Source organism: Rhodospirillaceae bacterium, from assembly GCA_002728255.1.
In the GTDB taxonomy this organism is placed as follows: domain Bacteria; phylum Pseudomonadota; class Alphaproteobacteria; order UBA7887; family UBA7887.
Genome location: PBWV01000042.1, coordinates 1 through 57671 on the forward strand (window position 1 = coordinate 1; position 57671 = coordinate 57671).

The following is a 57671-nucleotide window of genomic DNA, read 5'->3' on the forward strand; positions in this document are numbered from 1 at the left end:
GCCATGATTGCAGACAAGCCTGAGAAGAAAGACGATGGCCCTGCAGGCGGCGGCATGCCACCCGACATGGGTGGTATGGGTGGTATGGGCGGCATGGGTGGAATGGGTGGATTCTAGATCTAGACCCAGATACACCACATAGTCGACCTATTTAGATCGCGCTGGCCCTATAGCCAGCGCGATTTTTTTTCATCTAGTTGATTTTGACTTACCCGGATTTCACCATGAAACAAGAGTACATACGTAAAGCATCTGATTGTTTGTGGGAATTATGGAAAGAGCAAGGAAGCATAAATTCTCTACCTAGGCCACTGAAACCAACTAACAAGGCGCAAGGGTATGCAATTCAAGCCTGTATTGAGAACCGATCAAGTTCACCCATAGCGGGTTGGAAAATTGCGGCTACCAGTTTGGTTGGTCAATCTCATATAGGTGTTTCAGGCCCGATTGCCGGACGACTTTTAGAAGAACGAATTCACATCAACGCTAGCAAACTTTCGATTGGCCGATCGCTAATGAAAGTGGCTGAAGCGGAATTCTGCTTCCGCATGGCTGCTGACCTTCCTCCCAAACAACACCCATATACTGCCCAAGAAGTTCTGGATGCAGTAAGCCATTTGCATCCTGCAATTGAAATCCCAGACTCCCGGTTCAAAAAGTTTTCTGATGCCGGAGAAGCACAATTGATAGCGGATAATGCATGTGCACATGAATTTATTCTAGGTGCTCCTAGTGCAGATTCCTGGAGAGCGATTGACTTAAAGAAACACCCCGTCCAATTAAAAACTAGTGAACCAAGAGTTGAAAGAGGAAGTGGAGCCAACGTATTGGGTAGTCCCATAACAGCATTAGCTTGGTTGGTTAACGAACTATGCCAATTTGGGATGTACGTAAGAAAAAATCAAATCGTTACCACAGGAACAACAACCTTACCTATTCCAATTGACCGTGGAATGGACGTCTTTGCAGACTTTGGGGTATTAGGTTCCACATCTGTTAGTTTCGCCAAATAAAAAATTATATAACTGCCATCAAACTTAATTTGGTTGGCTTCCTCGGTTACTTCCCCGCAAAAGCAAATGGTCCGAATGCTTGTGAGACAGGCATCAATTCCAATAGATTTATATTCACATTACGAGGCGCTGTGGCGACAAAATAAATAACCTCAGCTACGTCCTCGGGGCTCATGGGATTAACCCCCTTTAGCATATTATCTGCTCTACCTATGTCACCCTTAAATCTAACTGATAAAAACTCTGTTTTGGTAGCACCTGGCTCTACACAGCTTACCCTTACTTGGGTTCCAAGCAAATCAGCGCGCAAATTAAGGGAAAATTGATGCACAAATGCCTTTGTTCCTCCATACACATTTCCCCCCGGGTAAGGATAAGACCCAGCGACTGATCCAATATTTATTATATGTCCCTGATTCCTTGAAACCATTCCTGGTAAAATATTGCGGGCACAATAAATTAGACCTTTGATATTGGTATCAACCATCTGATCCCAATCGTCTAGGTCTGCTTCTGCAGAGGATTCCAATCCAAGGGCTAGCCCAGCATTATTGACTAAAACATCAATTTCAGAAAATTGTTCTGGGATTGTGGAAAATTTCTTTTTTACCTCGTCACGCTCACAAATATCGAGATCCAATATATGGCAGGGTGTTGGTAGAGAGTCGGCAAGGGCTCTCAACTTCTCTGTTCGGCGGGCAGCTAGTATTAATTTCATTCCCGCTTCAGCAAACCTTTTGGCGACCGCTTCACCTATGCCTGCCGTTGCCCCCGTAATTAGTGCAATTTTTGGATTTGAAGTAGCCATATTTCTCTCCACTGTTCATGTACGTAACCAGAAAATATCACAAAATATAGATTAGTTTGAACTCACAGTAATATAACTATAATATAATAATATATTTTATTTATAGGTAGTTAATACGATATTTTCTGTAGAATCCTAAGGAGGAATAAATGTCCACTGCTAAAAAAGTAGCCTTTCTTGGTTTAGGTGTTATGGGTTTCCCAATGGCAGGTCATTTAGCCTCAAAAAATTATGACGTTGTGGTCTATAACCGATCGGCCGCCAAGAGTGAAGAATGGCTAAAACAGCACAAAGGGAGCTCCGCATCCACCCCACGAGAAGCTGCCATGGGACGCGATATTGTTTTTGCTTGCGTCGGGAATGATGATGATGTTCGAAGTGTGGTTTACGGTGAGAATGGTGCCTTCGCAGGAATGGAATCCCAGGCTGTATTTGTGGATCACACGACTGCATCAGCTGATCTAGCTCATGAACTCGCGGAGGCCGCAAAAGAAAAAAATGTAGAGTTTATTGATGCACCAGTGTCGGGAGGGCAAGCCGGGGCTGAAAATGGCGTGCTTACAGTAATGTGTGGTGGACAGGTAACTACATTCGAGAGAGTTCAGCCAGTAATCGATAGCTATGCAAGGGCAGTCACACTTATGGGAGACGTCGGGGCTGGGCAACTGACAAAAATGGTTAACCAAATCTGCATAGCAGGCCTGCTGCAAGGGCTATCAGAGGGAATGAATTTTGCACTCAAAGCCGGATTAAACCCAGAAACCGTAGTAGATGTGATTTCAAAAGGAGCGGCCGGTTCCTGGCAAATGGAAAATCGAGCCCTTACTATGGCTGATGATAAGTTCGATTTTGGCTTTGCCGTGAACTGGATGAGGAAGGATTTAAAAATAGTTCTTGAAGAATCTCAGAGAAACAAGGCTCGATTACCTGCAACCGCTTTAATAGATCAATTTTATGCTCAAGTTCAGGAACGAGGAGGAGGGAGATGGGATACTTCTAGTTTAATCCATTTGCTCATGCATAAGTAGGGGACATGCAATAGGAAAGATACAATACCGGCTAATCTTTCTCCTCCAGCTTAACTTGTTCCCAATAAGTCTGCATCTCATCAAGAATATTTGATTTTGCTTCATCTCTTAAGTTGTTTGTTAATTTTTCAACCTTACGAAAGCGCCTTTCAAATTTTTTATTCGCTTTGCGCAAAGCCATCTCAGGATTAAGGTTAAGGTGGCGTGCCAAATTGCTGCAAGCAAAAAGAAGATCGCCCATTTCCTCTTCTATTTTTTCTTCGCTGACATTAGAATTGATTTCTGCCTCTAGCTCACATAACTCCTCGGAAATTTTTTTTAAGACAGGCGATATTTCTGCCCAGTCAAACCCGATTCCTGAAGCTCTACGCTGGAGCTTTAACGCTACCGAGAGGGAAGGGAGGGACCAGACTATGTCGTCTAAAACACTAATCTCCCGGGCTGGTGTTGAGTTTCTATATTTATCCTTCCGTTCCTGAGCCTTAATTTCTTCCCAGGAAAGATCGTTCCGGGTTTCTTCTGCATCCTGGAAATCATTTTTGTGAAAAATGTTTGGATGGCGGCGGATCATTTTATTGCAAATAGCATCTACGACATCAGCAAATTCGAAGCCATTATTTTCATTGCTTAATTGACAATAGAAGATGATTTGAAAGAGTAGATCACCCAATTCATCTTTGAGGTTTTCAAAGTCCCTCTGCTCGATCGCGTTTGCAACTTCATAGGCCTCCTCCACTGTGTGTGGGGCTATGGTCTCATAGGTTTGGGCCAAATCCCAAGGACAACCCTTAGTTGGGTGTCGAAGCAGGGCCATAATCTCGAGTAAAGAGTCCAAATTTTGCATCAAAGTCACACTGTGGGACGATCAAATTCAACCGCTCCCAAGCCTCCGTTTTAAGGTGGATAGCTACCAAAATATCAATCTACAATAATCTGTAAGGTACCGTAGAAGCTATGGCTTTCAAGAGGTAGAGTTATAATGATGGGGATAAAATTTTGACCGGAGGCAGAACGGCTTTACGTCTTAGTAAAGGAATATTGTGGGTAACTACGCAAACTCAAAAGTGGGCAGGATTGAGTTGGAGTGCTCAATACAATTGAAAGGGCCAACCTTAATAATCGCATAATGTATATTATGGGAAATACGATATATTTCTTTTACCTTAGGTAGTTAAGGCTATTACTTCTCAATCCTTTTTAGATGTTGACGCCCCAACCTGATGGTACTACCGACTAAACACATTAATCCTACACACACAGCTAAAATCATTAAGCCCTGGCCCGCTGTGAGTGATGTACCGAAGGAACTGTACACTGCAACCCTTATGCAACCCCAAATAAACCCTGCAACAATTAGAAACTGGACAGTCTGAGTGAGTCGTCTTTCAAGATCCCAGCCAAAGATGGCGGCCACAATCCATAATATGGGATCCCGTAAAGAACCGGCCAAAATACTAACTAACAGCTCATAATTACCCATAAATGCCTACCTCGCGACAACCGCCGTTCTATAAATCTCTTCCTTCATGTAGAAGGTTTGACACGGTTAAATAATCTGTGGAAATTGGCGGTAGTTTTCTCCTCTAGGATACAACTATCAATATCGCGCATTGTGCTAACGAATTCAGCTGTATGTTTTAGAAAGCTTGGTTCATTACGGCGTCCTCGGCAAGGCACCGGCGCCAAAAATGGGGCGTCAGTCTCGAGGAGAAGATGATCAATTGGGAGGGTTTTGGCTACCGTCCTCAGCTCCTCAGCCTTTTTGAAGGTAACTATCCCTGATAAAGAGATGAAAAGCCCACAATCAATTGCCGCTTTAGCCAACTCATGCCCAGATGTAAAACAATGAATCACCCCTGGAAAACTACCTTTAGCAGACTCTTCTCTTAAGATTTGGATCATATCTTTATCGGCGTCTCTTGTATGAATAATTATTGGTAATCCACTTTCTCTTGCCGCCTCAATATGAGCAATAAAACTCACGCGTTGTTTTTCACGATCACTGTGATCGTAAAAATAATCCAGACCGGTTTCTCCGATACCAATAATTTTTTCATTCAATTCAATTTTTTTCAGGATATCGGAGGGTAAAAAATCAGGCTCCTCCTCAACATTGTGAGGGTGTATACCTATTGAACAATAGATATTATCTTCTTCTATAGTTAACGCTAACACATCTGAAAATCGGCTTAGACGGGTACAAATGGTCTGCATTACGCCCACTCCAGACTCTTTTGCCCTATGCAAAACTAAAGGCATGTCCTCCTTAAATTCGGAAAAGTCTAGATGGCAATGACTATCAACTAACATACTCGCTACTCTGTTTTAACCGATGACCAACTTTTCAAGTATCAAGGTGCCTTGGAAATACCCCCACTGGTTTTGGCAATAGAGTCTTGGGTTCTACTCTATGATCGTCAACTAGGAATGCAAACTTCCTAGAATCTTCTGGAATATTAAGCTGGTCTAAAATTTTACCTGCGGAAGCAGGCACAAATGGCTGCATCAAAATCGCGATCCGGCGGATTGTCTCTGATAAAACAAACAATACAGTCTCCATTCTCCCTTGATCTATAGACTTTAACTTCCATGGAGCCTGATGATCCACATAAGAGTTTGCCTCACGAATTATTTGCCATATTTTTTCCAATGCCTCGCTTAATGCCTGCCTCTCTACCGAAGAACGCACGTCATTTAGCAAAGCCCCGGCATTACGTAAAAGTTCTAAATCCTCATTTTCATATGTGCCGGGCGTTGGCATTGCTCCATCACAATTACGATTTATCATAGATAACACACGTTGAGCCAAGTTACCAAGATCATTGGATAAATCACTAGTTATACGATTTTTAAGTGCAGTAATAGAAAAATCTCCATCGCTCCCAAATGGCACCTCTCTCAACAAAAAATACCTGACCTGATCTAATCCAAAGGTGTCAATCAGTTCGAAAGGATCCACAACATTACCTGAACTTTTTGACATTTTTTCACCCTCGACTGTCCACCAACCATGAGCAAACACCCTTTTTGGAATAGGTAAACCAGCCGACATTAAAAACGCCGGCCAATAAACCGTGTGAAATCGGAGAATATCTTTTCCCACAATATGTACAGCGGACGCGCGGAATTTCTGAAAAGTATTACCGGATTGATCAGGATATCCTATCGCTGTTAAATAATTAGTTAACGCATCAAGCCACACGTACATAATATGGGATTCGTTTCCTGGAACCGGCACCCCCCACTTAAAACTAGTTCTAGACACTGAAAGATCTTGTAGTCCTCCTTCAACGAAGCTAATTACCTCATTTCTTCTAGAGTTAGGGGCAATAAAATTGGGCTGTTCGGCATACAATTTTAAGAGCTTGTCCTGCCAACGGGAAAGACGAAAGAAATAACTAGGCTCTTCTATCCATTCAACTTTGCCACCAGAGGGCGCCAAATACCCCCCCGCACCATCGCTCTTCAATTCATTCTCCGCAAAATATGCTTCATCCCTCACAGAATACCAACCGGAATAACTGTCTAGATAAATATCCCCCGTATCCACCAACGATTCCCAAATTTTCTGGCTAGCTAATATATGTCGTGATTCTGTGGTACGAATAAAATCGTCATTGCTGGCCCCCAACTTGTTAGTTAAATCTCGAAACCTTTGGGAAACTCGATCAGTGAAAACTTGAGGGGTTTCCCCAGATTCCAACGCAGATTTTTCTACCTTCTGCCCATGCTCGTCAGTTCCGGTAAGAAAGAAAACTTCCTTTCCATCAAGGCGCATAAAACGAGCCACAGCATCACAGGCGATCGTGGTATAAGCATGACCAAGGTGCGGGACATCATTAACGTAGTATATCGGCGTTGTTATGTAATAATTTTCGAGGTTTTCCATCTATAAAATATTAGCTCTCTGATAAATTACCTATAGATAATAATGTCGATAGAAAAACATGTTTCCGATCTAAATTAATTTTCTTCACTTGCTTGTACAGACGATTCGTTTCTTCCCATAGATGGATCCACTCATCAAGATTCTTTCTCGAAATTAAGCGGCTGGTCGTGGAAATATCTTGCGATACAATTGGGATTCCTATTTTAGGATCGAATTTGGCTCGTATAGCACTTGATAACCATTTTGCTAAATATTTCATCGCTAAATCAAATTTCTCCTCTGCGCCTCTGGCGCATAACTGGTCTGACAGACTATGAATTCTGGAATAGTCCAATTGGGGTACCTGGCCAAGCAAATTCTCCAACTCATGGAAAAGTGTGATGCCATCATTATGAATTACACTTGTAGCTATACCCGGACTCCCGTCTGATAGATGAAACAATAACTCTAATTCACGAGGCGATAAGCCCCCCACTCCACTTGATAATACACTGACAAAATCTTTCATTATCAATGGTTGGAATAAATGGCGCTGACAACGCGATGTTATAGTATTAAATGGAAGCTCATGAACATGACTAATCAAAATGAGAAGAGTTTGTCTGGGGGGTTCCTCTAGTATCTTAAGAATTGCATTGGCTCCGCTTCTATTCATTTCATCAACAGAATCAATTATGGCAACTCGCCACATAGAAGAAACAGCCGTAAGAGAAAAAAACTGCCGTAGTTTTCGAGCTTCATCCACTGTAATTTCTTTTCGCTCTTTCCCAGTTCTGGGATCATGTCCTTTTTCCAATACAAACAAATCAACGTGGGCCCTTGCGGCTACCTGCGATGCCACACTCTCATCATACTTAAGTGCGGAGAGTTGATTGCCTTGATCTCCTAAATCAAATGCGAGCGCTTCTCCCACTGTTTGACTCAATAAGTAACGCGCCAAATAGTAGGCCAAAGTTGCCTTTCCTATACCTTTTGGACCACTCAATAGCAATGCATGGGGCAATTTACCCATAACAAAACTTCGGGTTACACGTTTGAGAATATCCTCATGACCACACAACAACGTGGTTCCTCTTGGATGATTAAACTGCATTGAAATAACGTGCGTTTCTCAAATTTCGAACCTTTGCTCCACAAGAGCCATAATCTGAGTGCTTATTCTTTCCACTGATTGCATTGAATCAATAACGACACAACGGTTAGTTTCCTTAGCCGCTATATCAAGAAAGGCCTTCCTCACTTTATCGTGGAAAGTTAAGCCCATCGACTCGTATCTATCCTCGCCATCTACCCTTCCTTCTGTTCGCCTAAGCGCTTCCTCAACCTTTAGATCCATGATGAATGTGAGATTAGGGGAAAATTGTTCGATGAAAAGTTTGCTTAAGGTTTTAATAGTACTTTCACCAACCTCCATGGCCATTCCTTGATAGGCCATACTAGAATCTGTGAAACGGTCACAAATAACCCAAGTTCCATCCTGCAAAGCGGGCCATATTTTTTTAACGAGGTGATTGCGACGAGCAGCAAAGTGAAGAAGCGTCTCGGAATATGGGTCACACTTTCCCCTTTCGCCCCTTACCAAAATATTCCTTATCTCCTCTGCAAGAGCGGTACCCCCTGGTTCTCGCGTACAAAAAGTTTTCAACCCACTTTCATTTAAGCGCTCGGATAGTATTCTTACCTGGGTTGACTTTCCTGTACCCTCACCCCCCTCAAAAGAAATAAACTTACCGAGTTGCGTGCCGTTTTTACTCACTAATTTGTTACCATTGCCTAAAATATCTTACTCATTGGGTGCGCCAAAAACCATATAACTTACTGCACCCGTTAAGCGGCCTATAGGACCAGAACGGATAACTGCTTCTTGAGCGACTAAAGGAAGCTCAATTGGTTCGAACCCGGGCGCTTCAACAAACAGACTGCCCAACTCCGCGCCACGTGCAATTGGTGCCGGTATTGGAGAATCGTATTTGACTGTTACCCGCAATTTATCCCTTGAATTGCGATACAAGGAAATAGTCAAGTCATCCTCAATAACTAAACCGATTTTTGGCACTTTCCCCAGCCATACATCCCCATTTGTAACAACCTCCCCTGCCGAGAAAAGATGATAATTCGCAAACTGTCTGAATCCAAAGTTCAAGAGTCTCTCTACTTCTGAGGCTCTTTGTGCAGGACTTTCCAAACCGGTTACCACTGCTATCAACCTCCTATCATTCCGAAGAGCGGTAGCTGCTAACCCGTAACCAGCTTCTCTTGTGTGACCTGTCTTCATACCATCAACACCGATATCTTTATAAAGTAACGGATTACGATTCGCTTGGCGAATTTCATTATAGGTAAATTCTTTTTCAGCAAAGAAAGGAAAATAATCAGGAAAATCTCTAACAATTTTTTGAGTTATTATGCCAATATCAGCAGCACTCATTTTATGATCAGAGTGGGGCCACCCAGTCGAATTCTGGAACACGCTGTCCAGAAGACCTACTTCAAAGGCCTTTTCGTTCATCAGATCAGCAAAAGTTGCCTCATCTCCACCTATCGCCTCTGCTAGAACAATGCACGCATCATTGCCAGATTGCACAATAACGCCCCGGAGTAAATCTTCTACAGACACCTGCTTGTCTACCTCAACAAACATTTTAGATCCACCCATCCGCCACGCTTTTTCACTAACAGTAAGCAAATCGTCTAAAGCTATAATCCCAATCCTCAATGCATCAAACACCATATAAGATGTCATGAGTTTGCTGAGAGACGCGGGGGGAACCGGAACTCGGCTATTCTTTTCGAATAATACAGTCCCGGTAGTATAATCCATCAAATAGGCATGAGGGGCGACTGTTTCAAATTTAGGAGCCGACCAAGCAATCGATATCAAGGACATGAAAACGAAAAGTTTTAATAACAAAAACTTTCCAAAATGATTGACTGAGTAATACCTCACGTTAATTGTACTCCTAATACTGCACCTATCAACTTAGCGATTGTTCTAAATAGCAAATACTACCTCTCCGAGCACTCTAAAAAATTACCTTTCCCCCGCAACGAGATGGGAATCTGTATATCCAGCCTTTAGCAGTTGTTGGATCAGTGTATCGGCCGAATCCACGTTATTCACCGGCCCAACTCGCACTCTATAAAATGGTTGGCCCTCCAAATAAATCTCCGTTAAATGTACTGGGACTCCAAAATAGGTTAGTTTACCACTTAGTTGTGATGCATTATCTTTGAGCAAAAAGGCACCTACTTGGACAAAAAATTCTTTCCCATCAGAGGTTTTTGCTTCTCTATCCTCCCAACTATGATCGTCTTCGTGTTCCAATGAAATTGGGCTTGCCTCCTCAGACAGTTGTATCGAAGCTCCATCTGGTAATGGCAACTCATGAACTGCCACCTTTACAGTCGGATTTGGGCCAATTAACGCGCGTTCCTCTTCAGGGGTATTCATTCTCTCAGCAATATAAAGACCACCATCCGGAGAGATACTCTGCACCCGCACCATGGCTAGTCCATCCTTTTCAAAGCCCAGAAGTTGTGCCGCACGTCGAGATAAGTCAATAATTCTCCCATTAACAAATGGTCCTCTATCGTTAATATCTAAATTCAACGAACGCCCATTAGATAGATTAGTAACCCGCACCTTACTTGGCATCGGAAGCGTCTTATGAGCAGCAGTTAAATCGTTCATATCGTAAATGGCACCATTCGCTGTAACTTTTCCATGAAACTGCTCCCCATACCATGAAGCTATGCCTACTTCGTTATAATATGGATCTTCTTTGGGATAATACCAAAGTCCATTAATTTCATATGGTTTACCTACTTTATAGATTCCCAATCTAATTTTATCTGGTTTAGTTTCCTCCACGGGCCTAAGGTCGGGCTCTGGTGTAACTTCTGGCTCAGATAGTCGAACCACCTCCTTTATTCCATGCACAGCTAACTGAGTTTCCGCACATGATGTGAAAAGGAGGAGAAGCAGGAACGTACCGCCCAGTCTGACAAGAACATCTCGCGCAGCCAAAGCTGATGACAAGACAAAACAACAATCGAGGAGGTAAATCATAGACCTAATACCATGGTTCTACTTTCGAAGTTGATCCGACAAAATTCCTACCGCTAAAGCAAAATAAACAGATCGGTTCCATTTCATCAAATTTCTGAAATTATCGTACACCATATAGGCGTCACTACCATCCCCATCTGGCAAAACAATGGAGGCACTCAATCGACGACCTGGCAGATCACTGCCATCACTCCTCCTAATCCCCATTTTCTGCCACTCGCCAATGGTCCGAACCTCCTTCAAGCCTATAGCCGAAGTATCAAAACCTTGAGGAAGCAGTACCTTCCTCCCCCAGGTTTCATCAAACTTCCAACCAGATTGATGGAGATAATTTGCAATAGAGGCGAACACGTCGGGCTGGCTATTCCATATATCCCGTTTGCCGTCATTATCATAGTCCTCAGCAAAACTATGGAAACTAGACGGCATAAATTGGCATTGGCCCATTGCTCCTGCCCAGGATCCAAGCATTTCCGCGTTAGTAATCTCACCTAGATTTAGAATTTTTAGAGCATCGATAAGCTCTGATCTAAAAAACGAACTTCGGCGGCCGTCATAGGCTAAAGTTGCGAGGGAATTGATTACAGAAAACCCCCCAGTGAATCGTCCAAAATCACTTTCAATACCCCATAAAGCTACTACAAACCTCGATTGAACAAGATAATTCGGTTCCATGCCAATTAGTAAAGTTCGATTTTCTTCCAAAAGCCGCTTGCCCACATTCACTCTACTATTTGGTACAACTTTTGTAAGATATTCTTCAAAGGTTAGACGTCCCTCGGGCTGATTTCGATCCAGTGCGATAACACGAGGTATCAATTCAATATCTTGTAACACATCGTGCAGTAAATCTGCCCTAATCCCTGCTTCCAGTGCCTCGCTTTGTAGCCCAACAAGCCAATCTTCAAAGAGCTCACTAGCATCCGCCCCAAAGATTGTCCCGGCTTGAATAACCACCGTAAGAATAAAGGCCAATAGAAAACTTAAGTATTGGTTCATATTTGTTTCCTGATGCATCACCTAACAATTTACCGGAGTGTACAAAATAGCTAGTTGTTAGTAAAACTTTGGTATTATTGTAGGTAGGGTGCCAGAAAAATGCTGCCAGCGAATATTGGTAACAGAATTAGGTGCCAAAATAGCCCCCCCAGACCTCTACGTGATATGTTTCTTTGATTTTTGAGGACGCATGGGGCTATAACCAGAGGCGTTTGGAGGAGGAGTGGCAGAGTGGTTGAATGCACTGGTCTTGAAAACCAGCGTGCCCTTACGGGTACCGGGAGTTCGAATCTCCCCTCCTCCGCCACTACGGCCAAAGGCAATGCCCAGACCAGATAATTTTATTGCGAGAGAAAAATGACTAAATTTTATGAACCAGATCTCGGAAGCGAACCAGAGAACCCGTTTGCTCGAGACCAGAGCGGAAAGCTTGTACGAAGGAGTTATTGGTTGGATCTAAGCGACCAATCATTAATATTAGTAATGACAAGAGGGGTTGGAGCGTCTCTGAAGGCGAGCGAGAAAAGAGTACATTTGCTGGATATAGCTAGAGATCATCTCGTGGATGAATGTTGTCAGGAGATATTAGCACCAGAGAAAGAAGAAGGTTAATAAATTTCTTTAAGAAATTACTTTTAATTTTTTATTATTAAATATTTATATGATTTATAAGATACTTATTCTTAAAGAATATATCCCCATGTCTACTCTTCATGAACTTCCAATACGTCCATCCCCAGAGCCTCACGAAAAGTGTTATGAAAATGGTGTAGAGCCGGTTCATTCCTTCCAAAAAGAAGGTGATCCAACAACCCATTCTCAGCGGCCTTTTGAGTGCTCTCCCCCATCATATAATCTTGCTCTGATACAGTGCTCACAAAAACTTCATTCTGGGAGACCACGCTAGGTAATGCTCCAGATCGCTTCTCCAAGTTATATATATTTTCTGAAGTAATCTGGGGCCTATCATCATCTTCAACTGATTGGGCTTCGATCAACTCTTCGCTAAAGTAATGGCTTACCATTGTACATGATTTACCAGGATTATTCTTGACGGGATATATCCTTATAAGGTTGACGGTACCCCGCCCGATTACCAACTGAATATTGGGAAAGAGGTAATAAAGCACCACGGCACCATGAGTTAAACGCCACTCACTCCTGGGCTTAGTTCGAACTCTGTCTATCCCACGATTAGGAAACACAAACCGGTGATTACGGCCACTTATTTCGTAGTCTAATGCATCACCATAAAATATGCGGCCAACCGTGTCTTTATGGAGTTTATGAAAATGGTAAGTCTCACCAAAAGTATCGTTGGCCAATTTCCAATTAAGATTCATATTTATTGGAGTTTGGCCTACCCATTTCATCTCAGATAGACCCCAGCCCTCTAGCTCTACCTTAAAATCCCCTAGCAATTCATTAATATTTAAGGATGCCCGTGGTTTAGGATGAACCCAAAGTAAGCCATGTTGCTCAGCGGCCTCAAGTTTAATCAATCCTCTGCAGGATTTATCTATATTGCCAAAATGATGTTCTTGGGGAATTCCAATTAATTCACCATTGTTATTATAAGTCCAGTTATGAAAAGGACAGGAAAATTTGGAACGCTTTCCTCTTTTTTCTGATTCGACTTCCACTCCTCTGTGTCTGCAAGCATTTAAGAAAGCATTAAAGCGTCCTTGACTATCCCGGGTCGCCAAAATGGAGACCCCAAATTCATCAACTGTTAGAAATGCCCCCTTCCCAGGAAGATCTCCGCTCAACCCAATTACTTGTGGATATTTCTCAAAAAATTCTTCCCACTCCTCCTTAGCCAGTTCCTCTGATGTGTATGCCGCAATCGGGTTCCGGAGAACTACGCCAGCATCAACATTTTCTCGTTCATCGAGTTGCCGCATTAACTCCAGCAGGATATCTTCTTGCTTGGATTGGTGCATATGTAGTCTACTCCAAATGTAATCATGCCACCACATATGGGGTCACTTGCCCACTTTTGATCACTGTATTCTAAGGTAGTTACGAAACTATGCCACAAATAAAAACAATATCGTCAGATCACTTTCAAATACCCCTTCCAGTAACGCTGACTGATGCCACTCATGGAGAAATGAGCGAATTTGACATTGTGACCGCACGCATACGAGACCAAGAAGGCCATGAAGGGCTAGGTTACACCTATTGCGGGGATCGAGGCGCCGCCTCGGCCATCAGAACACTTATTGCCGATGGGATTACTCCCCTGCTTATCGACCAGGATGCCAATAGAATAGAAAGCCTCTGGCAAAAGATGTGGTGGGGCCTCCATTATACTGGACGAGGTGGCTCCCTCAGCTTTGCCATGTCTGCTATAGACATCGCACTATGGGATTTAAAAGCAAAAAAGCTAGGCTCTCCGCTATGGCAATTACTGGGTGGCCACAATGATAAAGTGCAGGCTTATGCCGGGGGTATTGATTTATTTTTTCCACTTGAACAACTACTGGAGCAAACCCGCCGAAATCTGGACAATGGTTTCCGTGCCATCAAAATGAAAGTAGGTCGACCAAAACTTAGTGATGATGTATCCCGCATCGCTGCAATGCGAAAAGAACTTGGCGATGACTTCCCGCTGATGGTAGATGCTAACATGGGGTGGCGCCCCGATCAGGCTATAACCGCTGCCAAAGCACTTTCTCCATTTAATCTGACTTGGTTAGAAGAGCCTACTATTCCAGATGATTTTCAGGGTTATGCAAAAATTCAAAAAGAAGGAGGCATACCCATAGCTGCTGGTGAAAATTTTCATACGCTCTACGAATTTCAACATCTACTAAATACTAACGGAGTTTCTTTTCCAGAGCCGGATGTTGCAAATTGTGGCGGTATATCTATTTGGATGAAAGTAGCTCACCTAGCTGAAGCGTATAACCTACCTGTAACCTCTCATGGCGTCCACGACCTGACAGTCCATTTGCTTGCTGCAGTACCCAATAAATCTTTTCTTGAGGTTCATGGGTTTGGTTTAGACAAATATATCCGCAGGCCATTTAAGGTGACGGAAGGTTTTGCCACCGCGCCCGATCAACCCGGTCATGGGGTCGAATTTGACTGGGATGCCCTAGAGAGGCATCGATCCCCTTCGTCATAATTTCTAACCAAGACAAGTTAGCTGTAAATCCCTTGGCGCTCCGGATCAGAAAAGTTGGCTTTAAGCAGATTTTCCAGAGGCGACAATCGCATACCAATTGGATTCCCATGATGTGTGATTTGAACAACGCCGCTTGCTGTAATATTTCGGTAACTATTTCCCCGCATAAATCGTCATATTTCATAGGTAATCCAAGCTCTACAAACCATACAAATGGCCCCTCAAAGGTCTATTCCTAAATGCGAGAATTTAAAATGAAAAAATTAAGGTTATGTACTTTGGCACTGCTGGCCTCCACGGTAGGTTTAATAACTATCCCCACACCGACAGAGGCACAAGATGTGGAAAGTCGCCTGTTAGAGCTAGAGCAAGAATTGATGTTAATGAAGACCCAACTAACCTCCCAGGTAAAACAGGCGCAGGAAGCCACTGTAAAAGCCGGCGGGGCTAGCGATAAGTTTCAGATGAAGGGCCCCACCCCTAAGTGGGAGTCAGCAGATGGTCGTTTTAAAATGGAAATCGATGGCCGTATTCATTACGACTTCGGTTTATTTAGCCAAGATGATGACCCTACCGGCAACGTTGAATTCCCTGACCTGAACTCCGGGAGCAACTTCCGCAGAGGAAGAATAGGACTGAAAGGCGTCATAGATAAAGAGTGGGCTTACAGTATCACTTTTGATCTCGGCGAAAGCTCCGACTCTGGAAATGTGGATACCGACGTGGTTTTTCTGCAATACAAAGGGATGAAACCTCTTACCTTTACGCTAGGGAAACATAAAGTACCAAACATGATGGACATTCAAACGAGTTCCAATGATATCGCTTTTATAGAACGAAGTCAGGTTGCCAATATCATGACTACCTCTATTCTCCGCGGACAGGAAATAGGAGAAAAACGGATTGGTTTTAGTATTGGTGCAGGTGGTTCTAATTACAGCACCAGGTTTGGCCTCTTCTCAGACAACGAAGACTTCAACGACGGGGACGCAGCTTTAAGTGCGCATGGTCGTATAACCTATGCCCCTGTTGCCACTAAAGACACGGTTATGCATATCGGTATATCGGGTTGGCACTTATTTGAACCTCCTCAGGACGAAACCACTTCGGCCACCCAGACCGTCCAGTTGCGCGATCGACCAGAATTTCGGGTAGACGGTGATCGTCTGATTGATACAGGGGCTATTGGTGGGAACGTGGATGAAGGCGACATGATCGGTCTAGAACTTGCCGGAAAAGTCGGACCCGCTTGGCTAATGGGGGAGTATGCCGTTGTTGAATATGACATCAACGGTACAAACGGTGGAACATTCACCGGTAGCCCGCGTTTTCATGGCTACTATATTTCAGGCGGTTACTTCCTAACCGGAGAAAGCCGAAAATACCAGGCTAAAGGTGGTAAGTGGAAAGGTGTAAAGGTTAAGAATCCATTCACCTCAAAAGGTGGCACCGGAGCATGGGAAGTTCTTGTCCGGCACTCCACCATGGACTTAAACGCTCCAACCTCCAGTATCGAAGGTGGCGAGGAACAGAACTATACACTCGGTCTACGCTGGTGGGCAAACGACTGGGTTAATTTTGCCTTCAATTACATCCATGCGGACGTTGACAAACAAACTGCTACCAACAGTGGTGTCGAAGAAGGTCAAGCATTCGATATCTTTGCCTTCCGTACCGCAGTTAAATGGTAGGTCAACCAGCCTCCTCTTACTAAAAGGCCTACAAATGAGCCTCACGGCACACAGTCTGGCGTGGGGCTTTCTTACACTACAATGCCAGTCGGGCACCTTGTAGATATGCGGCAATAGCATGGCCCCTATGCCATTTGGTGATTGCATAAAGAGCGCTAATCCCTCTATGTTGCCGTCTTCCAAACTTTCCGTAATACCTAAAGAAGTAGAACTCCTATGATAAAGTACTTTCTCCGCTATACCGTCGCCGGCCTTATATGTGGTCTGACCCTGCCCATTATTAATAGTAATGCTCAAGATACTGGAACATTAGAAAAGCTTCAGGAGCAAGACTTACTTATCCAGCGTCAAAACCAACGCATTGAAAGGCTTGAAGAAGCATTGGATAAATTACTGCAAGATCCTCAAGCGGCGACCCCATACAGTGAAGCAGAGAGCAAGGAGAAGGCAGAATCCATCCCCCCCGCAGATAAAGGCGAGGCAAAAGGAGCAGACCCGTTTGCTGGCAAAAGAGCCCCAAAAAAGGGGTACGACCCAGAAAAATCCTTTTTTGGGCCGCTCCCCAGATTCACCTCTTCTTCAGGATATTCCTTTGGTTTTAGTGGTTTTTTCCAATACGATGGCGCCCTCTACGGCCAAGACAGTGGTGCCAACGTCCCAGATTATAGAGACGGCACCCGACTAAAGAATACTGCTATTTTTCTTACTGGAGTATTTCCCAAAGATTGGATTTGGGGACTTTATTACAATCTAGCAGACTCTGGAGACGCCCCCATTAACGGCCTTTATGGCACTTTCGCCATTTATCGAGGATTCGCCCCCTGGTGGATTATGCTTGGCAACCAAAGAACCGGCGTGGGGCTTGACCCATCTGCCTTTTCCTCCTCAAGGCTTTTCATGGAAGAGGCCATGCCTCTTGGCAGCTTTGCATTTGCTCCCGGAGGAACGGCAATAGGAGTTTCAACCTTATATAGGGCGGACGGCAAATATTTGCGCGTAGGTCTACTGACTGATGCAGCAAAGGAAGCGAATTCCACCAACGATGGCGCTACTAGTGATGAGCCGTACGGAATTCATGCCCGAGCTGCTTGGTCACCCATAGCGGAGCGAACCAAAGCCCTCCACGTTGGCGCCTCTGGTTACTGGCGTACGGGCGGAAGCACAAAATTTAACTCGGACCCTGAAGTTACTGTTGATTCAAATAAGCTCATTGATACAGGAAATATAGAGCGTGTAGCGAGCTACTACTTTACCGGTCTTGAGGCGGCCTGGGTTGAAGGCCCACTTTCTCTTCAAGGCGAATATGGCCTCGTAAATGTACTACGGAAAAACAATAGATCGGGCCAAACAGCACTCCAAGATCTTAATTTCGAAGGATATTATGCACAAGCTAGCTATTTCCTTACCGGTGAGTCCCGAAATTACTACCCTCGCTTTGCGGGGTTTTGGAGAGTGAATCCAAAGAACGACTTTGACCTGTCAGAGGGGAAATGGGGAGCTTGGGAGGTGGCCGCTCGATACAGTTATTTGGATTTGGACGATGGCGCATCAAATATTCCTGGTGGCGGAATACGGGGAGGCGTTGCTAACAACTACACTTTCGCTCTCAATTGGCATCTTAACCCATTTGTTAAAGTACTATTGAACTACGTACAGAGTGACGTGGAGAAAATCTCAACAACCGGTGCACCCGCCGGCGACACCCTCCATATTGTGGGCTCTCGACTGCAGCTTGAATGGTAATAGCGCTCAAGGGAAGGTCAGACCTCTCTAATTCCGAGGCTAATCCGAGTAGGATTTGAGAGTACTCTTACAACCTATTGACCAGGAAAGGAAATAGTTCTATAATTTTTTCCTATTTTGATTATTCATTTAAACTATTAACATACGGCAACCAACCATGCAAAAGTCATTCTTCTCGCTGACCCTCCTTTCCTCCCTCCTTTCACTGCTCTTCATGGGCAGTCTGCGTGCGCAGGACCCCTCTATTCAGCTCCCTGACATAGAGATAATCGGAACCACCCCGCTACCAGGAAGTGGTGTCCCAGTTGAAGATGTGCCGTCTAAAGTTCAAACCTTTGATAGTGAAGAATTGCAAAATTCCTACTCCCTGGATCTCTCTTCAATGTTGGAGAGCAAAGCTGGAGGAGTTTCAACTGTAGAAGTGCAAAATAATCCATTCCAGAAAGGCATAAACTACCGCGGCTATACCTCAGCCCCTTTATTGGGAGAGCCACAAGGTCTAGCAGTCTACCAAAATGGTGTCCGGGTCAACGAGCCATTTGGGGATGTAATGCAGTGGGACTTATTGCCGGAACCTGCCTTGGCAAGAGCTGATATTCTGTCCAGCAATCCAGTGTTTGGACTTAATGCCTTGGGCGGGGCAATTGCCCTTCAACTAAAGAATGGATTCGACTTTCAAGGAATCCGCGTCAACACCCACACAGGCTACTTCGGTCGTCATGGGACTGATATGGAGTTTGGTTTTAGTGGCGAAACACTAGCGATATACGCTGCACTGGATATTCAACAGGATGCGGGTTGGAGAAATAGATCCCGGTCAGACATACAAAAATCATATCTGAATCTCGGCTACCGCGGAGATGACCTCAACCTAACCTGGGATTTCATCCAGGCAAATAATAATCTAAATGGGAATGGTCTTGCTCCAACCGAATTGCTCGAATCTAATCGACGGGCAGTATTTACGTGGCCAGATAACACCGCAAACGATTTACTCTCGACAGGTTTAAGCGGGAATTATTTCATAAACGACATCATATCGGTCCAAGCCAATGCCTACTACCGCCGAATGTTCCGTAAAACCTTAAATGCTGATGAAGTTGAAGCAGAAGCTTGTAGCTTAGACTCAAATGAAACAGACATAGATGCCGACACTGATGCCGGTAACCAAGCAATCGCCGCGCTTTCACAGACCTTGGCCCGGAGGATAGATACCAACAATGGTATTACCAGTGCCGGTGGTGGGGTAAATTTTCTCTGCGAGGAAGAAGAGGAAGACGAGGAAATCGAACTACTGGTTGATAGTAATGGGCTCCCCATCACTGAATTTTCTGGCAAGTATGCAGCCGCTAATACCAGTTCAACAATGACCAAAGGTTGGGGATTCGGCGTTCAAACCGAGATAACTGAATCAATTATGGACTTAGATAACAAGTTCATCATAGGAGGTAGCGCTGATTATGGTCTAACAAGATTTCACCAAGAATCTTATCTGACAGGCATGAGTGCAGATAGAACTTTACTAGACGTAGAGGGCGATTTCCCTTTTGTGAATTTTGCTACGTTGGAAATAGAATTTGATAGCAATTCCGTTGATGAGGTAGCACTTGAAGTTGGGGAAGCTGCTCCCACCAAAATGCAGGCTCATAACCGATACTATGGGGTTTATTCCACAGACACTATCTACCTTAATGATGACCTTGCTGTGACATTAGGGGGTAGGTTTAATATCGCGCGCATTACATTAGATGACGAATTCCAGACCGATATAACAAATGCTACAATAACTCGTAAAGGCGACCTAAATGGCTCTCATAGATTCGCGAGATTCAACCCTAGCGCCGGAGCTACCTATGATTTCAGTGATTGGAATATCACTGGTTATGTTAACTATGCCGAATCCAATCGAGCCCCCTCTCCTGTAGAATTATCATGTGCGGACCCCGCTGTACCCTGTAGAGTGCCAAATGCTTTTGCAGCAGACCCCCCTCTGGAACAAGTGGTATCACAAGGATGGGAGTTTGGTCTCCACGGAAACATAGACCGCGCTGCACTAAAGGGCCTGACTCCACTAGACTGGAGTATCACGGGTTTTGCTTTTAACAATAATGACGATATTTATTTTGTAAGCTCTGGGGTAGGACTTGGCTCAGGCTATTTCAAAAACGTGGGTGGAACCAGGCGTGTTGGCGGGGATATCACACTCTCCGGAAGACTAGGTCTTGTAGAGTTCGATACTAACTATAGTTTCATAGAGGCCACTTTTGAAAACGCATTTAGCGTTGCATCGGAAAGCCACCCTAATCGGGTTAACAAACAAGTCGCTGTTGAAGCTGGCGATGAAATACCGGGGATACCCCAGCATACTCTTAAATTGGGATTGAATTATGAACCCAAGAAGGATTGGCTCCTAGGCTTAGACATGATTTCCCGTTCAGGAATGTATCTAAGAGGAGACGAGGGAAACTTTCTACCCCGAACCTCTGGCCATACCATATTTAATATGCAGACTAGCTACCAAGTGACAGAATGGGTACAACTATATGGCCTAATTGATAATATATTTGATACACAATACGAAACATTTGGCCAGCTAGGAGAAACTGGGACTGCCGTCCTAATTAGTGAGTTACCAGAAGGTGTTAAAGAACCACGATTTTTATCACCTGGCCAGCCATTTGGGGCCTTTGTGGGCTTACGTATCAGTCTTAACTAAGGTCTTACACAGGTAACTTTATGAACCAAAATGAGTATCTTTTTTCAACCGGGATCGCTCTGATCGACAAGGGTGGCCCGGTGATGCTCATACTGTTGGGCTTTTCCGTAATTTCCCTAACCATAATTTTGGCCAAAATTTACCAATTTTGGGCGATAAAGCTGGGCAAAACTAAATTTATTGATAATGCAATTTTGCAACTCAAAGAAAATTCTCCTCCTCTGGCATTGGGGGAATTACAAGGCAACCGCCATCCGGCCGCAACCGTTCTAACATCAGTGATCGAAAGCTCAACTAATTCTGCTATGTCTCAAAGTGACATCGAGACAGAAGTTGGCCGTGTTGGCACCCGGGAGATTAAAAATCTTGAACGTTATCTTAGAGGCTTGGAAGTCATTGCAAATCTTAGCCCCTTACTTGGACTTCTTGGGACGGTCCTAGGCATGATTAAAGCATTTGCCCGTTTAGAAACTGCGGGAAGCAATGTTGACCCAGCCATATTAGCTGGAGGTATTTGGGAAGCACTCCTAACAACGGCCTTCGGTTTAAGTGTTGCAATCCCTACCCTAGCTGCCTTCTACCTTCTCGAGGGAAAGGTAGAAAATTGCCGCTCTTTACTGGAAGATTCGGCGACCCGCGCTCTGACTATCTTGAATAGGCAAACCCAAAAAAAAACTACGACTTAAGAGCAGCAAATGGATTTTTCCGGGCGTAGCAAATCTAAAGTTGAGTTAAACGTCGCACCTCTTATCGATATAGTATTCTTGCTGTTGGTTTTCTTTATGTTAGCGAGCACGTTTATTCGACCTGAATCAATAAATTTGGCCATTCAGGCCCCAAGCAGCGTGGGTGGGCAATCTGAACAGCATATCCTCGTTGATATAGGTGCAAATGGCGCAATCCGATTGAACGGATTAGTCTTAACAATACAAGATTTAAAGCAGGAATTACTGGCTCGCAGTAGCCTACCGCAAAATAATCGAACTATAACACTTCGAACACATGATGATGTTTCCGTTCAGTTTCTAGTTAAAGTGATGGATGAAATAAACGAGGCAGGTTACAGCGATATTGCAATAAGCAACTGATAACACACAAAAAATTAAAATATTATGAAATTTAGTGCGCCAAGAAGAGTGAGCCATGGAATCAATATGGTTCCATTAATTAATATTGTTTTTCTTTTACTAATATTTTTCATGCTTAGCACAACCTTGGTTGCTCCTGAAAAAATTCCTATCGAGGCCCCTCAATCAAAAAACAGCCAAGAACAACAAAAACAACAATTTGCCCTAACGATACTTGAAACTGGAGATATTTTTTACAAAGGAAGTAAAACCTCACTTATTGAAATTTTTGAGATCCTTCAAACAGGTAGCCAACAAACCGGTGAGATTGAACTCCTTATCAAAGCTGACTCCAACGCGCTCACGAAAGTGGTGCTTTCGGTGCTTGAGGCAGCACGTGCTGCTGGCGTTGGAAAAGTCTCATTAGCAACACAGCGTCCTTCACCCTAATGAACTCGGACGTCACCCCACCACTTTTATGGCCACTTGCCATCTCGATCCTAATCCATACCTCGGTCCTTCCCTTCGCCATTTTCGAGAATAACTTGCCTAATAACAAAAGGAATGAGCAACTCGTAAATATTACATTAGAACCAATGGAGCAGAGGAATGACTCAAACCCACCTATAGAACCAATCTCTCGAACAAAGGCATCTGAACCGCCAGTCCGTAATGAAGCAATCCCAAATGATATTGTTCTCCCAAAAATAGAGAAACTTTCAGATCTTTCTAATATCGACGACCAAAGATTCACACTTCCGGATAGCAAACCTATAGTTCATAATTCACCCCAACTCGTAGAAACACCAGCTGAAGCTGAGACTAGTATCGACTTAAGTACGCCGGATCCACTGCATGGGCCTTTACATCAACAATCCCTAGAACCTGTTTCACCGGTTGAACAAGAACTGATTCAAATCACCCCACCCCCGCAACAACCATCTAAGACTTCGTTACCAAAAACAATCTACAGAGACAAAAGAGAGACCGAAGCAATAGACACGGTCCAAACCCTCCCGATTATCCAGAACATGCCCCCCGAGGTTAACAAACCTTTGTCTCAACAATCGGTACCAGTAGAAGAAATAGTAGAATTAGTAGAAGAGGAAACGGATCTAGATCCCTCAGTTAACCTTAACAACAGCATTGCAAAAGAATATGCAACGATCGTACACAATACCCTTAATAAACGAGTAAAACGTAAATACCCACGGAAAGCGCGTCAAAATTGTATTGAAGGAACGATTTCAGTCCAAATTCAAATAAGCCCAGCTGGCGAGCAACTAGCTTATACGATCCTAAATGCAGATGAAGCCCCTTCAATTCTGAGGGAGGCAACAGAGAAAATACTCAATCAACGCAGAGAATTCTCCAGATTTAATGAAGGTTTATCGGACCAACCCATGACATTCCAAGTAAACTTGGTTTATCGGCTCCCCCAATGTGCCAGGTAGATGGCCTAATTTCTCTCAAGATCATTCAACATTTCTTTAACTTTTTCTTGGACAATTTTTTGGTAAGCATCTGTGGCAGGCAGTTCAGCAGCTATATTCAGATGCCGCAAAGCCTGTCCTATATTCCTATCATCCAACTTTAAAAGTCCCACGGCATACTGAAAATGTACATTGTTATCATTAGGAGCAATTTCGAGGGCCTTGGCGTATGCATCCAAAGACTCACCTTCGTCAGCTCCATACAATAACCACGCCATGAACCCAGCAAAAATAATTTCTGAGTGCCACGCACCAAGACTTAAATAAGCTTGATAATTTCTTGGATCTAATTCGATTGCTTTATCGATCGCCGTGCGAATTTGTTCTGCGTACCCCTCGCTTAAAGCAGTCATTGTCCCTAAAGTTTGAGCATAACGACCTAAGGTATGTGCTAGTTGTAGGTAGGCCTCACTGGAACCAGGATCCAATTCCACGGCCGTTTTGGCATATTCGATCGCCTTAACAAATAAAGGTTGCATCTCTGAATCTTCTGCAATCTCATAGCCGTACACTGCCAATGACGCAGCAGCAAAAGCAAACCCTTCTGCATCACCAATGCCTGCCGCCACCACGGATGCTTTCTTAAAATTTCCGGCGGCCGCTAATTCCCGCGCCGCTTCCATAGATTGGGAGGCCATGGCTTTGTTCAGAGGAAGAAATACTAGAATTAAGAAAAAATATACAATAGCTATTCTAAATAGGTTTTGATCTATTGTTCTTTCCATTTTACCACTGAACCAAGATTTACAATCGATATAGAAACTCAGAGCTATAAAAACCTAAAGTCACCTCTCTTTGACCAGCCTAGCCCCGGTGGTGCAGAATAACCCGAAACTCCAACTCATCCCATGATTTTCTGATACCTTCGCATTAGTATCCCCTTCGATCTGGGCAAATTCAAAGCCCGTTTTACTTGAGAATACCTCGGACCCTATCCTTCTAAGCGGGTTTCACGATAGATAATATAGAACGAAACAAGTCGCTGTTTTTGTCCTTAAAACCATTCAATATACTAAAATGATGGACATCAGGAACCTCCCTCCACTGACCTACTAGGCCGTTCCCAACCCACAAATCAAAATAAGTTTTGCTTTGCCTAATAAATTCCGAAGTTTCATCTCCTCCAACTACCACAGCTAACTCTGGCCCTGTTTTAGGCAAATGATAGATAGGGCTCAAAGCCCGTATATCACCCAAAGCCAGTTGCAATTTTGGTTGCAAGAAACTGTACGGTAATGGTGCCAGATCAAAAATACCGCTTATTGCACATCCACCTTTGATTAAGTCTTCGCTGATCCCGTAATGTTTAGCCCATTTTGTAGCTAATGCCATAGCAACCAGGTGCCCTCCAGCAGAATGCCCCGAAATGCTAAGCCAATCAAGATTGCACCCGTGTGTAGACTGGTTGGAAACCAACCAATGGATTGCTCCTCTCGTTTGTCGAACAATTTCCGATAATTTTACTGATGGACAAAGCGAGTAGTTCAGTATAGCAACGCTAACACCACTCTCAACCAACAGTGGTGCTATAAATGAAAAATCCCCGGCGACACCTTTTCTCCAATATCCTCCGTGAATGAATATATGGAGAGGCGCATCCCGATTCGTGGCTGGAAATAAATCAATATATTCATCTTTAGTAGGCCCATATCGCATTCCCAGCCTACCATCAAGCTCCCTTCGAACCCGAGCACTTTCAGTTGCCCATTCTTTCATAATCGATGGAGCGTCCAATGCAGTGAGCAAAGGATTATACTCCGCGTCGATTTCTTCTTGAGTACTCAAATCGCGATACAACATTATAGGTCCCCACTCCTACTTTTCCCGTCAGTTATATAAAGGAAACTGCTCCCGTTATCAAAGATAGAGAAGATATCATAGGCTTGTTGCAATCCCCACAAATCCCATAAGACTTATAGCCTAACCAATTGTATTAGCTTTTCTATCACTATATTCCATAGTGCCCAAAATAGCTTGTTTTACATAGGCCAGATTATACTGGTTCTATCAGGCAAATAACCGCGTTTCTCAATACAAAACCATAGGAGTTTTGTATGGAAAAATGGCTTAGGGAACTACGTTAACCGGCTAGGATTATAAGGCCCTCATCGACAAATAGAATCCAGTAATTCCTGGAAAATCTTTGACCCAGGTGTACTATCAAGGACGATTTCAAGTAAACTAAAGACCCTTTATACTCCGTCCCCTCATTCGAGGATGATATAGTTTGTTTCTATGAAAATTTCGAGTACAAAATGAAAATTGATGTAGTCTCTGATACAGTTTGCCCATGGTGTTTTATAGGCAAACGACGGTTAGAAAAATCATTGATGGAGCGTCCCAATATAAAATTTGAAGTTCATTGGCATCCATTTCAGCTGAATCCTAAGATGCCGTTAGATGGAATAGATCGACAAACTTACTTAAATCTTAAATTTGGAGGATCGGTAAACACGCAATCAATTTACAGAGATATAATTACAGCCGGAGCTAGGGAAAACCTAGACTTTAATTTTGACGCAATTAAGCGCATGCCCAACTCCCTGCTATCTCATCGACTGATATATTTTTTCCGGGAGAGTAAACAACAAGATATGATTACCGAGAATTTATTCCGCTCATATTTCTTCTATGGCCTTGATATAGGAAAAATAGAGACCCTTATTCAAATTTCAGAAGAAAGTGGCTTAAGTTCCTTAGAAGTCAAAGAATATCTTTTGTCTGATGCGGACAATAACCTGCTCCAAGAGCAAGAAAAAAGGGCTCGCGAAATCGGAATCACTGGGGTTCCGTGCTTTATAATTAACGACGAATTTGTCGTCTCAGGGGCGCAAGAACCTGCGGTTTTCCTTCAAGTATTCGATGCGGCTGAAGCAAGCAACAGAAGGGGGCTGTCAATTAACCCGCCTGAGCCTCCACAAAACTAGCTAGTTTTAGTAAGATATCCTCTACCCCCTTAAAACGAGATTCTAAATTTCCCCACGTTTGAGACACCACCAATTTTTGATCTGGCCGTATTCGCCACTGATCATCTCCTTTTGAAATCCATGCAATGAGTTTCTCCCCAGCTGGAAAAATATCCTTTAAAAAACTGATCACAAGACCTCTTGGCCCGGCGTCAACTTGTATTACATGAGCGGCCCAGCAAAGCTGCTTGATAGCCACGACCCATAGCAAATGCTCAGTTTCCTCGGGGATATTGCCAAACCGGTCTACCAATTCCGCTCCAAAGTTATCCAATTCTTGGCGTGACCGCATCGCCCCCAGCCGTCTATAAAGTCCTAGCCGCACACTCAAGTCTGGCACATAGGACTCTGGTATAAGCACCGCAGCTCCCATTTCAATTTGTGGTGACCATAAGTCCTGATCAGCGCTATTAGAAGGGTCCCCATTGGCCTCGCGTACGGCCTCTGTTAGTAATTTCTGATATAATTCGACGCCAACCTCCCTGATCTTTCCAGACTGCTCCTCACCAAGAAGATTTCCTGCCCCACGAATGTCTAAATCATGGCTCGCTAGAGAAAACCCAGAACCAACGCTATCTAATTGGTTAAGCGCCTCTAATCTCTTAAGAGCATCCCCTTGTAAGGAATTAGGAGAATTCACCGTGAAATATGCATAAGCCCGTACCTTTGAGCGTCCCACCCGCCCACGGAGCTGATATAGTTGTGCCAAACCAAAACGATCTGAACGATGGACAATTAATGTATTGACAGTCGGGATGTCCAGTCCAGACTCTATAATGGAGGTCGCAAGCAATAGATCAAATTTGCGTTCATAAAATGAGGTCATAGCGCGGTCCAACTCACTTGGGGACATCTGACCGTGAGCCACTACTACCCTCGTCTCGGGAACCAGTAACGCTAACGCGCGAGAGATATTATCTAAGTCTTTAATTTGAGGACAAATGTAAAAAATTTGACCTCCCCTTGACTGTTCTCGCAGGATTGCTTCCTTCACAATAACTCCATCGTAAGGAAGAATGAATGTACGAACAGACAATCTATCAATTGGGGGGGTCGCAATAATACTCATAGAACGAACACCAGACAGGGCTAGCTGAAGAGTTCTTGGAATGGGTGTTGCCGTAAGTGTTAAAACATGAACACCACTCTTTAAGGATTTGAGTTGTTCTTTCTGTCCCACACCAAAATGCTGCTCCTCATCTATTATGAACAACCCTAGACGTTTGAACCTAATACTTTTTGATAATAAAGCGTGTGTTCCAATAACAATATCAATTTCTCCATTCTGTAAGCCCTCCCGGACCTTTTCCGCCTTTTTCACAGAAACCAAACGCGATAATTGTGCTACAAAAAATCCAAAGCCCTTAAAGCGCTCTGCAAAAGTCTCATAGTGTTGGCGGGCCAATAAGGTAGTCGGCGTTACTATAGCAACCTGTTTTCCTGATTGAGCAGCCACGAAAGCCGTCCTTAGGGCTACTTCTGTCTTCCCAAACCCAACATCGCCGCATATGAGACGATCCATGGGAACAGAGCTGGAAATACCGGCCAGACATTCCTCTATACCACTCAACTGATCCGCAGTCTCCAGGTATGGAAACCTTCCACAAAACTCTTCAAAGGCTACAGGTTCCGCTACCATCGCATCGGCTTTTCTTAAAACTCTGTCAGCGGCGGTATGAATTAATTCGGCAGCCATATCTCTTATCTGGGCTTTCACCCTAGATTTACGATTTCTCCATACGTGAGATCCTAAGGTGTCCAAACGAGCGTTGTCAGAACCAGAACCATATCGTCCCAGCATATCAATATTTTCGACAGGCAGATACAAGTAGTCCCCACCCGAATACAAAATCTGGACACAATCATGAGGAGCTGAAGATGTCTCAATGGTCATAAGCCCTTGGAAGCGACCAACACCATGGTCCGTGTGAACCACCAAATCCCCAATGGTTAATTGGGTGGAATCAGAAATAAAATCACGTGCCCTCTTGATTAAATTCCGACCACGAGTGAGTCTGGCACCCAAAACATCTCCCTCGCTTATAAGCGTCAAACTATCAATCTCAAAACCCGTCTCAAGAGGGAATACGATTAAACAAATAGCATCCAATGGAGCTGTGATAATTGTTTTCCACATCTCGCAATTGATTATTTTCGTTATGCCATACTCAGATAACAACTTAGTAAGGCGATCCCTAGAGCCGTGACTTTGGCAGGCAAGAACCACTCTTTTTTCTGTGGATATCTGTTCTTTTAAGTAGGTTGCAACGGAATCAAATAATTCAATTTCGTTACTTCTACGTTCATTCGAAAAATTTCTACCTTTTTTTCCACCAATATCCAATGATACCATACTGCCATCTGCATCATTAAATCCGTTTAGGTAGGTGATGGAATGTTCGTGGCTTCTTCTATGCCACTCTTCCTTAGAAAGAAACATACTTTTAACTGGGACTGGATTATATTTTTGAACTTTATTTAATTCGATTGGCACTTGAGGTTGAACCCGCGCCTCGTAGAAGTCTTTAACATCTGATAGTCGAGCGTCTATGGCTACTTCCAAAAAGCTATCCAATAGAATTGCCGCATTTGGTAAATAGTCAAATAATGTGCATAAATTATCATGGAAAAATGGTAGCCAATGCTCCATACCTTCAAATTTTCTACCCGCGCTTACCGACTCATATAACGGATTATCGTCCGTGATGGCTCCAAAATGACTACGATAATTTTTCCGAAATCGGGCAATTTTATCTGCATCTAGAAGTAATTCAGAAGCGGCTAAAAACCTCACGCTTTCTAAACTTCCTTCACTTCTCTGGGAAACTGGATCGAATATTTTAATTTCATCAACTTCATCACCAAATAAGTCTAGTCGGACCGGATATTTTGAGTCCGAAGGATAAACATCAATGATATTTCCCCTAACCGCAAAATCTCCGGGCTCCATTGCCTGACCTAAACGTGTGTAACCATTAGCCACAAGATAGTCCGCAAAATCCACGATATTAATAAGATCCCCTTTGTTTAGGACCCACTGGGACTGTTCTTTATTGAGACCACTAGGAATGCGTTGCAACGTCGCATTACAAGTGGTTAATAAGATTAATCTAGTACGGGTTCCTCTTTGGGTGAGCTTTGATAATGCATTAATTCTTCGAGCAGCAACTTCTTGTTTTGGAGAAAGCCTATCGTAGGGCAAACAATCCCAAGCTGGGAACATTACCAATTTCTCATCAGGAGATATGAAAGTTAGAGCCTCTGCCATCACCTCCATCCGTATTTCATCTCGGGCAACGAATAGAAAATCACGATTGGGAAATTTTTTAAGAACTTCAGAAATTACAAGGCTTTCACTACCTGCAGGCACTCCCGAAATCGTCGATGGTCCGGAATCCATAAATCCCTTGGGAAAATAGATCACACTATGCACTCAAGAAATAATAGATTGGAGATCGTGAATCATCGTTCGACTGATCCCTTTTGGGATCTCCGTCACTCCGGTCAGCCAATCCCATATTACCTGATCATCACAATTTACAATGTTCTCCAGTTTAATTACATCAGCAGAACCCATATTTTCCAAATAACGGTCGGCGAAGGTGCCAAGCAACAAATCGGCTTCCCTGGACCCTCTGTGCCAACAACGAAATTTTAATCTTTTTTTCCTTGTATTAAGCGCCATATCAAAAATTAAATTTTACTATTTCTGGAATTCAGTTTTAAGATGCCGATAAACACGAAAAAGAAGATCTGATTGCCGGATTCTTTTAGTACCATTACGATGAAATCTTGGACCAAGAAATAACTAACATTATACAGCTTAAACCCTCAATAATTAATCGCAATATATCTCATGAGACCAGTTCTTCTTTCAAAAATATTCACCCCTATTTCCAAAATTCCAGGAGTTTCTTCCAGATTGACTCCCTTGTTAGAACAGGTATGTGGACCAGAAATTGTAGACTTTTTCTGGCATTTTCCAAGCGGAGTAATTGACAGAACATTTTTTCCAAAAATAACTGAAGCCTCACCTGGACAGATTTCTAGTTTTATAGTTCGTGTAGACAATCATGAAAAACCCCGCAACAAGAAAATGCCCTATAGAGTTAAATGCACCAATGAGGATGGTGATTTAACTCTTGTCTTTTTTCATTCTCACCCAGAGTACCTCAAGAAGGAATTACCAGAAGGTAAACTGAGACTAGTGAGTGGGAGGGTCAACACCTATAAAGGAAAGATTCAAATCAATCATCCTGATCTAATTAGTCCTATTGAAGAGATAGAGTCACTTCCCTCTCTGGAACCTACCTATCCCCTGACAGAAGGACTTACCCGAAAAACACTGACAAAGGTTATTCAGAAGGCACTACACCTCGCACCTGATTTACCAGAATGGATTGACCAGGACCTTCTTCAGGAGAACCAGTGGCCTTCCTGGCACGATGCACTTCAGTCCATCCATGCACCAAAAACAATTAACGACCTCGCTCCTGATTCCCGCAACAGAAAGAGGCTCGCCTACGACGAGCTCTTAGCCGACCAACTTGCAGTGGCTTTAATTAGAAAAAATAAGTTTCAGGGATCTGGTCGTCCTAGCGGCAAATATGGAGCAGTAGTTAAACAAGCCGAGTCACTTCTACCATTTAAGTTAACGGTGACACAAAAGAAGTGTATTGAGGATATTATACACGACATGGTCGCCAACAAACGTATGGTAAGACTAGTGCATGGCGACGTAGGAAGTGGGAAAACGGTCGTAGCATTTCTTTCAATGATTGCCGCTATTGCAGCGGGCCATCAGGCGACCTTTATGGCGCCCACAGAAATTTTAGCTCAGCAGCATTTTGAGGCACTAAACACCTGGTGCCAGCCACTTGGAATCAGCTGTCACCTCCTGACAGGTTCAACCAACGGAAAAACTCGAGCAGCAACGCTAAACTCCATATCAACTGGGAAAGTCAATATAGTAATTGGGACACACGCTATAATACAACCAGACGTAAAGTTTAAGGATTTGTCTTTAGCTATCATAGACGAACAACATAAATTTGGTGTAGGCCAGCGGCTCGCACTCAGCCAAAAGGGAATGCACGTTGATCTCCTAGTCTTAAGTGCAACACCTATCCCCCGTACCCTGTTAATGTCTGCTTACGGAGATATGGACGTCTCGCGTTTAACAAGTCGGCCAAATAATCGTGGAAAAATTCGTACAGCGGTGAAACCGTTGTCACAAATTCGTTCAGTGATCGATGCAATTTCTCGGGCGATTAGTGCGGCTGGAAAAGTATATTGGGTATGTCCTCTAGTCGAGGAATCTAATTTTATGGATCTTTCTGCAGCCACGACTAGACATACTAATCTAGAGAAAATTTTTGGGAAAAGAGTTGGGCTAGTGCATGGGCAAATGGACCAAATTACTAAAGATCGTGTAATAAATAATTTTGCCAATGGCTCTACAGACATCTTGGTGGCCACAACAGTAGTAGAAGTCGGTATTGATGTGCCAGATGCTACCATAATGATTATTGAACAAGCTGAACGTTTTGGTCTTTCTCAACTCCATCAACTTCGAGGAAGGGTGGGGCGTGGTGAGAAATCAGGCAGTTGTTTGTTACTATATGGAAGTCCTCTTAGTCCCACAGCGCGCGCACGACTGGAGATTCTTAGACAAACCACCGATGGATTTCTTATTGCGGAGGAAGATTTACGATTAAGAGGGGCTGGGGAATTACTGGGCAGGAGACAAAGCGGATTACCACAATACAAAATAGCCGAGCTTCCGTTAGATAATGACTTATTAATAACAGCTCACAAACATGCAAAACTGATCACCAACACTGAAAATTTTCTACACCTATCCTATGGTCCTGCTCTGCGGGTTCTCTTATACTTGTTTCGACGAGATTCAGCTCTAACTCTGCTTCGCTCAGGGTAGAGAACTCTACTTTGGGCTGGGTGGCGTCACAATACCAGCAGAAACAATCATCTTTATCGCCTCCTCAACTCCCATATCCAGGACGACGAGGTCCTTTCGCGGAACAAAAAGTAGGAAGCCGGAAGTTGGATTTGGTGTTGTTGGGAGAAAAACATTTACCACGTCCTCTTTGATTTCGGATCTTACTTCCCCTGTGGTCTTTGTCGTAATAAAACCAATAGCCCAAATTCCCCGACGGGGATATTCAATCAATGCAACCTCCCTGAAAGAACGAGAAGATGATCGAAGTACTGTCTCAAAAATTTGCTTTAATGCTCCATAAACACTACGAATTACAGGCATTCGATTGAGTAAATTTTCTCCCACACGAACAACAAATCGTCCCAATAGGCCAGCGGCTAAAAAACCTATTACGGTTAAGCCAATCAATACTACTACGAGACCAATTCCTGGAATATGTAAACCTGTATAGTTCTGAAGAAGAACCTGAGGGTTATAGGGTAAGGGGATTAGGGGCACGACCTTACTATCAATCCAATTGATAACCCACATCGCCACTGTAAAAGTGATTGCTATTGGCGCCGTTACAATTATTCCTGTAAGGAAATAATTTCTCACCCGCGAAAGGTGGCTACGCTTCCTTATTGTTCTGAGGTCTACTTCTTCTTTAAGATGAGGTTCAGGCACGTTACATCCTTTTGTAAAAATTCAAGTAAATCATAGAGATTAATAAGCATAACAGAAAGTTTCTCTATTCAGTTCCCCAAAAAGAACTCCGATAGTTGTTCAATTATATCCCCTGGAGCCTCCTCGGGAATAAAATGTCCTGATTTAATCGCTCTACCTTGTACGTTAAGCGCTCGTTCCCTCCAGATAGCGATAACATCATATCTATTATGCATTGCGCCAAAGGCGCCCCATAAAGCGAGCACTGGACAGGAAATTTTTTTCGCCAAGTCGACCTTATCATGTACTAGATCGATGGAAGCACCTGCCCTATAATCCTCGCAAGTGGCATACAAAACACCGGGACGCTTAAAACATCTCAGATACTCGCCAAACGCCTCCTCGGTAATTGTATCCACTCCGTGACCCCAGGAACCGAACTGGGTACGCAAATAAAATTCTAGACTATTAGCTATCATTGTTTCGGGGACCGGGTGTCGTTGAATTAGGAAAAACCAATGCCAGTATTTTGTGGCTAAATCTTTATCAGCATCTTCAAAAATACGATATGTAGGCACAATATCTAACACGCACAGCTTCAAAATTTTTTCTGGGTAATCTAAGGCCATTCGGTGGGCAACTCGTCCACCTCTGTCGTGACCGCAGACCATAAATTCAGAATAGCCAAGAGCCTCCATCACTTCAGTCTGATCCCTAGCAGTGGCCCGTTTCGAATAGTTATAGTGCTGATCATCAGGCTGTGGAAGACCGCTATCTCCGTAACCACGCAAATCAGGCATAACTAAGGTAAAACTCTCTGCTAAACTTGGCGCCACTTTGTGCCACATTACATGGCTCTGGGGGTATCCATGCATGAGGAGAAGTGGCGGCCCATTTCCACCAGTAACCAGATTTATCTCAGTCTCCGAAACCTTAATTTTTTGTTTAGCAAATCCTTCAAACATAGCTATATCCACCTTTTCATTGTTTTTCCTCAATGCTTTAAGCGATAATAAATACTGTAAATTTTTAACCGAAGGGTCTCCTATGCATTTCTCAACCCAGGATTTGGAAGAAGCGGCTTCCTTAGTACATAAAGTTGTACCGCCCACCCCGCAACACTCTTGGCCACTCCTAGCACACCACACCGGTTGTGAAGTTTGGATTAAACATGAAAACCATACACCGACAGGTGCCTTCAAAGTCCGCGGTGGTGTAATATACATGGAGTCTCTTAAAACTGAAAATCCATCCTGCACAGGAGTAATTGCAGCTACTACAGGAAATCATGGACAGTCTATTGCAGTTGCTGCAACTAACGCAGGATTAAACAGCGTAATTGTTGTGCCACGTAATAATAGTTTAGCGAAGAATCGCGCTATGACTGCCCAAGGGGCCAGACTGATAGTACACGGAGAGGACTTTCAAGAAGCATTTGAACATGCTGAAGAACTTTCAGAGAAATTATCATTGCATATGGTTCCATCCTTCCACTTAAATCTCATACAGGGAGTGGCATCTTATGGTCTCGAACTATTTCGTTCCATCAACGATCTCCACACAATTTATGTGCCAATTGGACTTGGATCAGGAATTTGCGGAGTGATTGCCGCCAGAGAGGCCCTGGGGATCACCACCAGAATAGTAGGCGTTCAAGCAGAAGGAGCTCCCTCCTACGCGTTGTCCTTTGAGGCAAGAAGACCAGTTTCTACTAATGGCGCTAATACTTTTGCTGCTGGCCTAGCAACTCGTATTCCAATTCCTGAAGCAGTTGCTTTTATTAACCGCTATGCGGAACGAATCATTACTGTCAACGACACCCAAATATTGGAAGCTCAAGCACTCCTGATGCGAGATACCCATAACATAGCAGAACCCGCCGGAGCCGCTGCATACGCCGCTCTAATCAAAGAAAAACATAAAATGCTAAATAAAAAAGTCGGCGTTATCTTATCAGGCGGTAACGCTGAACCAGATAACTTACTAAGAATACTTTCCTCAGCTGTATTTGAAGAAAATGGAGATTATAGTCAGTGAATATTTTAAGGTATGTAATAGCTCTCTTCAGGACTCATAATATGAATTATAAATTTCTTAAAGTTTTTCTGGTTCTCACTATATTCTTCTTAGGCAGTAATGAATCGAAATCCGAACGCCTAACCTTTATGACTGGCCCTGCTGGAGGGACCTGGTATCCATTGGGAGGGGCTGTGAAGCAGCTTCTTGAGCAGGAAATTCCTGACTTGGAGATCACTGTACGTCCTGGAGCAGGCCTTATAAATATTAAAGGAATTTCAAAGAATAAAGCAGAGCTTGCCTGGGGAAACGTAATATCCACGGTGGACGCTCTTAGTGGCCGCCCTCCCTTCAACACCCCAGTCGAGAATCTTTGCAACCTAGCCGCATTTTACTATCAATACGCTCAAATTCCTGTGACAGACCCAGAGATATCCAGCATTGCAGACTTACGAGGAAAATCCATTGGCACCCTTCCGAGAGGGAATACCACGGAAGTAGCAGCGCGCAGCATTCTTAGTCTTTACGACATCTTATACGAGAATCTCAAAAAAATTAATTTTGTTTCTATTACGGATCAAGTCAACATGATGAAGGATGGTCAGATTGATGCTGCCATCCTTATAACATCAGTTCCGGCTGCTGGTATTATAGATCTAACATCGTCCCGTAAAATTTCGCTCCTACCGATTAGTGATGAGAAATTCGGGATTTTAGAACGTAAGAACCCCGGATGGAGCCGGGCTGTTATCCCCGCCTCTACCTATCCTGGACAAAATACAGATATACCCACAGCGCGCTTCCAAATGCACCTGATAGCAAGTTGTTCTGAGATATCCCAAATGACTGCCTACAAAATAGTTGAGGCTCTCGCCCGCAGAGGCAGCGAACTTAGCGCAGTCACCGCTATGCTAGAGGGATATGATATTAATATGATGTCAAAATATATTGGAGTACCCTTTCATCCTGGTGCAAAGTTATTTTATATGGAAAGTGGGATAACCTACTCCCACTGATGCACCTTCCACAAAAGTGTCGCACATGAAAATGAGTTATCTAGTCAACCGAGCAGTATCAGCTATTGCGTTATCGATGGCCGCCTACCATTTATACGTCGTGATTTTTGGAGTGCCATCAGTATTTTTCTTTCGTGGCACTCACCTTTTATTCTCTCTAGTTTTAATTTTTTTAATACATCCTTTTGGAAAAAGCCAATCTAGAACAACCGCCATAAGAGCATTGGATGCAATATTCATATTATGCTCTGTTGCATGCCTTGCACACATTTTTATAAACCATGACTATATTTTAAGTCGCTTTGCGTATGTCGATGACCTATCTGCTCTGGATTTGACATTAGGAACGGGGCTAATTTTCCTCACATTGGAGGCAACTAGAAGGGTGATTGGACTTGCCCTGCCGCTAACGGCAACTATCTTCGTAGGATATGCATTAATCGTCGATCAAATCGGCGTTGAGCAACTAATAGATCAGATGTACCTAACTACGGAGGGAATTTTTGGGATTCCCTTAAACGTTTCAGCAACTTATATGGTCTTATTTATATTGTTTGGGGCACTTGTGGAACGCTCAGGAACAGGGAAACTTTTCCGAGACTTTTCTCTAGCTTTAGCGGGCTCATCGGCTGGGGGCCCAGCAAAAGTAGCGTGTGTCACAAGTGCAATGTTTGGAACTGTATCCGGCAGTTCAACGGCTAATGTCATGACAACCGGAACATTCACTATCCCGCTCATGAAAAAAATTGGATATCGTCCTGCTTTTTCTGGGGCAGTTGAGGCTGTAGCCTCAACTGGAGGTCAAATACTTCCGCCGATAATGGGGGCTGCTGCGTTCGTAATGGCTGAGATGATGGCTGTAAGTTACATGACAGTCATCTCCATGGCGATTGTACCAGCTCTACTATATTTCATTGCAGTATTTCTAGCCGTTCATTTTGAGGCAAAACGCACGGGTTTGAGGGGGATTCCCAAGCCAGATCTTCCGAGACTAAACAACGTTCTTAAAACACGTGGGCATCAATTTCTGCCTTTACTAATAATTGTTGGTGTCTTACTTGCTGGCTTCAGCCCGCCCTATGCCGCTTTATGTGGATTGGCATCGGTGCTTCCGGTAGCTCTACTTGGTAAAACTACCAGAAGGGAAATTTCATGGAAAACTTTCACAGATGCAATGGTCGTAGGAATACGCAATACTCTTGTTGTCAGCAGCGCATGTGCTAGTGCAGGAATCGTTATCGGTGTCATATCACAAACTGGTATTGGAATCGAATTTACCCAATTAGTTGCTGGGGGCTTCAGTGAAAATTACCTTATCTTGGCCCTCATTCTGACGGCTGTTGCAGGCATCTTGTTGGGGATGGGCTTACCGACAACCCCTGCGTACATCGTGCAAGCTGCTTTACTAGCACCGGCCTTGATTAACCTAGGGATACCCCGTGAATCAGCCCATTTATTTGTTTTCTACTTTGCCATACTCTCTGTGATTACTCCGCCCGTCGCAATTTCACTATATGCTGCTAATGGTCTCTCGGGGGCAGGTCTATGGGCATCCGGATTGGCGGCAGTAAAATTGGCAGCAACCGGCTACATCATACCATTCATGTTTGTCTTTGCTCCCTCGCTCTTATTAATTGGTACTTGGGATGATATTCTTTGGTCGGTGGGCACCGCATTAATTGGGGTCATCTGCCTAGCTGCCTCATTGCACGGTTACCTGCTAAGGAATCTCAATTTCTGGTCTAGAGTTATACTATTTGTGGGTGCTCTTGGACTTCTTAGTCCTGGGTTAGTGAATGATGGAATAGGACTGGCTTGCTTATTACTCATTGTTGGACAGCAAACTATCCATAACCCAAAGAAAAATCTCCCATGACTGTGACTTCGTTTTAATTACCAATGAGCCCACCAAAAATTATACATAGACCATCTCCCAACTTCGACCTCAGAGCGAAGGGTCAACGGCCTAAGATGCTTGTTCTTCATTACACAGGTATGGAAAGTAATGCAAAAGCTATTAGCCGGCTTTGCGATGCGAGATCTTTTGTCAGTGCGCACTACGTTATTGAGGAAAATGGGACATGCTCCCAACTCGTGCATGAGGCTTATCGCGCTTGGCATGCTGGCGAGAGTAATTGGGCTGGAAACGAAGATATCAATAGTTCCTCTATAGGCATTGAACTTTGCAATCCTGGTCATGATTGGGGATATAGAAAATTCCCGGAGCAACAGATGAAAACCTTAATTAGTCTGTGTAGAGATATCATAGCACGGAATTCTATTTCCTCCCATCTTGTGCTCGGTCACTCAGACGTAGCACCACACAGAAAAACGGATCCTGGGGAACTTTTCAATTGGCGACGCCTTGCTGAAGAAGGAATCGGAGTGTGGCCCAACAAATCTATCTTGTTTGATAAAAAAATATGGCCTGAAACAATTCAACTTAGTGCATCAGATATCCGGAGGATTCAGGAAAAACTAGATAGGTTTGGCTACAAAATAAGAGCTACGGGCGCACACGATCACGAAACAGTGGCTGTGACTAAGGCGTTCCAGCGACACTTTCGAACAAATAAAATCGATGGGAAACTAGACAAGGAGATTGAAATCATTCTAGATAACTTGCTACTGCAAATAATTTAGTCTGAGATCGTCTCATAGATGCTTGCCCTAGGCCCCAGAAGCGCGCTAAATGTTAGGGTTGGCTACGATCAAGGTCAGAGCCAGCATCCTAAATTATTTTTTCAGAGAGTCGAATGATGCGTGGTACTGCTAATCCGGGAGAGAGGTACAGATGAAAGGATCCACTGTTATAGTTGGTGTAATTGGCCTTATTGCAGGCTTAATTATAGGAAATTTTCTCCTAAACCCAGGTGAAGATATTACCAACAACAAAGTTAATATAACTCCGACCGAACGGGCCGCGGAGCCCATACGCTGGAAAATGGCAAGTAGCTTTTCTAGTGAGATGGTCCAATTGGGAAGCCAAGGAAAAATGTTGGAAGAAAGGCTCCTAGTCCTCTCCGGTGGAACCATGGAACTAAAATTCTTTGAGCCAAATGCACTAGTACCAGCCCTGGAAATATTTGATGCTGTCTCGACGGGAGCGGTAGATGCTGGATGGTCCGTTAGTGGCTACTGGGCAGGAAAAGTGCCCGCTCTACAATTTTTTACAGCTGTCCCGTTTGGCCCAAATGCTGGTGAAGGTATTGCCTGGATGTACCATGGTGGCGGCCTAGAACTAATGCAAGAGATTTACGCCAGACATAACATATATTCCCAACCCTGTAATCTTATATCTCCGGAAGGCTCAGGGTGGTTCACAAAAGAAATTAAAACAGTAGATGACTTAAAGGGCCTTAAAATGAGATTTTTTGGTCTTGGCGCCAAAGTGATGGAAAAATTCGGTGTATCGACGCAATTAATAGCGGGAGGAGATATCTTTCCTGCTCTAGAGTTAGGAACTATTGACGCCACAGAATTTTCTATGCCTGCCATTGATTTAGACCTCGGATTTCACCAAGTGGCCAAGCAGTATTACTTCCCAGGATGGCATCAGCCAATTAGTATGGGAGAGTTAATGATCAACTTGGAAAAGTGGAATGGTCTAAGCGCTCAACAACAAGAACTAATCAATGCTGCCTGCAAAGAAAGTATGCTCCGGGGCTTAGCTGAAGGAGAGGCTCTACAATATCCAGCACTTCAAGAGTTAGAGGCAAAGGGCGTAACTTTTCATAGATGGTCCCCTGAAATACTCGAAGCCCTGGAAGCTGCATGGCTTGAAGTAGTAGATGAGGAAGCTGCGACTGACGAGGATTTCAAACGCGTTTGGAATTCTCTGCAAAAATTTCGAGCAGATTGGAAAATATGGGGTGATCTTGGATATCTGGACTGAGTAAAATCAAAAATATTTGTAAACGGCCCGACGTAAATGTCGGGCCTCCTTATTTACATCGTCCCTATTTTCTATCTATATTTTTACTTGAGGAAGGGAGCGTAACATTTGCAGGAATGGACCTGACGTTCCAATAATTCCCTAAAACAATAAGTGATACTCCAGCCAGAAGCCAAGAATCTATATTCTCCGAATACAGAAGATAACCTAACACCATAATTATAGGTAATCGTAAGAAATCAATTGGGATTACCAAAGAGGCCTCACTCCGACTTAATGCTTCAGCCATGCAAAAGTGTGCGCTTAATCCAAAAGCTCCTACAAAGAGTACCCATATCCATAGAGTAAAGCTGGGAGCACCCCAATTCAGTAGGATACCAATGAAGGATAAGAGCAATTGCACGTACGTCATATAAAACATAATGCACAAAGGCGTATCAGTTCGGGCCAAACTTTTAACCATCACATAAGTAATTGCATAAAGTCCGGCACTTCCCAATACTACTATAGAGGCCGTATCTATGACATCGACCCCGGGGCGCAAGATTAATAATACGCCAACAAACCCGAATCCTACACTCGCTACCCGCCGGAATGAAAACTTTTCACTTAAAAAAACCGACGCCAAAATAAGTGTCCAAATCGGGGTAGTAAATTCTAGCGCAAACACCTCTGCCAAAGGAATCATCGTAATCCCAAATAGCCAACCATATTGAGCTAAACAGTGCAAAGCACCTCTGGAAATCTGCATCTTATAGCGCGATGACTTGACCTGTGACCAACCATAATATGATAAGAGGATAGGCATCAACAATGCCCCAACAAAACTTCTCCAAAATAAAATTTGTAAAGCCGTTAATTCGACAGAGAGTTCCCGTGCAGCTATAGCCATACCCACGAATGACAAAACAGCGCCCAACATCCAACAAACGCCTGGGGGAATTCTGAAACGCTTTTTGACTATAGCTGGCCTCCAATATCAATAACAATCTTCCCGAAATGTTGCTTTGTACGCATCATACGATAAGCTTTTTTAGCCTCTTCGAAAGGAAAAATGTGATGGACCACTGGATGGAGTTTATTTGCCTGTATGGCTCTATTCATCCGCTCAAACATCGCTCGACTTCCTACATATATTCCATACAAATTAAGAGATTTTCTCATTAAGAAAGTAGGATTTACCTGGCCATCAGCCAAGATACCAATCAAATATATACTACCCCCAATCTTCGTAGATTGGATAGATTGAGTTAAGGTTCCAGCACCTCCAACTTCTACCACATGATCTACTCCTGCCCCACTAGTCAAGGCCAAAACTTCATCGTGCCAGTCTGGATTATCAAGATAATTAATTGTCTTCCACGCACCTAATGCCTTCGCTTTTTCCAACTTTTCATCGTTACTGGAAGTAATAATAGGAAGTGCACCATGCATTACGGCAAACTGAAGAGCAAAAAGTGAAACTCCACCGGTTCCCAGCAACAACACCGTATCCCCGGCAATAACACGACCCCTTTCAACCAAGGCGTGCCAAGCTGTTAGAGCGGCACATGGGAGAGTAGCTGCCTCTATATACGATAGGGATCCAGGAATTTTAATGATACCCTCCTTCTTAAATATTCCCGTCTCCCTAAGAACTCCTTCTGCAGCACCCCCTAGTGCACTATTCATAGCCGAAGAGGTAATTGGTCCATCTAGCCAATCCTGAAAAAAACAAGTCATTACCCGATCACCAACAGCAAAATCTTCAACATCTCTTCCCACGGCCACTACTTCCCCCGCACCATCAGAATTTGGGATAAATGGGTGAACCAAGCCCCTCGCCTCCGGTTTCTCAACTGTCACAAGGTCCCTATAGTTAACTGAGGATGCTCGCAACCTAACCCTGACATCACTCGGACCTAGATTGCCACATTCAATATCGGAAACTTGAAGGGAGTCGATGCCCTTGTTACTTGTTACCTGATAAGCCTTCAATGTAACCTCCTAGTTTTGTTCAACTGAAATTCTCTAACTTGGATATCTCTAATTTTAAAATGGTTTTTGACATATTTTATAGATGTTTATTTATATTAGTTGATAGATCAGTATAATTGAATGGCAGTTCAGTATGTGTGGAAGATATAGCCTGACCTCGAATACGGAAGCTTTGGCTGCGCATTTTGAACTCCAAACAACCTACACACTGAAACCACGTTATAATATTTCGCCCTCACAAAATTGCCCCATCATTACGCAAAATAAAGATAATGCCAGACAACTTCAAAATATGAGGTGGGGACTTGTACCACATTGGTCTAAGAGCTTAGACCCAAAATTCACATTGTTTAACGCGCGGAGTGAAACAATTGATAGCAAACCTTCCTTTAAGTACTCCTTCCGACATCGACATTGTCTAGTACCAGCAAACGGATATTATGAGTGGACTACTGACCCTTCCGGTAAAACTGCCCACAGAATCACTATTAAAAATGAACCCATCTTTGCGTTTGCCGGTCTGTGGGATATCTGGCAAGAGCAAAACCACACAATATATTCCTTTACTATTGTAACAATCCCTGCCTGCTCCCAACTGGAGACCCTTCATCATCGAATGCCTGCCATAATTAAACCCAAATACTACTCTGCATGGTTGGCAAATAAGGAAAATGGCCTATCCGAAGAGAATGATTCTGTTTTTACTACAACCAAACTGGGAACTAGGGTCAATGATCCACGAAACGATGGACCCGACCTGTGGTTGCCGCAATCCTGATCCCAATCCACTTATAAGGGTGCAACAACAAGAAAGAACTAAAAATGAAAACGAGAAAGTTGGGGAAAACGGGAATTAATGTCTCTGAACTTGTTCTTGGAGGTGGATACGTAGGTGGAATACTCCTCCAATCGGATGAAGAAGAAAAACTCCGCGCAGTCCAACACGCCATGGACTCGGGTATAAATTTAATTGACACAGCGCCTTCCTATGGCAACGGAGAATCTGAGAAATCCGTGGGCAACCTTCTTCCCCACGTTAGCCCTAAACCCTATCTGGCAACAAAGGTTCAGATAGATCCTCTGATCAGGAAAGATCTCGCAGGACAAGTCGAAAAAAGTATCAACGCGAGCCTAACTCGATTAAAGACTTCTTCAGTAGATCTTGTTCAACTGCATAATCCTCTAAGTAAAGAGGATGATATTAAACACCTAGGAATTGATCATCTGCTTGGAGAGAATGGAGTTATCAACGCCTTACAAAAAGCAAAGGACAGCGGCCTCACTAAATATATTGGGATGACAGCACTCGGAAACCCCGCTTCCTGCCAAATTGCCATAAAGACAGCCGCATTTGATACCGCACAGGTATACTACAATATGCTTAATCCAAGTGCTGATATGACAGTACCCAGTAATTGGACTCAGCTAAACTTCTTAAAACTAATGAACACATGTGAAGACTACCAGATAGGGATAATGAATATCCGAGTTTTTGCTGCTGGAATACTTGCCTCAACCAAAAGAAGCGGGAGAGAAATCGCTATTACCGGATCAGGTGATTTTAAATTTGAAGAAGATGAACAGCGAGCAGAGAAACTTTTTAGATACCTCCCAAAGAGCAAATACACTATGGCCCAACAAGCTCTCCGTTTTTCACTAGCGAACCAAAAGATATCCTGCGTTGTCTTAGGGCTAGCCAGTTTGTCCGAGCTAAAGGAATCCCTTTACGTTGCCTCAGCGGCACCTATGGACAACCCATCCTTGGAAAAATTAAAGCAAGTATATAACTCAAACTATACCCTCGCCGTTTAGTATTAGATTCCTTACAACTCGGCCAGACAATCGCGAATAAATCGGATTGGATGTACGGCATTTCTACCCGTTTTATTCTTAATTTGATGCCGACACGAGGTTCCAGAAGCGGAAACAGCACATTCTTGATCCATAGATCGTATTGCCGGCGCCAATTCTAATTCAACTATTTTGTCCGCCACATGGCTGCTTTTCTTCTGATACCCAAACGACCCCGCCATACCACAACATCCGGATTTTATAACTTCTACATCTACACCCGGTACTTGCGCCAAAGACCAAATAGTAGCACTCATTGCACCGGAAGCTTTCTGATGGCAATGACCATGGAGAAATACCTTGGGGTTCGCGGGAGATTTGAAATTCAGCTTACTCGTGTTTTCATCCTTGGTCCTCTCCAAGTACTCCTCTATCAGCAGAATCTTACTTTTGAATTCTGGACTAATAGATAGAAGTTCTGCCATCTCCTCTCTCAAACTCAAAATACATGATGGCTCCAAACCAACAATCGGAATTCCAAGCTCTATGTATTTGCTAGCTGATGCAACAAATCTTTGAGCCTCCGTCATAGCTTGATCAACTAGCCCCATTGATAGAAACGTCCTTCCACAGCATAATGGTCGTTGACTCCCATCTTTTTGGGATAGAATGTTAAACGAATGATTTCCGGCCTTGAGAACCTCCATGGCTGCATGAACGTTATCGGATTCAAAATAGGTATTAAAACAATCTGCAAAAATAACGACAGATGGCTTTGATACAGAATTCTTTTGACTCCGCAAGCGACTTATAGATTTAGGAGAAACCCATTGCGGAAGGGGCTGTTTTGCATCTAAACCAAACAGCCACTCGCCTATTTTACCCATTCCTGGTATTTTTCTTCCTTGGTTAGCCAAAAACCATAGACGGGAAACCATTGGAGCATAACGAGGAAAATACGCAATTACTTGATCATAGAATTCTGGTCGCTCACTTAGATATTTTTGAGCCAACATCTCTATCTTCATCCGCGCCATGTCGACGCCCGTGGGGCACTCCGAACCGCAGGCCTTGCACCCTAAACAGTATTTGAGACTATCCTGAACGCCAACGTCGCATAAAGCGTCTTGCCCAAATTTCCCTGACATTGCTAATCTTAGGGTGTTCGCACGCCCTCTAGTTGAGTGCTCTTCGTCCCGAGTTGCGCGAAAAGACGGACACATAACCCCGCCACTTAACTTTCGACAGGCCCCATTATTGTTACACATTTCCACCGCACCCCCGAGCCCTCCCCACGAACTCCAGTTAAACCTCGTTTCAGGGCTCTTAATTTCGTAGGTTTCGTCGTATCGCATTAATTTTCGATCATCCATAGATGGTGGCCAAACAATCCGCCCAGGATTCATAACATTATGAGGGTCTAAAAATTTTTTAAGCTCTTGGAAACCGCAAACCAGATCTCGACCAAACATTCGCTCATGGAACTCACTTCGCACGATTCCATCTCCATGTTCACCAGAATGCGAACCTTTATATTCCCGCACCATTTCAAAAGCTTCTTCCGCTATCTCACGCATTTTCTTTACTTCGGAATCCAGCTTCAAATTCAATATTGGTCTAACGTGGAGCGTTCCAACGGAGGCATGCGCATACCATGTGCCAGTAGTTCCAAATTTTTCAAAAATTTCATTCAAACGCCGCGTATATTCCGGAAGATCATTTAAATCTACGGCACAATCTTCAACAAAAGAGATGGGTTTTCCATCTCCCTTCATCGACATAACTATATTTAACGCCTGCTTTCTGACGTTCCACACAGCTTGTTGCGATTTAGAATCGGTTACCGCAGCCACAACACCAGGATATCCAAGATCCCCCATTAATTCAGTAAGAGAATCCAATCTCTTCTCATTTTCAGTTGCACAATCACCTGCAAACTCTACTAAAAGCACAGATTTTGGGTTACCTATCACCACATTGTCTACAACGGCTCTAAAGGCAGGAATTTTTGCAGCTAAATTAATCATTGTTTCGTCAATAAGTTCAACTGCTGTTGGCCCCAGTGAAACAATGTTTTTTGTGGCACGCATAGCATCATCAAACTTAGCAAAATGACACACTCCTAAAGTACTATATTTAGGCAAATTAGCTAGCTTGAGTTTAATTGATGAGGAAAACGCAAGAGTTCCCTCAGAACCTACCAAAATATGTGAAAAATTCGGTGAACAACCTCCTTCTTTTAGCAGTGCATCAAGATTATAACCACCTACCCGTCTCATCACTTTTGGGAAGTTATTTTTGATTACTCCACTGTATTCTTCACCCAACTTTAGCAAAGATTCCGTTATATCTTGAGGTAAACCATTTTTATAGACCTTATCACTAGGACCAAACCAGCTCTCCCTTCCATCAGGAAGTATTGCTTTTATTTCCAGCACATTATCACGCATAGTTCCATATTTTATGGAACGGGCCCCACATGAATTGTTACCTACCATTCCCCCAATCGTAGCTTGAGCAGAGGTAGAAATATCAACAGGGAACCACAAGCCCAAAGGTTTCAGAAAAATGTTCAATTGATCCAGAATCATGCCTGGTTGCACAGTTACCGTTAATTCCTCAATGTTTAAGTCGATCAAAGAGTTTAAGTACTTAGAAGTATCGATGACTAAAGAAGTATTTACGGTTTGCCCACATTGAGAGGTCCCAGCCCCCCTTGCCAACAGAGAAAAACCTTCTTTGGAGGCCAGAGACATCGCAGTCTTAACATCTTGGATGGATTTTGGAACTACTATTCCAACCGGATTTATTTGGTATATCGACGCATCCGTTGCATAACGTCCGCGGGTAAAAGTATCAAAATATACATCTCCCTCCACTTCACTCCTTATGCTTTTCTCCAGCAAGCTAAAATCTCCCTTTGCCACCCGTACCGACAAGAGCCGCCCCCCTTCTTTCTCAAATCTTAAACCTGTTGGTCCGCAACAAACTATCTTACAAGATTTCCGTTTCTCTATTATTAACCTACCATCTTTTCACAAGCAGGATAGTTTGAGCTCTGTTCAATTAAGGACACTCATAGAGAAAATATTGGCTCAAACCTCCCCCCATCGCTTCATAACTTTAATATTTTACCAACTTATGATTTGATATTTTCCCTCTTATTTCTATTTATACTATATTTTGCAGTAGTTTATAGATGTTTTCTAAGTTTTTAATAAGATTAGACGTTGACATAAAATCAGCAAATAGTACTTGGCTTCGATTATTCACCAACGATATAGTTAAATTGCTTAGGACCTGTGGGGGAATAGCTTGAACTCGCCGGCAATAAGCATGAGGATTATATAAACTTCGCAACACTTTATACTTAAAGAGACTTTAGTTCGAGGGCACAAATAGTTAGAGATTAAACTAAAAGATTTGGCAATTGCTAATCACCAACTACTGTTTCCAACTATTACTTCGTTGATAACGATGGAATGATCGGATGCTGTAGCGAATGTATGACCATGGCGCCCATGGAAACCATTTCCTAAGAACGAGATGGTACTATTGTGCGCCACGGGAGACGTATATTGCTTAAAGGACTTCGAATGGAGGGAAAGGACTTAGAGTTATGGCTTCAGGTACGGTAAAATGGTTTAATCCCAACAAGGGATATGGATTTATAGAGTCGGCAGACGGAACCGGGGATGTCTTTGTGCATATTTCGGCAGTAGAGCAAGCAGGCCTAAGCACCTTAAATGAAGGGCAAAAGCTTGAATTTGAAGTTGTCACGGGACGTAACGGGAAGTCTGCGGCTGAAAACTTAGTGGTGTCTGACTAATTCCCCGACGTTTAGCTACCTCAACGACCGATCCCCGCGGCCATGGCTATCTTAAATAATGCCAAATGCGGAACGTAGTGCAGATCCCTCGGAGTAGTGGTTAAGATGAGACTAGGCATAAATTTGCCTATTGTGGATATTGGTGGAGACCCCTTAGTCGTCAAGGACTTTTCCCAGACGGCAGAGGCGTTAGGCTACGACCATTTGGCGTTAGCAGATCATGTGTTGGGCGTAAATGCCGCCAACATACCAAATTGGGGAAACCGAAATACATCCGCTGATTATTTTCATGATCCATTTCTCCTTTTTTCCTACCTTTCGGCCTGTACCACCCAAATAGAGTTTAGTACGCAGGTCTTGATACTACCGCAGCGTCAAACTGCCCTAGTTGCCAAACAGGCTGCATGCCTAGATATACTATCCGGCGGGCGCCTCCGCTTTGGAATAGGAATAGGATGGAACAAAGCTGAATATATTGCCTTAAACGAAAGCTTTAATAACAGAGGCAGGCGTTCGGTGGAACAGATTAGTATTCTTAAGGAGCTTTGGTCAAAACGACATGTAAATATTGATGGAGAATGGCACAAAATAACTGACGCAGGAATAAACCCGTTGCCATCTGCGCGATCCATTCCTCTCTGGATTGGCGGGCACGAAGATGTGACCCTGCAACGTATCGCTCGATATGGAGATGGTTGGATCATGTTACAGTATCCTCCAGGACAGGAAGCCCAAGAGAAATTTGATCTCTTACGGGCCTATACCCGAGAAGCGGATAGACCTGAGAGTGAAGTCGGAATAGAGGTATGGACATCCGCTGTAGGAACTCCTGAGGACTGGAGAAAAGAAATTGAATTTTGGAAAAAGGCCGGAGTAACCCACATTTGTTTGAACAATTCTTTTTCACGCTATCACCACCAAGCTATAGACGACCGCTCCATCAATAGCCACACATCGGCAATGAAGTTATATAAAGAATCTGTCGAAGATCTTATTTTATAATTCCAGCGTTATTGGTTCAATTTCGGCATGGATACTCCTGAAATAATGGAAATTAGGCCTCTAGCCAACTTTAGGGAAATATTTTTTCTAGTACTGGCCCTGTTTTTACTACTTATTCCTAGATGGACATGTGCTCATTCACCAACACTCCAAGAACCCAAGAAATTCTCTACAGACCACTTCCTACCCTCCAATCAAATTACGGAAAAATTTTTGTGCCTGGAAGAGACAACTTTGAGCTCTCAATGTCTCTTATCTCTAGCTAAAAGGTCTGCAAGAGAGATCATAAACGTTGATAGCCAAAATTTTGCGAATCTTTTCATTGCAATATCGCAATCTGATCTGGATTCGCCAAATTCAGTTAACCAAACCATTGCAAAAATTACAAATCCGCCTCTTCGCGGTATAGCTCTTACCTATCTGGCACAATTACATCTACGCCAAGAAAATAGACGTGGCAGCATATATATTATGACTAAAGCCCAAAATTTTTCAAACACAAGCCCACAAGCATATGTGAATGCTTGGCTAAATATTTTGATCGGCGACCTTCTTGCAATCTTAGGAAGAAGCACCGATTCCCAAAACTTTGTTGAACAGGCGCTACAGACTATCCCGTTAATAAAAGAGCATAATACCCGCTCCGAACTCTATGCTTTGGCCGCACAAGCAAGATTAAAAAATGGGCAGAGAACTGAAGCTAAGGAAATAATTAGAACGGCAATGATGGAAGCAAAGAAAGTACGCGACCCTTACTTGAAATCATTAGCGTTTAGTTTTAATGCTCTTGCATACCATAGACTTGGGTTACTCCCTTATTCCATTTCCACCCAAGCGATAGCAGAAGAATACGCCCAAAGTTCATCTCTCCCCTCGAAGGTGGTGGCTCTAGCTTTCCTCTCTTCTATCCAAGCCAAGACAGAACAAGTTGAATCTGCTTCGAGATCCCTAAAGAAAACAATAGAAATATTATCAGTAATCCGGAGTCCCTACCACCGAGCCCTATCCTTTGCTTTCCTCGCGCAGACCATTTACTTTGCGGAAAAGGAACTCCATGGTACAAAAAGGCAAGTTCCTACTCACTAATTTTTCCAGAAACAATCTGCTCTACGTAATACCGGTAATGCGGACTTCTTATTGCCGACGCGGTTTTCTCAAGTTGTTCCTCATCAATAAATCCCATCCGAAAGGCGGCCTCCTCTGGGCAACAAATTTTTAACCCCTGTCGTTTCTCCAACGTCTGTACAAAATTACTGGCTTCAAGAAGTGAGTCCGCCGTCCCTGCATCAAACCATGAAAATCCACGTCCAAGTTGAATGACCTGTAATTTATTTTTGCGCAGGTAACAATTATTTATATCAGTGATCTCCAATTCTCCCCGCTCCGAAGGCTTTAAGCTCTGCGCTATATGACAGACCTCGGCATCATAAAAATATAAGCCGGTAAGTGCCCAACGAGAACGAGGTTTATTGGGCTTTTCTTCAATAGTGAGGGGTTGGGCATTAATATCAAAACTAATGACACCATATTCGCCCGGATTCTCAACGGGATGAGCGAAACCCATGGCACCTGACGACAATGACGCCGCTTTGGTTAAGTAATTGATCAAGCCATGCCCATAAAAAATATTATCACCAAGTATCAGACTACACGGCGCGTTATCTACAAAGTTCCGGCCAATAATAAATGCGTCCGCCAGACCTCGTGGTTGGGCCTGTTCACAATAATTAAGATTAACTCCCCACTGCGAACCATCACCAAGTAAAACTTGGAAATTAGGTATATCCGAAGGCTTGGCTATGAGTAGAATGTCTCTAATCCCTGCAAACATTAATGTCGACAATGGATAGTAAATCATCGGCTTATCGTATATCGGAAGCAACTGCTTTGACGTCGCCAGAGTCGACGGATAGAGTCTAGAACCGGAACCACCAGCTAAAATAAGTCCTCTCATTAAATCAAATTTCCTTTTGGCCATTTCATTTCCAAAAATTCGTCCACCTTAGGCCGCCAATCCGGTTGCTCTATACCCCATATATCTTTAATTTTTGAGCACTCCATAACCACATGCGGAGGTCTATCCACCATACTTTCGTATTCACCAGTGGATATCTCCGTCAATTTGGGAACTTTAATTCCCCTTTTCTCAGCATATGAAAATATTGTCTTAGCAAATCCATACCAACTGGTTTGTGGGTTTCCGCAGTAGTGATATAATCCCCACTCATTTCTGCCCTCCAAAATTCCTTCGCTAATTCTCAACAAAACTTGCGCGATAGAAACTGCTGGAGTTGGACAGCCGATTTGATCGGCAACCACCTTAACCTCCCGATGAACCGATAGGGAGGATAGTATTTTATTAAGAAAATTAGTTCCTTCCGCACTGAAAACCCATGAGGTTCTTATAATAATGTAACGATCAATAAGCTTTTGAATCCTTCTTTCGCCAGAAAACTTACTGGCACCATATACATTTTTTGGCTTCGGCAAATCTAATTCATTATACTTGCGACTTTGACCGCCATCAAAAACATAGTCTGTTGAAAGATGCAGCATCGGCAAATTATACGCCGCTGCCGCTATCGCTATATTGGCAGGCCCATCCCTGTTAACAGCATAGCATTCATCCTCAGAAACTTCTGATTTTTCCACATTAGTAAAAGCGGCGGCATTGATTATAATCGAACACTGTTCTTTTTCCACAACAGTCCTAACCGATTCCACACTTCGAATATCCACCATTGAGTGCGGCACCAATACCACTTTCCACTTGGGCATCCCTACCCGATAAACTGCTCGAGCCACCTGACCAGAGCCAAATACCAAAGCAGCCTTAGAATCCATACTACTCACCGACTTACCAACCCACGGCGCGCATGAGAATAGGAATTTACTTTTACTTTTTCCATCCAACCACGATTATTCAGATACCACAACACTGTTTTCTCCAACCCCATCTCAAAGTTCCATTTTGGCTTCCATTGAAGTTCTTTCCTAATCTTGGAATCATCCACGGAATACCGCAAATCATGTCCGGGTCGATCCTCAACAAATGAAATTAATTTAGAATAAGAGCGAATGCTGGAACTGGGGCATAAACGATCCAAAATGTTACAAAGCTCTTTAACTAAATCTAAATTTTTTCGTTCCGACCCCCCTCCTATATTATAAGTCTCACCCACCCTCCCTTTTTGGGTTACCATCAATAGAGCCCGGGCATGATCTTCCACATACAGCCAATCGCGAATATTCTGGCCACTCCCATACACGGGTAAGGGCCTCCCTTCTAATGCATTCCCAATCATCAAGGGTATGAGTTTTTCGGGAAACTGGTAGGGTCCAAAATTATTAGAACAATTTGTAATAAGAACGGGTAAACCATAGGTCTGATGCCAAGCGCGCGCGAGATGGTTAGACGCCGCTTTGGAAGCTGCATACGGGGAATTAGGTCTGTACGGACTATCTTCTCTAAATTTACCTTCCTCTCCAAGGGAACCAAAGACCTCATCCGTAGACACATGAAGGAATCGAAACACCTTTTGCTCTTCAAAATCTAGTTTCTTCCAATACCCCAGAACAGAGTCTAACAAAATTTGAGTTCCTAAAATATTAGTGCTAATAAAGTCCGAGCTATCATCAATAGATCGATCGACATGACTTTCCGCAGCCAAATGTATTATGGCGGTTGGTAAAAACATCTCTATTAATGCTGTTATCTTAGAAGCATCACGGACATCGCCCGTTTCAAAGGTATACCTGTCGTTGACAGAAAGATCCCTGATCCCATCCAAATTAGCAGCATATGACAAACAATCTACATTTAAGATATGTACATCGGGCTGGGAAAGCAGAAGGCGGCAAAGTTCAGTCCCAATAAAACCCGCCCCGCCAGTTACTAAAATTTTCATTTTTTGCTCTCTTTTGACCTGCATGAAGAAAAACCGCATAAAAAGTCGAAAGTTCCCTCCACCCTTGCCATATCCCGTGTTATTTTTGTACGATTCAATGTAATCAATGCAGAGAATAACTTTCCCAAAAACAAAATAAAATTTGTAATTCCTAAAACAAACCCTCTGCTTCTTCCTCTGTACTTAGCTTCTAGGTATAGCCTAGACCAAGCCATATGATAATAACGACGGCGTATTAGCAAAGCCCGGCTTAAATTAGAAGAGGTTCCAGACAAATGAATAGCAAGTAGATTTGGGGCAAGCACGAGTGACCACCCATCTCGTCTTAGGCGAATACAAAGATCATCATCCTCATAAAAGAGGAAAATATTTTCGTCGAATAAACCTGTTTTCTTAAGCGCCTTCATTCGTAATAGGCTAACAGCATTCTGCACAAATCCAGCACATAAGTCTCCCGAAGGGAAAGGTTCATCTTTCCTGCTACGGGATATTTCCTCCCTAGAAAATAAATCTTGGTCATGGCATCGAGTTTTATTTCCGTCTTCTTCGACTAGGATAGGAGAAATAATTGCCGCACTGTCCCAACGATCAGCTAATATTATCAATTGTTCTATCGTGCTCTGTTCAACTAAACAGTCTGGAGACACTAAAATAGCGAACTCCGTTTCAACTTCATGAAGAGCTCTATTTGCCGCTTTGCCAAAACCCTCGTTAAACCCGTTCACTAAAATACTTGCATGCGGGGCTACCTCACGAATTTTTGATACAGACTTATCCTTACTAGCATTGTCAACAATTAGCGTAGATACACCTCCCCTAAGACGTTCAAAACAGCGGTCTAGTAAATGGGCTGAGTTATACGTGACCATCACCACAGTATAGCGGTCACTGGCGTCCAATTTAGCGTCTGACGTCAGAGCGTTTTGTTTATCTGCATGCATAACCTGGGACCAATACTATTTAAGTTCGCAATAATCAGTTATTAAGAGTTAAACTTTGGACAAGATTTCATACCAACGATATAATTTCACCTGTGCACTTCAATATAATCCAATCTCATATTCACCAAACCAGATAACTATTAAAATATCAAATGACCAATTGTCGCTCATGTGAAACACCAATAAAAGCCTTCATGTCTTTTGGCCAGCAACCGCTAGCTAACGCCCTACAACAACCTGGTCGACAGGAATCTGTGGAAAAATTCTATGAATTAGCACCCGCTGTCTGCCCTAATTGCCAGTTGTTTCAATTGATAAACCAACCCCCGCCAAAAACCATGTTTACTGAGCGTTATCCCTTTCTTACCTCTTCCTCTCGCAGCATGACTAAACATTTTGAAGAATTTGCGCTAAATCTCATGACCAATCTCCCTGAAATGGAAAACGCTAGTTTTGTGGTAGAGATTGGATCAAATGACGGCACCCTACTCCAACCATTTGCTAGGTCAAAAATTAAACATCTCGGAATTGAACCATCCCCCAATGTAGCCGATGTAGCGATCAAGCGTAACTTAAATACAAAAGTCGCTTTTTTTAACAGTGATACTGCTTCGGAAATATATGAGCAATATGGACCCGCAGACCTAATAATAGCTGCCAATGTTATTGGCCACATTCCGGATATTATTGATCTTGGAAGAGGAGTTGCAAAACTGCTAGGCCCGGATGGTAAATTTGTTTTTGAAGCAGTGTACTTAAGTGATGTTTTACGAAACGTGGCATTTGATCAATTATATGATGAACATGTCTTTACCTTCTCAGCCACATCTGTTCTCAACGTTTTCAAGCAACATGGTTTAGAATTAGTAAAATTAGAACATCAAAATGTACATGGAGGCTCCATGCGCTTCTACCTAGCCCACAGGGGCCGCCATCCCGTTGATCATTCAGTCCCCTTAATTCTTCACGCTGAAGAAAAGCAAGGCCTGGATTCCTTGGAGACTTATTATGCTTTTAAGTTAGCTACAGAAAAAATTCGTCATCAGCTTACAAGTAAAATAATAGAGCTAAATGACCATGGAGCCAGCGTAACCGGATATGGTGCCACCGCAAAAAGTACCACAATTTTAAATTACTGCGATTTAGGACCAGACCACATTGAGTGGATACAAGATTCAACCAAAGAAAAACAAGGTTTGTTAACTCCTGGTAGCCATATACCGATAGTGTCGCAAGAAGTTTTCCGTCATTCCAACCCAGACTATGCTGTCTTATTCGCCTGGAACCATAGAGCCGAAATTGAAGAAAAGGAGAAAAAATGGCGCGCCAGCGGAGGAAAATGGATCACTTATGTCCCAAAGGTCAACATTGAATAGAGATATTGTCATGTTTAGATCTCTGCTGGGCACTCGTGGGCCATCATAGACTCAATACCCAAACGCGCAAACATATCTCTATCTTGAGCTAACTCCGGATTTGGAGTAGTTAACAATTCCTCACCAATAAATATGGAATTAGCTCCAGCTACAAAGCACAACGCTTGGAATTCTTCATTCATATCTTCCCGGCCAGCGGATAACCGAACGACAGACTTTGGCATAAGAATCCTAGCTACTGCAATTGTCTTTACAAAATCAAATGAGTCCAGATCATTGGATCCACTGAGCGGCGTACCTTCTACTCGAACGAGCCTGTTGATGGGTACGCTCTGGGGATGTGAAGGCATGGTAGCAAGAGCATGCAGCATATCTATTCTATCGTCCCGCGACTCACCCATTCCAATAATCCCGCCACAACATACATTCAAGCCAGCACCCCTAACGTGATCTAAGGTCTCAATACGATCGTCCATAGTCCTGGTTGAAATAATCTCCTTATAGTAGCGGCGAGAAGTATCGATATTATGATTATAGTAGTTTAAGCCCGCTGTTTTAAGCTGCTTCGCTTGATCCGCGGTCAGCATACCTAAGGTTGCGCATGACTCCATTCCCAAGGAATTAACTCCCTCAATCATTGCACAGATAGCACCCATATCGCGGTCTTTCGGATTTCTCCATGCAGCACCCATACAAAATCTAGTGGCCCCACCCTCTTTCGCCTGTCGGGCAGCTCTAAGCACCTCTTCAACCTTCATTAGAGAACTTGCATCAAGACCGGTATCAAATTTGATACTCTGACTACAGTACCCACAATCCTCTGGACATCCGCCCGTTTTTATCGATAAAAGGGTGCTCATTTGCACCTTATTGGGATTAAACCAAATCCTATGGATTTTTTGGGCCTTAAATAGAAGATCATTAAATGGAAGATCAAAAAGTGAACCCACCTCGTCTAAAACCCAGTCGTTCCTTACTTCCCCGTCTAAATTATCTTGATGACCAGTTTCCCCAGGCCGGTATCTCCTGTTGTCCATCGTGGGCTCAAGCATCCTTCAATCCTTTTTAATTCAAAACACCAAGCTAGTTCTTTTAACATGAATAGTACTTATGCCGCTTGCAAGCATCGTAATATTTTTCGCTCTCATGTGGATACGCGTATAGCACCCTCAGAATCACAGTACCAGGCCTCAAGAGTGTCGTCGACGAACAACCCACGGAGATTCGTCGGTAGCAGGTTGAAAAAAAACACTAACCTCCTCCGCCGCATTACGCCACTCGTCTAGATCTATCTTATGGTTGACCTCAAAAGAATCAAATCCGCATCGTAGGAGAAATAAATACTGGTCTCTGCGGATATCTCCGACTGCCCGTAATTCATTTTGGTAGCCATATCGTTCTCGTAGCACCCTAGCTGAGCTAAGCCCTCTGCCATCCGAGAAAACCGGGAAATCCACTGCTATGAGACTAAAATGGCTTGTGGAATCGCCTATCTCTTCAGGAAGTTCCTCAGCCTGCAGGCGGATCCCTAGAGGTTTATTGCAGTCCGCCAAACTAATCCTGTTGGCTTTCCATGTATCTAAACTAAGTAAAGGGTAGTCTACTCTCAAGGGGTCCTCCCCCTCCTCTAATATCCTCCATAAGTCCTTTACAAGTTGTCCATTTTTAAGCAGTGCCATAAAGAGATTCCTTAAATGGTTTCATGCCCACCCGGCGATAAGTATCCAAGAATCGTTCTCCACTTTCACGCTGTTCAACGTAGGTATCAACTATCGTCTCGACCGCATCCACCACCTCATCATAAGCAAAGGCCCGTCCCACAATTTTTCCCAACGAAGCATCTTCAGCTCCGCTGCCTCCGAGTGTTATTTGATAGAACTCTTCACCTTTTTTATCGACGCCGAGTACTCCAATATGTCCCACATGATGATGGCCACATGCGTTTATGCACCCTGATATCTTTATCTTAAACTCACCAATATCATGCTGCTGTTCAATATCGGAAAATCGCTTCGCAATATCTTGGGCAACTGGTATGGAACGAGCATTAGCTAAATTACAATAGTCAAGACCCGGGCAGGTTATCATGTCCGTTATGAGCCCCGCATTAGCCGTAGCTAGACCGCCGTCCATCAATTCTTTCCACACAAGATAAACCTCATCAGTTCGGACGTGAGGCAGCACTAGATTTTGCTCATGCGTAACTCGGATTTCATCGTGACTAAATCGTTCTGCTAGGTCAGCAACCAAATCCATTTGCTCCGCCGAAGCGTCGCCTGGAGGTGCCCCAATTGGTTTTAGTGAAATAGTTATAATAGAGTAGCCCGCTTGCTTATGGTCACTTACATTTGTCGCGCACCACTGAGCAAAATCAAAATTATCTCTCTTCTCTAGTTCAAATCTTTCCGGTTGGAGCCCAGTAACCGCATATTGTGGAGGAGCAAAATAAGATAAAATCCGCGTGAACTCCTCCTTGGGAACAGTTAAAGGACCATCCTTTATCTTTTCCCACTCATTTTCGACAAGAGTTCGAAACCTCTCAATTCCTACGCTATCAACAAGAATCTTTATGCGCGCCTTATAAAGATTGTCCCGCCTTCCCAACTGATTGTATACTCGAAGTATTGCCTCTAAGTAGCTTAAAAGATGTTCTTTTTTGAGGAAATCCTTAACCGTAGGGGCGATATAAGGTGTTCGACCT

50 protein-coding genes, 1 tRNA gene and 1 pseudogene (1 of these 52 running past the window's edge) are annotated in these 57671 nt (G+C 43.4%); 25 read left to right on the plus strand and 27 right to left on the minus strand.

Going from position 1 to position 57671, the window contains the following annotated elements; all coding sequences use genetic code 11:
• The first annotated feature begins 224 nt into the window (after window positions 1-224).
• On the plus strand, window positions 225-1013 hold the full coding sequence (locus CMM32_10110) for a hydratase (protein ID MBT07247.1): 789 nt from the start codon (window positions 225-227) through the stop codon (window positions 1011-1013).
• Window positions 1014-1059: 46 nt separating this feature from the next.
• Here CMM32_10110 and CMM32_10115 read toward each other — a convergent pair whose 3' ends face one another.
• Complete coding sequence (locus CMM32_10115) at window positions 1060-1821, minus strand: NAD(P)-dependent oxidoreductase (protein ID MBT07248.1); 762 nt, start codon at window positions 1819-1821, stop codon at window positions 1060-1062.
• A gap of 149 nt (window positions 1822-1970) precedes the next feature.
• On the opposite strand from CMM32_10115, the gene CMM32_10120 reads away from it, so the two are divergent.
• On the plus strand, window positions 1971-2849 hold the full coding sequence (locus CMM32_10120; GenBank protein MBT07249.1) for an oxidoreductase: 879 nt from the start codon (window positions 1971-1973) through the stop codon (window positions 2847-2849).
• A 31-nt stretch (window positions 2850-2880) separates the two neighbouring features.
• Here CMM32_10120 and CMM32_10125 read toward each other — a convergent pair whose 3' ends face one another.
• The 9 genes from CMM32_10125 to CMM32_10165 form a co-directional block, all read right to left on the minus strand.
• A complete protein-coding gene (locus CMM32_10125; protein ID MBT07250.1) occupies window positions 2881-3693 on the minus strand; it encodes a nucleoside triphosphate pyrophosphohydrolase in 813 nt (270 codons plus the stop codon).
• Window positions 3694-4029: 336 nt separating this feature from the next.
• A complete protein-coding gene (locus CMM32_10130) occupies window positions 4030-4329 on the minus strand; it encodes a hypothetical protein (protein MBT07251.1) in 300 nt (99 codons plus the stop codon).
• A 44-nt stretch (window positions 4330-4373) separates the two neighbouring features.
• The gene (locus tag CMM32_10135) at window positions 4374-5159 is read right to left on the minus strand and encodes a LuxR family transcriptional regulator (GenBank protein ID MBT07252.1); all 786 of its coding nucleotides are present in this window, start codon (window positions 5157-5159) and stop codon (window positions 4374-4376) included.
• Between the two features lie 34 nt (window positions 5160-5193).
• On the minus strand, window positions 5194-6738 hold the full coding sequence (locus CMM32_10140) for a methionine--tRNA ligase (protein MBT07253.1): 1545 nt from the start codon (window positions 6736-6738) through the stop codon (window positions 5194-5196).
• Window positions 6739-6748: 10 nt separating this feature from the next.
• Window positions 6749-7831 (minus strand): hypothetical protein, encoded by a 1083-nt coding sequence (locus CMM32_10145; protein ID MBT07254.1) that lies wholly within the window; start codon window positions 7829-7831, stop codon window positions 6749-6751.
• A gap of 18 nt (window positions 7832-7849) precedes the next feature.
• Complete coding sequence (gene tmk / locus CMM32_10150) at window positions 7850-8494, minus strand: dTMP kinase (GenBank protein ID MBT07255.1); 645 nt, start codon at window positions 8492-8494, stop codon at window positions 7850-7852.
• A gap of 27 nt (window positions 8495-8521) precedes the next feature.
• Window positions 8522-9625, minus strand: coding sequence for a D-alanyl-D-alanine carboxypeptidase (locus CMM32_10155; protein ID MBT07256.1), 1104 nt, complete (start codon window positions 9623-9625; stop codon window positions 8522-8524).
• Window positions 9626-9769: 144 nt separating this feature from the next.
• Complete coding sequence (locus CMM32_10160; GenBank protein MBT07257.1) at window positions 9770-10807, minus strand: hypothetical protein; 1038 nt, start codon at window positions 10805-10807, stop codon at window positions 9770-9772.
• A gap of 18 nt (window positions 10808-10825) precedes the next feature.
• Window positions 10826-11806, minus strand: coding sequence for a lytic transglycosylase (locus CMM32_10165; protein MBT07258.1), 981 nt, complete (start codon window positions 11804-11806; stop codon window positions 10826-10828).
• A gap of 217 nt (window positions 11807-12023) precedes the next feature.
• Between CMM32_10165 and CMM32_10170 the strand changes: the two genes are divergently transcribed.
• Together CMM32_10170 and CMM32_10175 are read left to right on the plus strand one after the other, a co-directional pair.
• Window positions 12024-12113 (plus strand) — tRNA-Ser (locus tag CMM32_10170).
• 50 nt (window positions 12114-12163) lie between these two features.
• On the plus strand, window positions 12164-12418 hold the full coding sequence (locus CMM32_10175; GenBank protein MBT07259.1) for a hypothetical protein: 255 nt from the start codon (window positions 12164-12166) through the stop codon (window positions 12416-12418).
• A 92-nt stretch (window positions 12419-12510) separates the two neighbouring features.
• Here CMM32_10175 and CMM32_10180 read toward each other — a convergent pair whose 3' ends face one another.
• Window positions 12511-13785: a hypothetical protein gene (locus tag CMM32_10180; protein MBT07260.1), complete on the minus strand. Its 1275-nt coding sequence runs from the start codon at window positions 13783-13785 to the stop codon at window positions 12511-12513.
• 53 nt (window positions 13786-13838) lie between these two features.
• Between CMM32_10180 and CMM32_10185 the strand changes: the two genes are divergently transcribed.
• From CMM32_10185 to CMM32_10220, 8 genes are all read left to right on the plus strand, one after another.
• Complete coding sequence (locus CMM32_10185) at window positions 13839-14939, plus strand: uroporphyrinogen decarboxylase (protein MBT07261.1); 1101 nt, start codon at window positions 13839-13841, stop codon at window positions 14937-14939.
• Between the two features lie 239 nt (window positions 14940-15178).
• The gene (locus CMM32_10190; protein MBT07262.1) at window positions 15179-16630 is read left to right on the plus strand and encodes a hypothetical protein; all 1452 of its coding nucleotides are present in this window, start codon (window positions 15179-15181) and stop codon (window positions 16628-16630) included.
• A gap of 216 nt (window positions 16631-16846) precedes the next feature.
• Window positions 16847-18373 (plus strand): hypothetical protein, encoded by a 1527-nt coding sequence (locus tag CMM32_10195; protein MBT07263.1) that lies wholly within the window; start codon window positions 16847-16849, stop codon window positions 18371-18373.
• Window positions 18374-18530: 157 nt separating this feature from the next.
• Window positions 18531-21089 (plus strand): hypothetical protein, encoded by a 2559-nt coding sequence (locus tag CMM32_10200; GenBank protein MBT07264.1) that lies wholly within the window; start codon window positions 18531-18533, stop codon window positions 21087-21089.
• A 20-nt stretch (window positions 21090-21109) separates the two neighbouring features.
• Window positions 21110-21775: a flagellar motor protein MotA gene (locus CMM32_10205; GenBank protein MBT07265.1), complete on the plus strand. Its 666-nt coding sequence runs from the start codon at window positions 21110-21112 to the stop codon at window positions 21773-21775.
• Between the two features lie 9 nt (window positions 21776-21784).
• Window positions 21785-22177 (plus strand): hypothetical protein, encoded by a 393-nt coding sequence (locus CMM32_10210; protein MBT07266.1) that lies wholly within the window; start codon window positions 21785-21787, stop codon window positions 22175-22177.
• Between the two features lie 24 nt (window positions 22178-22201).
• Window positions 22202-22606 (plus strand): hypothetical protein, encoded by a 405-nt coding sequence (locus CMM32_10215; protein MBT07267.1) that lies wholly within the window; start codon window positions 22202-22204, stop codon window positions 22604-22606.
• Window positions 22606-23610, plus strand: a complete 1005-nt coding sequence (locus CMM32_10220) for a hypothetical protein (protein MBT07268.1) — start codon at window positions 22606-22608, stop codon at window positions 23608-23610. The genes CMM32_10215 and CMM32_10220 overlap by 1 nt, the downstream gene beginning before the upstream one ends.
• A 5-nt stretch (window positions 23611-23615) precedes the next feature.
• On the opposite strand, the gene CMM32_10225 is transcribed toward CMM32_10220, so the two are convergent.
• On the minus strand, window positions 23616-24374 hold the full coding sequence (locus tag CMM32_10225) for a hypothetical protein (protein MBT07269.1): 759 nt from the start codon (window positions 24372-24374) through the stop codon (window positions 23616-23618).
• Between the two features lie 214 nt (window positions 24375-24588).
• Window positions 24589-25449 (minus strand): esterase, encoded by an 861-nt coding sequence (locus tag CMM32_10230; GenBank protein MBT07270.1) that lies wholly within the window; start codon window positions 25447-25449, stop codon window positions 24589-24591.
• 455 nt (window positions 25450-25904) lie between these two features.
• On the opposite strand from CMM32_10230, the gene CMM32_10235 reads away from it, so the two are divergent.
• Window positions 25905-26576, plus strand: coding sequence for a hypothetical protein (locus CMM32_10235; protein MBT07271.1), 672 nt, complete (start codon window positions 25905-25907; stop codon window positions 26574-26576).
• Here CMM32_10235 and mfd read toward each other — a convergent pair.
• Together mfd and CMM32_10245 are read right to left on the minus strand one after the other, a co-directional pair.
• Complete coding sequence (mfd, locus tag CMM32_10240; GenBank protein ID MBT07272.1) at window positions 26548-30015, minus strand: transcription-repair coupling factor; 3468 nt, start codon at window positions 30013-30015, stop codon at window positions 26548-26550. The two genes, CMM32_10235 and mfd, sit on opposite strands and share 29 nt — an antisense overlap.
• Before the next feature lie 33 nt (window positions 30016-30048).
• On the minus strand, window positions 30049-30300 hold the full coding sequence (locus tag CMM32_10245) for a succinate dehydrogenase assembly factor 2 (protein ID MBT07273.1): 252 nt from the start codon (window positions 30298-30300) through the stop codon (window positions 30049-30051).
• A 171-nt stretch (window positions 30301-30471) separates the two neighbouring features.
• On the opposite strand from CMM32_10245, the gene CMM32_10250 reads away from it, so the two are divergent.
• Window positions 30472-32553 (plus strand): ATP-dependent DNA helicase RecG, encoded by a 2082-nt coding sequence (locus CMM32_10250; protein MBT07274.1) that lies wholly within the window; start codon window positions 30472-30474, stop codon window positions 32551-32553.
• Between the two features lie 6 nt (window positions 32554-32559).
• Here the strand turns inward: CMM32_10250 and CMM32_10255 are convergent, their stop codons facing one another.
• Window positions 32560-33105 carry a hypothetical protein gene (locus CMM32_10255; GenBank protein ID MBT07275.1) on the minus strand — a complete coding sequence of 182 codons (546 nt, stop codon included), beginning with the start codon at window positions 33103-33105 and terminating at the stop codon, window positions 32560-32562.
• Between the two features lie 203 nt (window positions 33106-33308).
• On the minus strand, window positions 33309-34184 hold the full coding sequence (locus CMM32_10260; protein ID MBT07276.1) for an alpha/beta hydrolase: 876 nt from the start codon (window positions 34182-34184) through the stop codon (window positions 33309-33311).
• Between the two features lie 82 nt (window positions 34185-34266).
• Here CMM32_10260 and CMM32_10265 point away from each other — a divergent pair, with 82 nt between their 5' ends.
• The 5 genes and pseudogenes from CMM32_10265 (at window position 34267) to CMM32_10285 (ending at window position 40146) form a co-directional block, all read left to right on the plus strand.
• On the plus strand, window positions 34267-35256 hold the full coding sequence (locus CMM32_10265) for a hypothetical protein (protein ID MBT07277.1): 990 nt from the start codon (window positions 34267-34269) through the stop codon (window positions 35254-35256).
• On the plus strand, window positions 35253-36251 hold the full coding sequence (locus CMM32_10270; GenBank protein MBT07278.1) for a C4-dicarboxylate ABC transporter substrate-binding protein: 999 nt from the start codon (window positions 35253-35255) through the stop codon (window positions 36249-36251). Before CMM32_10265 ends, CMM32_10270 begins: the two co-directional genes overlap by 4 nt.
• A gap of 25 nt (window positions 36252-36276) precedes the next feature.
• The gene (locus tag CMM32_10275) at window positions 36277-38127 is read left to right on the plus strand and encodes a C4-dicarboxylate ABC transporter permease (GenBank protein ID MBT07279.1); all 1851 of its coding nucleotides are present in this window, start codon (window positions 36277-36279) and stop codon (window positions 38125-38127) included.
• Window positions 38128-38222: 95 nt separating this feature from the next.
• A pseudogene (locus CMM32_10280) lies at window positions 38223-38645 on the plus strand (N-acetylmuramoyl-L-alanine amidase).
• 400 nt (window positions 38646-39045) lie between these two features.
• Entirely contained in the window at window positions 39046-40146 is a 1101-nt protein-coding gene (locus tag CMM32_10285) for a C4-dicarboxylate ABC transporter (protein ID MBT07280.1), read from the plus strand.
• Window positions 40147-40210: 64 nt separating this feature from the next.
• Here the strand turns inward: CMM32_10285 and CMM32_10290 are convergent, their stop codons facing one another.
• Window positions 40211-41068, minus strand: coding sequence for an EamA family transporter (locus CMM32_10290; protein ID MBT07281.1), 858 nt, complete (start codon window positions 41066-41068; stop codon window positions 40211-40213).
• A 38-nt stretch (window positions 41069-41106) separates the two neighbouring features.
• Window positions 41107-42123 (minus strand): NAD(P)-dependent alcohol dehydrogenase, encoded by a 1017-nt coding sequence (locus tag CMM32_10295; protein MBT07282.1) that lies wholly within the window; start codon window positions 42121-42123, stop codon window positions 41107-41109.
• A gap of 133 nt (window positions 42124-42256) precedes the next feature.
• Between CMM32_10295 and CMM32_10300 the strand changes: the two genes are divergently transcribed.
• The gene (locus CMM32_10300; protein ID MBT07283.1) at window positions 42257-42901 is read left to right on the plus strand and encodes a hypothetical protein; all 645 of its coding nucleotides are present in this window, start codon (window positions 42257-42259) and stop codon (window positions 42899-42901) included.
• Window positions 42902-42945: 44 nt separating this feature from the next.
• Window positions 42946-43935 (plus strand): hypothetical protein, encoded by a 990-nt coding sequence (locus CMM32_10305; GenBank protein ID MBT07284.1) that lies wholly within the window; start codon window positions 42946-42948, stop codon window positions 43933-43935.
• Between the two features lie 11 nt (window positions 43936-43946).
• Here the strand turns inward: CMM32_10305 and CMM32_10310 are convergent, their stop codons facing one another.
• The gene (locus CMM32_10310) at window positions 43947-46853 is read right to left on the minus strand and encodes an FAD-binding oxidoreductase (GenBank protein ID MBT07285.1); all 2907 of its coding nucleotides are present in this window, start codon (window positions 46851-46853) and stop codon (window positions 43947-43949) included.
• A 680-nt stretch (window positions 46854-47533) separates the two neighbouring features.
• Here CMM32_10310 and CMM32_10315 point away from each other — a divergent pair.
• From CMM32_10315 to CMM32_10325, 3 genes are all read left to right on the plus strand, one after another.
• Window positions 47534-47743 (plus strand): cold-shock protein, encoded by a 210-nt coding sequence (locus CMM32_10315; protein MBT07286.1) that lies wholly within the window; start codon window positions 47534-47536, stop codon window positions 47741-47743.
• 105 nt (window positions 47744-47848) lie between these two features.
• Window positions 47849-48745 carry an LLM class F420-dependent oxidoreductase gene (locus tag CMM32_10320; protein ID MBT07287.1) on the plus strand — a complete coding sequence of 299 codons (897 nt, stop codon included), beginning with the start codon at window positions 47849-47851 and terminating at the stop codon, window positions 48743-48745.
• Between the two features lie 45 nt (window positions 48746-48790).
• The gene (locus tag CMM32_10325) at window positions 48791-49831 is read left to right on the plus strand and encodes a hypothetical protein (GenBank protein MBT07288.1); all 1041 of its coding nucleotides are present in this window, start codon (window positions 48791-48793) and stop codon (window positions 49829-49831) included.
• On the opposite strand, the gene rfbA is transcribed toward CMM32_10325, so the two are convergent.
• The 4 genes from rfbA to CMM32_10345 are packed head-to-tail and all read right to left on the minus strand — an operon-like array spanning window position 49821 to window position 53594.
• Window positions 49821-50699, minus strand: coding sequence for a glucose-1-phosphate thymidylyltransferase (gene rfbA / locus CMM32_10330; protein MBT07289.1), 879 nt, complete (start codon window positions 50697-50699; stop codon window positions 49821-49823). The genes CMM32_10325 and rfbA overlap by 11 nt on opposite strands.
• The gene (gene rfbD, locus CMM32_10335) at window positions 50699-51589 is read right to left on the minus strand and encodes a dTDP-4-dehydrorhamnose reductase (protein MBT07290.1); all 891 of its coding nucleotides are present in this window, start codon (window positions 51587-51589) and stop codon (window positions 50699-50701) included. Before rfbD ends, rfbA begins: the two co-directional genes overlap by 1 nt.
• A 5-nt stretch (window positions 51590-51594) precedes the next feature.
• Window positions 51595-52653, minus strand: a complete 1059-nt coding sequence (gene rfbB, locus CMM32_10340; GenBank protein ID MBT07291.1) for a dTDP-glucose 4,6-dehydratase — start codon at window positions 52651-52653, stop codon at window positions 51595-51597.
• Complete coding sequence (locus tag CMM32_10345) at window positions 52650-53594, minus strand: hypothetical protein (protein MBT07292.1); 945 nt, start codon at window positions 53592-53594, stop codon at window positions 52650-52652. Before CMM32_10345 ends, rfbB begins: the two co-directional genes overlap by 4 nt.
• A gap of 152 nt (window positions 53595-53746) precedes the next feature.
• Here CMM32_10345 and CMM32_10350 point away from each other — a divergent pair, with 152 nt between their 5' ends.
• Window positions 53747-54970, plus strand: a complete 1224-nt coding sequence (locus tag CMM32_10350) for an SAM-dependent methyltransferase (GenBank protein MBT07293.1) — start codon at window positions 53747-53749, stop codon at window positions 54968-54970.
• Window positions 54971-54984: 14 nt separating this feature from the next.
• On the opposite strand, the gene bioB is transcribed toward CMM32_10350, so the two are convergent.
• The 3 genes from bioB to CMM32_10365 form a co-directional block, all read right to left on the minus strand.
• Window positions 54985-56007 (minus strand): biotin synthase BioB, encoded by a 1023-nt coding sequence (gene bioB / locus CMM32_10355; GenBank protein MBT07294.1) that lies wholly within the window; start codon window positions 56005-56007, stop codon window positions 54985-54987.
• Window positions 56008-56160: 153 nt separating this feature from the next.
• Window positions 56161-56649 carry a hypothetical protein gene (locus CMM32_10360; GenBank protein MBT07295.1) on the minus strand — a complete coding sequence of 163 codons (489 nt, stop codon included), beginning with the start codon at window positions 56647-56649 and terminating at the stop codon, window positions 56161-56163.
• On the minus strand, window positions 56636-57671 hold the 3' portion of the coding sequence (locus CMM32_10365) for a sulfite reductase (GenBank protein MBT07296.1). Its footprint extends 620 nt past the window's final position; 1036 of the gene's 1656 nt are visible here — the last part of the coding sequence; its start codon lies off the right edge, out of view — the gene reads right to left on this strand; its stop codon occupies window positions 56636-56638. Before CMM32_10365 ends, CMM32_10360 begins: the two co-directional genes overlap by 14 nt.

What these genes read in the sequence shown, in the direction of transcription:
- CMM32_10200 (MBT07264.1), top strand. Translation starts at nt 18,531, where the DNA reads ATGCAAAAGTCATTCTTCTCGCTGACCCTCCTTTCCTCCCTCCTTTCA.
- CMM32_10125 (MBT07250.1), bottom strand. Translation starts at nt 3,693, where the DNA reads ATGCAAAATTTGGACTCTTTACTCGAGATTATGGCCCTGCTTCGACAC.
- CMM32_10135 (MBT07252.1), bottom strand. Translation starts at nt 5,159, where the DNA reads ATGTTAGTTGATAGTCATTGCCATCTAGACTTTTCCGAATTTAAGGAG.
- mfd (MBT07272.1), bottom strand. Translation starts at nt 30,015, where the DNA reads ATGGATTCCGGACCATCGACGATTTCGGGAGTGCCTGCAGGTAGTGAA.
- CMM32_10290 (MBT07281.1), bottom strand. Translation starts at nt 41,068, where the DNA reads ATGTTGGGCGCTGTTTTGTCATTCGTGGGTATGGCTATAGCTGCACGG.
- CMM32_10305 (MBT07284.1), top strand. Translation starts at nt 42,946, where the DNA reads ATGAAAACGAGAAAGTTGGGGAAAACGGGAATTAATGTCTCTGAACTT.
- CMM32_10350 (MBT07293.1), top strand. Translation starts at nt 53,747, where the DNA reads ATGACCAATTGTCGCTCATGTGAAACACCAATAAAAGCCTTCATGTCT.
- CMM32_10145 (MBT07254.1), bottom strand. Translation starts at nt 7,831, where the DNA reads ATGCAGTTTAATCATCCAAGAGGAACCACGTTGTTGTGTGGTCATGAG.
- CMM32_10345 (MBT07292.1), bottom strand. Translation starts at nt 53,594, where the DNA reads ATGCATGCAGATAAACAAAACGCTCTGACGTCAGACGCTAAATTGGAC.
- rfbD (MBT07290.1), bottom strand. Translation starts at nt 51,589, where the DNA reads ATGGATTCTAAGGCTGCTTTGGTATTTGGCTCTGGTCAGGTGGCTCGA.
- CMM32_10155 (MBT07256.1), bottom strand. Translation starts at nt 9,625, where the DNA reads ATGTCCTTGATATCGATTGCTTGGTCGGCTCCTAAATTTGAAACAGTC.
- CMM32_10180 (MBT07260.1), bottom strand. Translation starts at nt 13,785, where the DNA reads ATGTGGTGGCATGATTACATTTGGAGTAGACTACATATGCACCAATCC.
- CMM32_10255 (MBT07275.1), bottom strand. Translation starts at nt 33,105, where the DNA reads ATGTGGGTTATCAATTGGATTGATAGTAAGGTCGTGCCCCTAATCCCC.
- CMM32_10165 (MBT07258.1), bottom strand. Translation starts at nt 11,806, where the DNA reads ATGAACCAATACTTAAGTTTTCTATTGGCCTTTATTCTTACGGTGGTT.
- CMM32_10185 (MBT07261.1), top strand. Translation starts at nt 13,839, where the DNA reads ATGCCACAAATAAAAACAATATCGTCAGATCACTTTCAAATACCCCTT.
- CMM32_10265 (MBT07277.1), top strand. Translation starts at nt 34,267, where the DNA reads ATGCATTTCTCAACCCAGGATTTGGAAGAAGCGGCTTCCTTAGTACAT.
- CMM32_10215 (MBT07267.1), top strand. Translation starts at nt 22,202, where the DNA reads ATGAAATTTAGTGCGCCAAGAAGAGTGAGCCATGGAATCAATATGGTT.
- CMM32_10120 (MBT07249.1), top strand. Translation starts at nt 1,971, where the DNA reads ATGTCCACTGCTAAAAAAGTAGCCTTTCTTGGTTTAGGTGTTATGGGT.
- rfbA (MBT07289.1), bottom strand. Translation starts at nt 50,699, where the DNA reads ATGAGAGGACTTATTTTAGCTGGTGGTTCCGGTTCTAGACTCTATCCG.
- CMM32_10195 (MBT07263.1), top strand. Translation starts at nt 16,847, where the DNA reads ATGATAAAGTACTTTCTCCGCTATACCGTCGCCGGCCTTATATGTGGT.
- CMM32_10130 (MBT07251.1), bottom strand. Translation starts at nt 4,329, where the DNA reads ATGGGTAATTATGAGCTGTTAGTTAGTATTTTGGCCGGTTCTTTACGG.
- CMM32_10210 (MBT07266.1), top strand. Translation starts at nt 21,785, where the DNA reads ATGGATTTTTCCGGGCGTAGCAAATCTAAAGTTGAGTTAAACGTCGCA.
- CMM32_10205 (MBT07265.1), top strand. Translation starts at nt 21,110, where the DNA reads ATGAACCAAAATGAGTATCTTTTTTCAACCGGGATCGCTCTGATCGAC.
- CMM32_10285 (MBT07280.1), top strand. Translation starts at nt 39,046, where the DNA reads ATGAAAGGATCCACTGTTATAGTTGGTGTAATTGGCCTTATTGCAGGC.
- CMM32_10140 (MBT07253.1), bottom strand. Translation starts at nt 6,738, where the DNA reads ATGGAAAACCTCGAAAATTATTACATAACAACGCCGATATACTACGTT.
- rfbB (MBT07291.1), bottom strand. Translation starts at nt 52,653, where the DNA reads ATGAAAATTTTAGTAACTGGCGGGGCGGGTTTTATTGGGACTGAACTT.
- CMM32_10300 (MBT07283.1), top strand. Translation starts at nt 42,257, where the DNA reads ATGTGTGGAAGATATAGCCTGACCTCGAATACGGAAGCTTTGGCTGCG.
- CMM32_10190 (MBT07262.1), top strand. Translation starts at nt 15,179, where the DNA reads ATGCGAGAATTTAAAATGAAAAAATTAAGGTTATGTACTTTGGCACTG.
- CMM32_10175 (MBT07259.1), top strand. Translation starts at nt 12,164, where the DNA reads ATGACTAAATTTTATGAACCAGATCTCGGAAGCGAACCAGAGAACCCG.
- CMM32_10245 (MBT07273.1), bottom strand. Translation starts at nt 30,300, where the DNA reads ATGGCGCTTAATACAAGGAAAAAAAGATTAAAATTTCGTTGTTGGCAC.
- CMM32_10235 (MBT07271.1), top strand. Translation starts at nt 25,905, where the DNA reads ATGAAAATTGATGTAGTCTCTGATACAGTTTGCCCATGGTGTTTTATA.
- CMM32_10160 (MBT07257.1), bottom strand. Translation starts at nt 10,807, where the DNA reads ATGATTTACCTCCTCGATTGTTGTTTTGTCTTGTCATCAGCTTTGGCT.
- CMM32_10225 (MBT07269.1), bottom strand. Translation starts at nt 24,374, where the DNA reads ATGGAAAGAACAATAGATCAAAACCTATTTAGAATAGCTATTGTATAT.
- CMM32_10315 (MBT07286.1), top strand. Translation starts at nt 47,534, where the DNA reads ATGGCTTCAGGTACGGTAAAATGGTTTAATCCCAACAAGGGATATGGA.
- CMM32_10115 (MBT07248.1), bottom strand. Translation starts at nt 1,821, where the DNA reads ATGGCTACTTCAAATCCAAAAATTGCACTAATTACGGGGGCAACGGCA.
- CMM32_10325 (MBT07288.1), top strand. Translation starts at nt 48,791, where the DNA reads ATGGAAATTAGGCCTCTAGCCAACTTTAGGGAAATATTTTTTCTAGTA.
- CMM32_10230 (MBT07270.1), bottom strand. Translation starts at nt 25,449, where the DNA reads ATGTTGTATCGCGATTTGAGTACTCAAGAAGAAATCGACGCGGAGTAT.
- CMM32_10220 (MBT07268.1), top strand. Translation starts at nt 22,606, where the DNA reads ATGAACTCGGACGTCACCCCACCACTTTTATGGCCACTTGCCATCTCG.
- CMM32_10320 (MBT07287.1), top strand. Translation starts at nt 47,849, where the DNA reads ATGAGACTAGGCATAAATTTGCCTATTGTGGATATTGGTGGAGACCCC.
- CMM32_10260 (MBT07276.1), bottom strand. Translation starts at nt 34,184, where the DNA reads ATGTTTGAAGGATTTGCTAAACAAAAAATTAAGGTTTCGGAGACTGAG.
- CMM32_10275 (MBT07279.1), top strand. Translation starts at nt 36,277, where the DNA reads ATGAAAATGAGTTATCTAGTCAACCGAGCAGTATCAGCTATTGCGTTA.
- CMM32_10360 (MBT07295.1), bottom strand. Translation starts at nt 56,649, where the DNA reads ATGGCACTGCTTAAAAATGGACAACTTGTAAAGGACTTATGGAGGATA.
- bioB (MBT07294.1), bottom strand. Translation starts at nt 56,007, where the DNA reads ATGGACAACAGGAGATACCGGCCTGGGGAAACTGGTCATCAAGATAAT.
- CMM32_10110 (MBT07247.1), top strand. Translation starts at nt 225, where the DNA reads ATGAAACAAGAGTACATACGTAAAGCATCTGATTGTTTGTGGGAATTA.
- CMM32_10250 (MBT07274.1), top strand. Translation starts at nt 30,472, where the DNA reads ATGAGACCAGTTCTTCTTTCAAAAATATTCACCCCTATTTCCAAAATT.